Annotated in this window: 51 protein-coding genes and 1 pseudogene (1 of these 52 running past the window's edge); 25 read left to right on the top strand and 27 right to left on the bottom strand. The window is 59.0% G+C overall.

Annotated elements, in window-relative coordinates; translation table 11 throughout:
- From MMG91_RS23770 to rpsU, 4 genes are all read right to left on the bottom strand, one after another.
- Positions 1-2098: the 5' portion of an EAL domain-containing protein gene (locus MMG91_RS23770; protein ID WP_310660897.1), read on the bottom strand. The gene continues 1649 nt to the left of window position 1, outside the view; the window shows 2098 of its 3747 coding nt (coding positions 1-2098); it begins with the start codon at positions 2096-2098; its stop codon lies off the left edge, out of view.
- 123 nt (positions 2099-2221) lie between these two features.
- Positions 2222-4069 (bottom strand): RNA polymerase sigma factor RpoD, encoded by a 1848-nt coding sequence (gene rpoD, locus MMG91_RS23765; RefSeq protein WP_007904230.1) that lies wholly within the window; start codon positions 4067-4069, stop codon positions 2222-2224.
- A gap of 67 nt (positions 4070-4136) precedes the next feature.
- Positions 4137-6110 (bottom strand): DNA primase, encoded by a 1974-nt coding sequence (gene dnaG / locus MMG91_RS23760; RefSeq protein ID WP_305503515.1) that lies wholly within the window; start codon positions 6108-6110, stop codon positions 4137-4139.
- Between the two features lie 482 nt (positions 6111-6592).
- Positions 6593-6808 carry a 30S ribosomal protein S21 gene (gene rpsU / locus MMG91_RS23755; protein ID WP_002551877.1) on the bottom strand — a complete coding sequence of 72 codons (216 nt, stop codon included), beginning with the start codon at positions 6806-6808 and terminating at the stop codon, positions 6593-6595.
- A gap of 199 nt (positions 6809-7007) precedes the next feature.
- On the opposite strand from rpsU, the gene tsaD reads away from it, so the two are divergent.
- A complete protein-coding gene (tsaD, locus tag MMG91_RS23750; RefSeq protein ID WP_310660896.1) occupies positions 7008-8033 on the top strand; it encodes a tRNA (adenosine(37)-N6)-threonylcarbamoyltransferase complex transferase subunit TsaD in 1026 nt (341 codons plus the stop codon).
- Between the two features lie 23 nt (positions 8034-8056).
- Here the strand turns inward: tsaD and plsY are convergent, their stop codons facing one another.
- Complete coding sequence (gene plsY / locus MMG91_RS23745; protein WP_310660895.1) at positions 8057-8626, bottom strand: glycerol-3-phosphate 1-O-acyltransferase PlsY; 570 nt, start codon at positions 8624-8626, stop codon at positions 8057-8059.
- Between the two features lie 74 nt (positions 8627-8700).
- Between plsY and folB the strand changes: the two genes are divergently transcribed.
- Positions 8701-9054 (top strand): dihydroneopterin aldolase, encoded by a 354-nt coding sequence (folB, locus tag MMG91_RS23740; protein ID WP_052967152.1) that lies wholly within the window; start codon positions 8701-8703, stop codon positions 9052-9054.
- Entirely contained in the window at positions 9045-9563 is a 519-nt protein-coding gene (gene folK / locus MMG91_RS23735) for a 2-amino-4-hydroxy-6-hydroxymethyldihydropteridine diphosphokinase (RefSeq protein WP_310660894.1), read from the top strand. Before folB ends, folK begins: the two co-directional genes overlap by 10 nt.
- 87 nt (positions 9564-9650) lie before the next feature.
- On the opposite strand, the gene MMG91_RS23730 is transcribed toward folK, so the two are convergent.
- From MMG91_RS23730 to MMG91_RS23680, 11 genes are all read right to left on the bottom strand, one after another.
- Complete coding sequence (locus tag MMG91_RS23730) at positions 9651-10874, bottom strand: multifunctional CCA addition/repair protein (protein ID WP_310660893.1); 1224 nt, start codon at positions 10872-10874, stop codon at positions 9651-9653.
- 64 nt (positions 10875-10938) lie between these two features.
- Positions 10939-12501, bottom strand: a complete 1563-nt coding sequence (locus MMG91_RS23725; RefSeq protein WP_030130000.1) for a SpoVR family protein — start codon at positions 12499-12501, stop codon at positions 10939-10941.
- A complete protein-coding gene (locus MMG91_RS23720) occupies positions 12498-13769 on the bottom strand; it encodes a YeaH/YhbH family protein (protein WP_305447138.1) in 1272 nt (423 codons plus the stop codon). Before MMG91_RS23720 ends, MMG91_RS23725 begins: the two co-directional genes overlap by 4 nt.
- A 202-nt stretch (positions 13770-13971) precedes the next feature.
- Positions 13972-15894, bottom strand: coding sequence for a PrkA family serine protein kinase (locus MMG91_RS23715; protein WP_105340959.1), 1923 nt, complete (start codon positions 15892-15894; stop codon positions 13972-13974).
- A 296-nt stretch (positions 15895-16190) separates the two neighbouring features.
- Complete coding sequence (gene glpE / locus MMG91_RS23710; protein ID WP_305503509.1) at positions 16191-16520, bottom strand: thiosulfate sulfurtransferase GlpE; 330 nt, start codon at positions 16518-16520, stop codon at positions 16191-16193.
- A 33-nt stretch (positions 16521-16553) separates the two neighbouring features.
- A complete protein-coding gene (locus MMG91_RS23705) occupies positions 16554-17435 on the bottom strand; it encodes a symmetrical bis(5'-nucleosyl)-tetraphosphatase (protein WP_310660892.1) in 882 nt (293 codons plus the stop codon).
- Positions 17435-17815, bottom strand: a complete 381-nt coding sequence (gene apaG, locus MMG91_RS23700) for a Co2+/Mg2+ efflux protein ApaG (protein WP_310660891.1) — start codon at positions 17813-17815, stop codon at positions 17435-17437. Before apaG ends, MMG91_RS23705 begins: the two co-directional genes overlap by 1 nt.
- A 115-nt stretch (positions 17816-17930) precedes the next feature.
- Positions 17931-18749, bottom strand: coding sequence for a 16S rRNA (adenine(1518)-N(6)/adenine(1519)-N(6))-dimethyltransferase RsmA (gene rsmA / locus MMG91_RS23695; RefSeq protein WP_305447135.1), 819 nt, complete (start codon positions 18747-18749; stop codon positions 17931-17933).
- Positions 18746-19735, bottom strand: a complete 990-nt coding sequence (pdxA, locus tag MMG91_RS23690; protein ID WP_310660890.1) for a 4-hydroxythreonine-4-phosphate dehydrogenase PdxA — start codon at positions 19733-19735, stop codon at positions 18746-18748. Before pdxA ends, rsmA begins: the two co-directional genes overlap by 4 nt.
- The gene (gene surA / locus MMG91_RS23685; RefSeq protein ID WP_305447133.1) at positions 19732-21048 is read right to left on the bottom strand and encodes a peptidylprolyl isomerase SurA; all 1317 of its coding nucleotides are present in this window, start codon (positions 21046-21048) and stop codon (positions 19732-19734) included. Before surA ends, pdxA begins: the two co-directional genes overlap by 4 nt.
- A complete protein-coding gene (locus MMG91_RS23680; protein ID WP_310660889.1) occupies positions 21029-23809 on the bottom strand; it encodes an LPS-assembly protein LptD in 2781 nt (926 codons plus the stop codon). The genes surA and MMG91_RS23680 overlap by 20 nt, the downstream gene beginning before the upstream one ends.
- Before the next feature lie 130 nt (positions 23810-23939).
- Between MMG91_RS23680 and MMG91_RS23675 the strand changes: the two genes are divergently transcribed.
- Genes MMG91_RS23675 through MMG91_RS23665 form a run of 3 tightly spaced genes read left to right on the top strand, consistent with a single transcriptional unit; the run spans position 23940 to position 26393 of the window.
- On the top strand, positions 23940-24959 hold the full coding sequence (locus MMG91_RS23675; RefSeq protein WP_310660888.1) for an aminoglycoside phosphotransferase family protein: 1020 nt from the start codon (positions 23940-23942) through the stop codon (positions 24957-24959).
- Complete coding sequence (gene murU / locus MMG91_RS23670; RefSeq protein WP_310660887.1) at positions 24956-25627, top strand: N-acetylmuramate alpha-1-phosphate uridylyltransferase MurU; 672 nt, start codon at positions 24956-24958, stop codon at positions 25625-25627. Before MMG91_RS23675 ends, murU begins: the two co-directional genes overlap by 4 nt.
- 1 nt (position 25628) lies before the next feature.
- On the top strand, positions 25629-26393 hold the full coding sequence (locus MMG91_RS23665; protein ID WP_305447129.1) for a TerB family tellurite resistance protein: 765 nt from the start codon (positions 25629-25631) through the stop codon (positions 26391-26393).
- A gap of 47 nt (positions 26394-26440) precedes the next feature.
- Here the strand turns inward: MMG91_RS23665 and MMG91_RS23660 are convergent, their stop codons facing one another.
- Complete coding sequence (locus MMG91_RS23660) at positions 26441-27433, bottom strand: alpha/beta hydrolase family protein (protein ID WP_310660886.1); 993 nt, start codon at positions 27431-27433, stop codon at positions 26441-26443.
- 71 nt (positions 27434-27504) lie between these two features.
- Between MMG91_RS23660 and MMG91_RS23655 the strand changes: the two genes are divergently transcribed.
- From MMG91_RS23655 to trpE, 10 genes are all read left to right on the top strand, one after another.
- Entirely contained in the window at positions 27505-29901 is a 2397-nt protein-coding gene (locus MMG91_RS23655; RefSeq protein ID WP_305447127.1) for a PAS domain S-box protein, read from the top strand.
- A 72-nt stretch (positions 29902-29973) separates the two neighbouring features.
- Positions 29974-30615, top strand: a complete 642-nt coding sequence (locus MMG91_RS23650) for a response regulator transcription factor (protein WP_174160275.1) — start codon at positions 29974-29976, stop codon at positions 30613-30615.
- Positions 30616-30880: 265 nt separating this feature from the next.
- The gene (locus MMG91_RS23645; protein WP_030130015.1) at positions 30881-32005 is read left to right on the top strand and encodes an ABC transporter ATP-binding protein; all 1125 of its coding nucleotides are present in this window, start codon (positions 30881-30883) and stop codon (positions 32003-32005) included.
- Between the two features lie 48 nt (positions 32006-32053).
- Complete coding sequence (locus MMG91_RS23640) at positions 32054-33097, top strand: ABC transporter substrate-binding protein (RefSeq protein WP_305424880.1); 1044 nt, start codon at positions 32054-32056, stop codon at positions 33095-33097.
- 198 nt (positions 33098-33295) lie between these two features.
- Entirely contained in the window at positions 33296-34543 is a 1248-nt protein-coding gene (locus tag MMG91_RS23635; RefSeq protein ID WP_310660885.1) for an ABC transporter permease, read from the top strand.
- Between the two features lie 12 nt (positions 34544-34555).
- Positions 34556-35380 carry an ABC transporter permease gene (locus MMG91_RS23630; RefSeq protein ID WP_008147216.1) on the top strand — a complete coding sequence of 275 codons (825 nt, stop codon included), beginning with the start codon at positions 34556-34558 and terminating at the stop codon, positions 35378-35380.
- 240 nt (positions 35381-35620) lie between these two features.
- Positions 35621-36769: an iron-containing alcohol dehydrogenase gene (locus MMG91_RS23625; protein WP_310660884.1), complete on the top strand. Its 1149-nt coding sequence runs from the start codon at positions 35621-35623 to the stop codon at positions 36767-36769.
- An 86-nt stretch (positions 36770-36855) separates the two neighbouring features.
- The gene (rpe, locus tag MMG91_RS23620; protein ID WP_305447125.1) at positions 36856-37530 is read left to right on the top strand and encodes a ribulose-phosphate 3-epimerase; all 675 of its coding nucleotides are present in this window, start codon (positions 36856-36858) and stop codon (positions 37528-37530) included.
- A complete protein-coding gene (locus MMG91_RS23615) occupies positions 37527-38345 on the top strand; it encodes a phosphoglycolate phosphatase (protein WP_310660883.1) in 819 nt (272 codons plus the stop codon). The genes rpe and MMG91_RS23615 overlap by 4 nt, the downstream gene beginning before the upstream one ends.
- 70 nt (positions 38346-38415) lie before the next feature.
- Positions 38416-39897 (top strand): anthranilate synthase component I, encoded by a 1482-nt coding sequence (trpE, locus tag MMG91_RS23610; RefSeq protein ID WP_310660882.1) that lies wholly within the window; start codon positions 38416-38418, stop codon positions 39895-39897.
- Positions 39898-39979: 82 nt separating this feature from the next.
- Here the strand turns inward: trpE and estP are convergent, their stop codons facing one another.
- Complete coding sequence (estP, locus tag MMG91_RS23605) at positions 39980-41887, bottom strand: esterase EstP (RefSeq protein ID WP_310660881.1); 1908 nt, start codon at positions 41885-41887, stop codon at positions 39980-39982.
- Between the two features lie 409 nt (positions 41888-42296).
- Between estP and MMG91_RS23600 the strand changes: the two genes are divergently transcribed.
- The 4 genes from MMG91_RS23600 (at position 42297) to MMG91_RS23585 (ending at position 45612) form a co-directional block, all read left to right on the top strand.
- Positions 42297-42890 carry an aminodeoxychorismate/anthranilate synthase component II gene (locus MMG91_RS23600; protein WP_019650349.1) on the top strand — a complete coding sequence of 198 codons (594 nt, stop codon included), beginning with the start codon at positions 42297-42299 and terminating at the stop codon, positions 42888-42890.
- A 9-nt stretch (positions 42891-42899) separates the two neighbouring features.
- Positions 42900-43949, top strand: coding sequence for an anthranilate phosphoribosyltransferase (gene trpD, locus MMG91_RS23595; protein WP_007906883.1), 1050 nt, complete (start codon positions 42900-42902; stop codon positions 43947-43949).
- On the top strand, positions 43946-44782 hold the full coding sequence (trpC, locus tag MMG91_RS23590) for an indole-3-glycerol phosphate synthase TrpC (RefSeq protein ID WP_310660880.1): 837 nt from the start codon (positions 43946-43948) through the stop codon (positions 44780-44782). The genes trpD and trpC overlap by 4 nt, the downstream gene beginning before the upstream one ends.
- A gap of 128 nt (positions 44783-44910) precedes the next feature.
- Complete coding sequence (locus MMG91_RS23585; RefSeq protein ID WP_310660879.1) at positions 44911-45612, top strand: lipoyl protein ligase domain-containing protein; 702 nt, start codon at positions 44911-44913, stop codon at positions 45610-45612.
- A 24-nt stretch (positions 45613-45636) separates the two neighbouring features.
- On the opposite strand, the gene crp is transcribed toward MMG91_RS23585, so the two are convergent.
- Complete coding sequence (gene crp, locus MMG91_RS23580; protein ID WP_310660878.1) at positions 45637-46281, bottom strand: cAMP-activated global transcriptional regulator CRP; 645 nt, start codon at positions 46279-46281, stop codon at positions 45637-45639.
- Between the two features lie 250 nt (positions 46282-46531).
- Here crp and MMG91_RS23575 point away from each other — a divergent pair, with 250 nt between their 5' ends.
- A complete protein-coding gene (locus MMG91_RS23575; RefSeq protein WP_007941657.1) occupies positions 46532-46954 on the top strand; it encodes an OsmC family protein in 423 nt (140 codons plus the stop codon).
- 24 nt (positions 46955-46978) lie between these two features.
- A pseudogene (locus MMG91_RS23570) lies at positions 46979-47182 on the top strand (S-adenosylmethionine decarboxylase); the annotation flags it as partial.
- Positions 47183-47299: 117 nt separating this feature from the next.
- Here the strand turns inward: MMG91_RS23570 and coq7 are convergent.
- The 6 genes from coq7 to hemJ form a co-directional block, all read right to left on the bottom strand.
- Complete coding sequence (gene coq7 / locus MMG91_RS23565; protein ID WP_008008345.1) at positions 47300-47947, bottom strand: 2-polyprenyl-3-methyl-6-methoxy-1,4-benzoquinone monooxygenase; 648 nt, start codon at positions 47945-47947, stop codon at positions 47300-47302.
- 201 nt (positions 47948-48148) lie between these two features.
- On the bottom strand, positions 48149-48487 hold the full coding sequence (locus MMG91_RS23560) for a histidine triad nucleotide-binding protein (protein ID WP_007906873.1): 339 nt from the start codon (positions 48485-48487) through the stop codon (positions 48149-48151).
- An 82-nt stretch (positions 48488-48569) separates the two neighbouring features.
- Positions 48570-49358 carry an SDR family oxidoreductase gene (locus MMG91_RS23555; RefSeq protein ID WP_310660877.1) on the bottom strand — a complete coding sequence of 263 codons (789 nt, stop codon included), beginning with the start codon at positions 49356-49358 and terminating at the stop codon, positions 48570-48572.
- A 62-nt stretch (positions 49359-49420) separates the two neighbouring features.
- A complete protein-coding gene (locus MMG91_RS23550; protein ID WP_305447115.1) occupies positions 49421-50398 on the bottom strand; it encodes a DUF805 domain-containing protein in 978 nt (325 codons plus the stop codon).
- 93 nt (positions 50399-50491) lie between these two features.
- Entirely contained in the window at positions 50492-51460 is a 969-nt protein-coding gene (locus tag MMG91_RS23545) for a nitronate monooxygenase family protein (RefSeq protein ID WP_305447114.1), read from the bottom strand.
- Positions 51461-51493: 33 nt separating this feature from the next.
- On the bottom strand, positions 51494-51925 hold the full coding sequence (gene hemJ / locus MMG91_RS23540; protein ID WP_007906869.1) for a protoporphyrinogen oxidase HemJ: 432 nt from the start codon (positions 51923-51925) through the stop codon (positions 51494-51496).
- 135 nt (positions 51926-52060) lie between these two features.
- Between hemJ and argC the strand changes: the two genes are divergently transcribed.
- Positions 52061-53095: an N-acetyl-gamma-glutamyl-phosphate reductase gene (gene argC, locus MMG91_RS23535; RefSeq protein ID WP_310660876.1), complete on the top strand. Its 1035-nt coding sequence runs from the start codon at positions 52061-52063 to the stop codon at positions 53093-53095.
- 168 nt (positions 53096-53263) lie between these two features.
- On the top strand, positions 53264-53614 hold the full coding sequence (erpA, locus tag MMG91_RS23530; protein ID WP_007906865.1) for an iron-sulfur cluster insertion protein ErpA: 351 nt from the start codon (positions 53264-53266) through the stop codon (positions 53612-53614).
- A gap of 73 nt (positions 53615-53687) precedes the next feature.
- On the opposite strand, the gene MMG91_RS23525 is transcribed toward erpA, so the two are convergent.
- A complete protein-coding gene (locus MMG91_RS23525; protein ID WP_310660875.1) occupies positions 53688-54779 on the bottom strand; it encodes an anhydro-N-acetylmuramic acid kinase in 1092 nt (363 codons plus the stop codon).
- Positions 54780-54782: 3 nt separating this feature from the next.
- Entirely contained in the window at positions 54783-56213 is a 1431-nt protein-coding gene (locus MMG91_RS23520) for a peptidoglycan DD-metalloendopeptidase family protein (RefSeq protein ID WP_310660874.1), read from the bottom strand.
- 210 nt (positions 56214-56423) lie between these two features.
- Here MMG91_RS23520 and tyrS point away from each other — a divergent pair, with 210 nt between their 5' ends.
- The gene (gene tyrS / locus MMG91_RS23515) at positions 56424-57623 is read left to right on the top strand and encodes a tyrosine--tRNA ligase (RefSeq protein WP_310660873.1); all 1200 of its coding nucleotides are present in this window, start codon (positions 56424-56426) and stop codon (positions 57621-57623) included.
- The last annotated feature ends 48 nt before the right edge of the window (positions 57624-57671 follow it).

The following is a 57671-nucleotide window of genomic DNA, read 5'->3' as shown; positions in this document are numbered from 1 at the left end:
CGGTGATCAATACACCCTCGGCAGTGCTCTCGAACACCGTGGCGGCCTGCTGCAGTTTCTCCTGCATCAGATGCCGCTCGGTAATGTCCCGGGCGATGGTCAGCATGCAGTCCTCATCGCCGATGGGCAACGGCCGGCTTGAAACCTCACAGAGCCGGATCTGCCCGTCTTTGCGGCGAATATGGCAACTGAAGTCGCGGACGAAACCATCCCGGTGCAACAGCTCGAGCATCTGTTTGCGCTCGTTGAGATTGACCCAGATCCCCAGGTCCAGGGCCGAACGATCCACGGACATTGCGCTATTGAAACCGGTAATGCGGCTGAAACCTTCGTTAACCTCCAACAGCAAGCCGTCACTTTGCCGGGACAGGAGCAAGCCGTCGGGAGAAGCATGAAAGGCTTTGGCGAATTTTTCTTCGGAGGTTTGCAGTTGTTGCTGGGTTTCCTTGAGCTGACTGATGTCCCGCACGACGACCACCAGGGCCGGGGTGGTATCGAGATCGAAAGGCTCGGCGGAAATCAGGCCGGTAAACACCTGGCCATTGCTGCGGCGAAAGGGCATCTCCAGGTTGCGAATGCTGCCGGCCTGCAAGCGTTGCAACAAACCCGGCCCCACGCCGGGTACGCCCCAGATGTTCAGGTCGGTTGCGGTCTGGCCTATGACGTCTACGGCCTTGAGGCCGATCTGTTCTTCGAACGCTTCGTTGACCTCCAGTAGACAACCGTCGGAAAGCCGCGCGATCACCAGAATGTCCGGGCATTGCTGGAACACTGACGCGAACTTCTGTTCCGACAGGCGTAACGCTTCTTCGGTGCGCTTGGCTTCGCTGATGTCGATCATCAGCCCGCGCAGTACTGGTTCATGGGCGTGCTCGATCAGGCTGACGATATCGCGGACCCATAGGCAGCGACCGTCAGCGGTGATGACCCGGTAATCGACGCTGTGATCGCGCCCGGCCGCGACTTCACGGTCGCAGAAGGTCTGGGCCCGGGTCAGATCCGCGGGGTGGATGATGTTGCGCCAGAAGCCCGGAATCAGCCAGTGGGACAGGGGATAACCGAGGAGGTCCTGAGCGTGAGGTGACACGTAACTGTAGGTGTAATCGCTGATCCGTGCTTCCCAGGCGATGGCCGAAAGACTCTCCACCAGCCCGCGGTAATGGTATTCGCTGCTGCGCAGCTCCTGTTCCAGAGCGACCCGACGGGCAATTTCCGAACTGAGTCGGCGATTGATCCGAATAACCACTGCCAGCACGATTATCAGAAACAGTAATCCTGGCAAGCCATAAATCAGCACGTCGAACCAGAAGGTCCGATGGTCCAGGACGTTACCGACCCAGTGTTCCTGGATGGCACTGATTTCACTCGGGGTCATGTCTGCCAGGACTTTGTCCAGGATGCTGACCAGTACCTTGTTGTTCGGGGACACGGCCATCGCCAATTGGTAGCGATAGGGTGTTTCACCGCTGACGTAGAGCCCGTCGAGCTTGAGCTGGCGCAGGCTCCAGACACTGGAGGCGAGATCGCCCACTACGGCGTCTACGGCGTCGGTGGCGAGCGCCTGCAGGGCCGAGCTGACGTTAGGCATCGCCACCAGATTCAGGTCGGGATGGTGAGTGCGCAGTAGTTCATGGGGGGCGTAGTTTTCCACTACGGCGATCTTCAGCCCATACAGGTCTTCGAGTTTGCGCGGTTGGGCGCCTCCGACGTGAGCCAGAATGACTATCGGAAAGTCGAGATAGGGCCGGGTGAATGATAGATACGTCTGACGCTCGGGAGTCGACATGATGCCCGGCAAGATGTCTAGCTTGCCTTGTTTGGCCTGCTGCAAGACTTCAGTCCAGCTGACCGGCTCGATGGGCGTGAGTTTGATGGCCAGCCGTTGACGGATGACGTTGATGTAGTCCGCTGCCAGGCCCTGATAACGCCCATGTTCGTCACGAAACTCAAACGGCGGCCAGGACGCGTCCACGCCCAGGCGCAATTCCGGGTGAGCCGTTAGCCAGCTACGTTCTTCGTCGGTAAGAGTCAACGCGCCAGCCGTTGCGGTCCAGGTCATCAGCGACAGCAAAAAAAGCACGGTCGGCCATCTGGGCATAACGGTCTCGTTATGGCTTGGGGGAATGTTTCGAGTGTAGACGGGCTATGCGGCGGGGGGGATGTACGGGGCATTTAATCTGCATAAAGCAAAACCCCCGGCCTGGGCCGGGGGTTCTGTGGATCACTCGTCGAGGAAGGAGCGCAAATGCTCGCTTCTCGTCGGGTGGCGCAGCTTGCGCAGCGCCTTGGCTTCGATCTGACGAATCCGTTCACGGGTCACGTCGAACTGTTTACCAACCTCCTCGAGGGTGTGGTCGGTATTCATGTCGATACCGAAGCGCATGCGCAGAACCTTGGCTTCACGGGCAGTGAGGCCGGAAAGGACTTCGCGAGTCGCTTCTTTAAGGCTCTCAACAGTGGCGACATCGATTGGCGACTGCATGGTCGAGTCTTCGATGAAGTCACCCAGATGAGAATCTTCGTCATCACCGATCGGGGTTTCCATGGAGATCGGCTCTTTAGCGATCTTCAATACCTTGCGGATCTTGTCCTCAGGCATTTCCATGCGTTCGCCCAGCTCTTCCGGGGTCGGTTCGCGACCCATTTCCTGCAGCATCTGCCGGGAAATACGGTTGAGCTTGTTGATCGTCTCGATCATGTGCACCGGAATACGGATGGTGCGGGCCTGGTCGGCGATCGAGCGAGTGATCGCCTGACGGATCCACCAGGTGGCATAAGTCGAGAATTTGTAGCCACGGCGGTATTCGAACTTGTCTACCGCTTTCATCAGACCGATGTTGCCTTCCTGGATCAGATCGAGGAACTGCAGACCGCGGTTGGTGTACTTCTTGGCGATGGAGATCACCAGACGCAAGTTCGCTTCGACCATCTCTTTCTTCGCGCGGCGGGCCTTGGCCTCGCCGATCGACATGCGACGGTTGATGTCCTTGATCTCTGCGATCGTCAAACCGGTTTCGGTTTCCAGCGCAGTCAGCTTTTGCTGGCAACGAATGATGTCCGGTTGCAGGCGACCAATGGCTTCAGCGTATTTGCTTTTGCCTTTGGCCAGTGCATCGGTCCAGCTTTCGTCGACTTCGTTGCCCGGGAACTGGCGCAGGAAGTCGGCACGCGGCATACGGGCATCACGAACGCACAGTTGCATGATCGCGCGCTCTTGCTGACGCAGACGATCCAGGGCACTGCGAACACGCTCGACCAGGCCTTCGAATTGCTTCGGCACCAGTTTGATCGGCATGAACAGCTCAGCCAGGGCGATCAGCTCGGCGATTGCCAGCTTGTTGCCACGACCGTGCTTTTTCAGGGCCTTGCGGGTGATTTCCATCTGATCGGCGACGGCGCCAAAGCGCTGTGCGGCGATGACCGGATCCGGACCGCTTTCGGCTTCTTCTTCGTCATCGCTCGCTTCGGCGTCATCGTCGTCGGTGTCGTCGTCCGCTTTCACGGCTTTCGGGTCGACAGGCGGTGGCACTTCGGCTGCAGGCGGCGCAATGCCGTCGTCCGGGTCGATATAACCGCTCAGGACGTCGGACAGGCGGCCACCTTCGGTGGTGACGCGAGTGTACTCGGAGAGAATATGGTCAACCGTGCCAGGGAAGTGCGCGATTGCGCCCATCACTTCGCGGATGCCCTCTTCAATACGCTTGGCGATTTCGATTTCGCCTTCACGTGTGAGGAGCTCTACCGTACCCATTTCACGCATGTACATGCGCACTGGGTCGGTGGTGCGACCAATGTCGGTCTCGACCGCTGCCAACGCTGCTGCTGCCTCTTCGGCCGCGGCTTCGTCGGTATCGGCGTCGGCCAGCATAAGGGAATCCTTATCTGGCGCAACCTCGAATACGTTGATCCCCATGTCATTAATCATGCGGATGATGTCTTCCACCTGTTCCGGATCTGAAATATCCTCCGGCAGGTGGTCGTTGACCTCCGCGTAAGTCAGGTAGCCCTGCTCACGACCAAGTGTGATCAACTCTTTGATACGAGACTGCTGTTGCGCTTTTCCGGACATAACACCCTATCCACTGAAGGTCTTGGCGGGCAAAAAACAAGCCGAGGATTATACCTGAGCTATGACCTCACGCGCCAGTTGAGGTCGGGCTTGATGCGGAAACATTGCGACTTAAAAGGTCGCGCAGTTGATTTTTCTCTTCGGTACTCAATTCACTTTGACGTGCTTTTCGAAGAAGTTGTTCCAGGTTTCGCTCGCGTTGGCGGGCTGACAAGCTAGTAATGGTGTCGAAAAACTGTTGTTCAAGGTTATCTCCATCAATCAGCCATTCCTTTTCTGCCAGCGCCTTGAGCAATCGGCCTTGTTCGGTGCCGTGCCAGCGCGCAATCAGTTGAAATGAGTTTAGCTTGGGATTCTTCTGTACGGCTTCGAGCAGGGCGACCAACAGTTGCGTGTTGGTATGGTCCTCGGCAGCGAAGTGCCCGGCATCCTCGACTTTTTCAGCCAGTTGCGGGTGATGTAACAACGTGCGCAAGGCGGCCAGGGTGGGCGGCTCTACAGCGGCCGGAATCCGTGGCGCGCGCGGTTGATCGCGATCACCGCCCCGTTTGCCATTCTTGTCCCACGGTTTCTTGTCCCATTTCTTGCCGCCTGCGCCAGGCTTCTTCGGCGTCCATTCTTGCTGCGGCGCGTACATCTCCTGTGCCTGCGGCTGATGGTAGTCGCTGTAATCCGGCATGGCGTCGTAATCGATGCCCGGATCGTAAGCGGGTGGCGCTTCCTGAGGCTGGGGCGTGCTTTGTACGAGTTGGCTCACGGCTTCACCGCTAAGCCCGGTAATTTCGCTCAGGCGCTGGCGCATCAAGATACGCAGGTTGGCGCCCGGGACTTTGTCGATCAGCGGTGCGGCGAGGGTGGCCATGTGGGCCTTGCCTTCGAGGGAGCGCGGGTCCGATTCCTCGGTCAACTGTTGAAAAAAGTAATCGGCCAATGGCTGGGCGTGCTGATTGATTCGCGCGCGGAAGGCGTCAGTGCCCTCGGAGCGGACCAGGGTGTCCGGGTCCTCGCCTTCGGGCAGGAACAGAAAGCGCGCCCGGCGCCCGTCCTGCAGGCATGGCAGGGTTGCCTCCAGCGCCCGCCAGGCGGCATTTCGGCCCGCCTGGTCGCCATCAAAGCAGAACAGCACGCTGGGCACGACGCGAAACAGTCGCTTCATGTGCTCTTCGCTGGTGGCGGTGCCCAAGGTTGCGACGGCGTTGCGCAGGCCTTGCTGGGCGAGGGCGATGACGTCCATGTAGCCTTCGACGACGATGATTTCGTCGAGGTTGCGATTGTTCTTGCGTGCTTCATAAAGGCCGTAGAGTTCCTGGCCTTTATGGAAAACCGGAGTTTCCGGTGAGTTCAGGTATTTCGGCTTGTCATCGCCCAGGACCCGGCCGCCGAAGGCGATGATGCGCCCGCGACTGTCGCGGATCGGGAACATCACGCGATCGCGGAAGCGGTCGTAGCGCTTGCCGGTTTCGGCATTCTCGATCAGCAGGCCGGCATCGATCATGGCCCTTTGCTGAAGGGTATCGCTGCTCAAGTGCTTGTACAGATTGTCCCAACCGGGTGGGGCAAAACCGAGGCCGAAGTCCCGGGCTATTTCTCCCGTTAGTCCACGACCTTTCAGGTAATCCACGGCGGCTTTGCGCGATGGATGGCTTTTCAGGGCCTGACGATAAAAGTCGGCGGCGGCGGTGAGCAGCGGATACAGCGGCGAATCAGTAGGCTGGCGCGGTTTATGCGGCCGACCGCTTTCTTCGCGGGGGATTTCCATGCCGGCGGCTTTGGCCAGTTCTTCAACAGCCTGGACGAAGTCCAGATTGTCGTGGTCCATCATGAAGCCGAGGGCGTTACCGCCAGCGCCACAGCCGAAGCAGTAATAGAACTGTTTGTCGGGGCTGACGCTGAAGGAGGGGGTTTTCTCTTTGTGAAACGGGCAGCAGGCAGTGTAGTTCTTGCCGGCTTTTTTCATTTGCAGGCGCGAGCTGACCACGTCGACGATGTCGGTGCGGTTCAGAAGGTCGTCAATGAAGCTCTGGGGAATTAGCCCGGCCATGGCGTTCTCGTCATCTGCGCTGAAATGGACCCAAAACGAAGAGCGGCCAAACGCAGGTCGTTGTTTGAGGCGCGCAGGGTGTGCGGCTCGACCGGTGTCGTCTGCGTAATCGCTGTCGGGAAGTGTATCTGCCGAAAATCCACTGACGTTAGTACCAATCAGTATTCGACTATTTGAAAGTGTTTCGCTGAATCCGGCGACGGCCAGTCATTGGCCTCGGATAGCTCATAAGCGGGCACGCAAGAAGGTGCCTTGGGCTGATCGTCGTGAGAGGAATCAGTGGGTGTGCTCGTCAGTAGCCTTGGAAGGCTCGTCAGAAAAGACGTGCACCGCTGGCAGAAGAGCCAGGTCTGACGCTGTGAAGCAGGTTTGTCTCGGTCGCGTCTGCGGCTTTGACGGTGAAGCATCAAGCGTTGTCCGCAAATGCCATTAGCCCGGCTGAGGGCCGGGCTTGGCAGAAGCTTGCTACGATCGTCTGTGTATTAGTACAGGCGAACGGCGCGGCGCTGTTCGCGCTGAACTTTCTTGGCGTGACGCTTAACAGCGGCTGCTGCTTTACGCTTACGCTCAGAAGTTGGCTTCTCGTAAAATTCGCGGCTACGAACTTCAGCCAGTACACCGGCTTTTTCGCAGGAGCGCTTGAAACGACGCAGAGCTACGTCGAAGGGTTCGTTCTCTTTTACTTTGACGGCTGGCATCCAGAGCTACCTTCATTCATTACCGGGGTCAACATCCTCGCGGCAAAAGAGCACTTGAAGACGTCGGTTTTTAAGGGTTGCGGATGTTAACCCCTCATCGCTCGGAATGCAAAGCCTCTGATCGAAAACCGCTGGTCGGGGCATCACGCGACGACTATTATGCGCGCCTTCGAATTCAGCCTCTACAAGGCGCAAACCCATGCTAGTACTGGGATTAGAAACCTCTTGCGACGAAACCGGTGTCGCACTTTACGACAGTGAACGCGGGCTGTTGGCCGACGCGCTGTTCAGTCAGATCGATCTGCATCGTGCCTATGGTGGCGTGGTGCCGGAGCTGGCGTCGCGTGATCACGTCAAGCGCATGCTGCCCTTGATACGTCAGGTCCTGGCCGAGGCCGACTGTGTGCCAACCGAGATCGACGCCATCGCTTATACCGCGGGCCCTGGCCTGGTCGGAGCCTTGCTGGTGGGAGCTTCCTGTGCCCAGGCGCTGGCCTTTGCCTGGGGTATTCCGGCCTTGGGCGTGCACCACATGGAAGGTCACTTGCTGGCGCCGATGCTGGAGTCGCAACCTCCGGAGTTCCCGTTCGTCGCTTTGTTGGTGTCGGGTGGTCATACGCAGCTGGTTCAGGTCGACGGGATCGGCCAATACACGCTCTTGGGCGAGACCCTCGACGATGCTGCCGGCGAAGCATTCGACAAGACCGCGAAGATGATGGGCCTCAATTATCCGGGTGGTCCGGAGATCGCGCGTCTGGCGGAGCGGGGCGTTGCGGGACGTTTCACTTTTCCGCGTCCGATGTGTGATCGTCCAGGCTTGGCTTTCAGCTTCAGCGGCCTGAAAACCTTTGCTCTGAACACCTGGCAGCAGAGCGTCAACGCCGGGGACGACAGCGAGCAAGCCCGTTGCGACATCTCGCTGGCGTTCCAGCAGGCCGTGGTGGAGACTTTGACCATCAAGTGCAAGCGTGCCCTGAAACAGGCGGGTCTCAAGCGCCTGGTCATCGCAGGGGGCGTCAGCGCCAACAAGGCGCTGCGGACGTCACTGGAGAAAATGCTCGGCGACATGAAGGGCGATGTGTTTTATGCCCGCCCGGAGTTCTGCACGGATAATGGCGCGATGATTGCGTTTGCCGGCTGCCAGCGCTTGCAGGCCGGCCAGCAGGAAAGCCTGGCGATTAGCGTGCAGGCGCGCTGGCCGATGGAGCAACTGTCGGCGTTGTGATGAGCGGCGCTCACGTGCGGTATTTAAAAATGCCGTTCGCGCCCGGCAAACAGGTCGCGTAGATTGCCGCGATGACGCCAGACGATCAGGCCCGTGAGCGCGCTCATGGGCAGCAATACCGCCGGTTCTTGCCAGGCAAGCAGTGGCAGGGTCAGAGGTGTGGCAATCAGGGCGGCGAGTGAGCTGGTGCGGGTCAGGTAGAACGTCAGCAGCCAGGCGCAGACCGCCAGCAGTGCGGCGGGCGGGTAGAGCCCCAGCAACATGCCGGCCGCGGTGGCGACACCCTTGCCACCGCGAAAGCGGAAGTACAGTGGAAACAGGTGACCGATGACAGCGCAGACGCCGATCCAGGTCTGCTCCTGCAGTGAAAGACCTGCAGCGCCCGCGATCAATACGGGTAGCAGGCCTTTGTTCAGGTCGCCAAGCAAGGTCAGGATGGCCAGTTTTTTGCCGGCCAGACGAAACATATTGGTGGCGCCGGCATTGCCCGAGCCACTCATTCGCGGATCGGGGGTACCGGTCAGGCGGCTGAGCAAAATGGCGAAGGACAGAGAGCCAAGCAGGTAGGCGAAAATCGCCAGTGACCAAAACATGCTAACTATTCCGGGCGAGGACGCCCTGATTCTAACGGCGCATTGCGCCCTTGTCGTGCAGTGGAGAGAAGTGCTTGGACAGAGTGTTTATCGAGGGCCTGGAAGTCGACACTGTGATCGGTGCCTACGACTGGGAACGAGGCATCCGACAGTGTCTGCGACTTGATCTGAGCTTTGCCTGGGACAATCGTCCGGCCGCCGCCGGTGATGACCTGACCCTGGCGCTCGACTATGCGAGCGTTTCGTCGCGCATCCAGGCGTTCGCCGAGCAGGCGCAGTTCCAGCTGGTGGAGACCTTTGCCGAGCGTCTGGCACAAGTGCTGATGAGCGAATTCAAGATCACCTGGATGCACCTCAAGCTGACCAAGCCGGGGGCTGTCCCGGCCGCCACAGGCGTGGGCGTGGAGATTGAGCGCGGATGTCGCTGACTCAGGTGTATCTCGGGCTCGGTAGCAATATCGAGCGCGAAGCCCATTTGCAGGCAGGCCTGGACGCCCTCGCGGGTTTCCTGGTGGATATGCGCTGCTCGGCCGTATTCGAAAGCCAGCCGGTGGGGATCAAGAGCGGGCCATTTTTCAACTTTGTGGTCTCGGCCTTCACCGATCTGCCGCTGATGGAGCTGGATCGACGGTTGAAATTCATCGAGGCGGATAACGGCCGTTACGCGCCGGACCGCAAGGGCTTGCCTTTGGATATCGACGTGCTGCTATTCGGTGACCTGGTGGGCAACTTCGATGGCTTGGTCTTGCCGAGGGCAGAAATTCTGAAAAATGCTTTCGTGCTGTGGCCGTTGTCACTGATTGCGCCGGACCGTGTGCATCCGGGCGTAGGCAAGAGCTTTGCGACTTTGTGGGATGAAGCGCAGATCGATCAAGTGCTGGCGCCGGTTGCTTTTGAGTGGCGCGGTGAGCAGCTGACCCCCTCCGATATGCTGTAAAGCAAAAGATCGCAGCCTTCGGCAGCTCCTACAGGGTTCACCATTTCGTTGTAGGAGCTGCCGAAGGCTGCGATCTTTGATCCTGGCTTATGCTTGATCTTTGTAAGCCTTCAGCGCCTTGAGCCGCTCGCCCTTGATCGCCTCGCCCAACTCCGGTCCCTTGAATCCCTTCTCCAGCAACGGCTGAACGGCAATACTTCGCGCCGCAGTTGCCGCGCCACGTAAATAATCCGCCTGTGGATAACTTCTCTGCTCCAGGCCTTTACGCCCCCGAGCGTCCATTTCACACGCCGCAATAAACTCCTCAAAGCGCTGAGGTCGACGATAGACGTCGAAACTCTGCAGCAACTCCAGCAAGGTCGACGGCTTCAGCTCCAGCGCACGATGGCCATGGGTGTGATACTTACCCACCAGTAGCGCCAGTTCCTGACAGTCCTTCGGTGCCTTGAAGCGCTCGTTGACCGCTTTGATCAGCTTCAGGCCTTTGTGCTCGTGGGCAATGTGGCGGGGCCATTCTTTCTCGGGCGTCAAGCCTTTGCCCAGGTCATGCAGCAGGCAGGCCCAGCGTACAGTCAGCGGTTGTTTGTGCCGCGCCGCTTGCTCCAACACGCTCAGGGTATGCACGCCCGTGTCGATTTCCGGGTGATGGGCTTCGGGTTGCGGTACACCGAACAGCGCGTCGACTTCCGGCATCAGTACCTTGAGCGCGCCGCACTCGCGCAGCACCTCGATGAATACTTGGGGTTGTTCTTCCATCAGCGCGCGAGCGATTTCTTTCCAGCTGCGTTCGGGAGTCAATGCCTCCAGTTCACCGGATTCGCTGAGTTGATGCATCAGCTTCAATGTCTCGGGGGCGACGGTGAAACCCAGTTCCGCATAACGCGCGGCAAAGCGGGCAACGCGCAGAACCCGGAGTGGATCTTCGGCGAACGCGGGCGAAACGTGACGAAGCAGGCGAGCCTCGAGATCCTGTTGGCCATGGTAGGGGTCGGTCAGGTTCTGCTGATCGTCTTCGGCCATGGCGTTGATCGTCAGGTCGCGACGAATCAGATCTTCTTCGAGGGTGACGTCGGGGCTGGCGTGAAAGATGAAGCCACCGTAACCGCGCCCGTTTTTGCGTTCGGTGCGGGCAAGGGCATATTCCTCGCCGCTTTTGGGGTGAAGAAACACCGGGAAGTCCGCGCCCACGGGACGATAGCCCTTGGCGAGCATTTCTTCGGTGGTGGCGCCTACAACGACCCAGTCGATATCGGTGACAGGCTTGCCCAGCAGGCGATCGCGTACTGCACCGCCGACTTTATAAATCTGCATAAAAACCTCCGTTAGCCCGACAGAATAACCTTTGCGTCGAACTTCCGGAGGCAGAAAAACAGGATCAAAGATGAATGACTGCCAGGTCGAGCCGGCCGTAGTCCCCCTCGCCATGCTCGCTTCTGGGCGGAACATGGTGGGTTTTCATCACCTGATCCCCTTGCAGGGTTTCCAGATGAATATCGAAGCCCCAGAGGCGGTGCAGGTGCTTGAGCACTTCATCAGTGGAATCGCCCAGCGGTTTGCGGTCGTGTTGCTGGTGACGCAAGGTCAGGGAGCGGTCACCACGCCGGTCGATGCTGTAGATCTGTATGTTGGGTTCGCGATTGCCCAGGTTGTATTGCGCCGCCAGGGTTTCACGAATGGTTCGATAGCCCTCTTCGTCGTGTATCGCCGGAACCAGCAGATCGTCCTTCTGATCGTCATCGAGGATGCTGAACAGCTTGAGGTCGCGGATCACCTTGGGGGACAGGTACTGCAGGATGAAACTCTCGTCCTTGAAGCTGCTCATGGCGAATTTGATGCTGGACAGCCAGTCGGTACCGGCGATTTCCGGAAACCAGCGATAGTCCTCTTCGGTGGGGTGTTCGCATATCCGGCGGATATCGCGATACATGGCAAAGCCCAGGGTGTAGGGGTTGATGCCGTTGTAGTAGGGGCTGTCAAAGCCGGGTTGAAAGACCACGCTGGTATGGGAAGTCAGGAATTCCATCATGAAGCCTTCGGTGACCAGGCCTTCGTCATACAAGTCGTTCATCAAGGTGTAGTGCCAGAACGTGGCCCAGCCTTCGTTCATCACCTGGGTCTGGCGCTGTGGATAAAAATACTGAGCGATCTTGCGCACGATCCGCACGATTTCGCGCTGCCAAGGCTCCAGCAACGGGGCGTGCTTTTCGATGAAGTACAGGATATTTTCCTGAGGTTCGGCGGGGAAGCGTGCGTTGTCCTTGTCGCTGTACTTGTCCGCACCTTTTGGAATGGTCCGCCACAAATCGTTGATCTGCTTCTGCAGATGCTCCTCCCGATCTTTCTGCCGACGGCGTTCTTCTTCGGCAGAAATCGGATAAGGGCGTTTGTAGCGGTCGACGCCGTAGTTCATCAGCGCATGGCAGGAGTCGAGCAAGTCTTCTACCGCGTCGATGCCGTGGCGTTCTTCGCACTGCATGATGTACTGCTTGGCGAACACCAGGTAATCGATGATCGAGCTGGCGTCGGTCCAGGTGCGGAACAGATAGTTGCCTTTGAAGAAACTGTTATGACCATAGCAGGCGTGAGCCACCACCAGAGCCTGCATGCAGATGGTGTTTTCTTCCATCAGATAGGCAATGCAGGGGTCCGAGTTGATCACAATCTCGTAGGCCAGACCCATCTGGCCGCGACTGTAGGATTTCTCGGTGCTGAGGAAGTGTTTGCCATAGGACCAATGGTGATAACCCAACGGCATGCCGACAGAGGCATAGGCGTCCATCATCTGCTCGGCGGTGATCACTTCAATCTGGTTGGGGTACGTATCCAGCGCGTAACGGGCCGCGAGACGACTGATTTCGCGGTCGTAGGCCTGGATCAGCTCGAATGTCCATTCGGAGCCGGTGGAAATGGGTTGGCGCTTCTGCTCTTTGGCGGTCATGTCACTAACCTGCGCTGGAAGAGTTCACGAAAGACCGGATAGATATCCCCGGCCGAGACCAGTTGCTGCTGGGCAAAAGTGTCAGAGAAGGCTTCGGCGATGCGTTCATATTCGAACCACAGGGCCTGGTGTTCGCGCGGGGTAATCTCCACATAAGTGTAGTACTGCACGAACGGCATGATCTGATTGATCAGGATGTCGCGGCAGATCGGCGAGTCGTCGTTCCAGTTGTCGCCGTCGGACGCCTGGGCGGCATAGATATTCCATTCGTTGCTCGGATAACGCTCGGCCATGATCTCCTGCATGAGTTTCAGGGCGCTGGAGACGATGGTACCGCCGGTTTCCCGGGAGTAGAAAAACTCCTCCTCATCCACTTCACGGGCGCTGGTGTGGTGGCGAATGAACACGACGTCGATTTTGTCGTAGTTCCGCTTGAGGAACAGGTACAGCAGGATGAAGAAGCGTTTGGCGATGTCCTTGGTCGCCTGGGTCATGGAGCCGGACACGTCCATCAGGCAAAACATCACTGCTTTGGAGCTGGGGTTCGGCTGCTTGATCAGCAGGTTGTACTTGAGGTCGAAGGTATCGAGAAACGGCACTCGGTGAATGCGTGCGCTGAGTTTCTCGATTTCTGCTTCGAGGTCCTGAATATCGCCGAAATTATCCGGTTCTTCACGTTTAAGCCGTAGCAGTTCCTCTTTGGCTTCGCGCAATTTCGCCCGGCTGCTGCCGGACAACGCAATACGCCGGGCATGGGCCGAACGCAATGTGCGGATAATGTTGATCCGTGACGGGTTGCCCTCATTGCTGATGCCCGCGCGTACGGTCTTGAAGGTGTCGGTGCCGGTCAGGTGGCGTTTGACCAGGTTAGGCAGCTCAAGGTCCTCGAACATGAATTCAAGGAATTCCTCCTGGGTAATCTGGAAGACGAACTCGTCCATCCCTTCACCCGTGTTACCCGCCCTGCCGGGGCCTCTGCCGCCGCCACCGCCGGGCGGACGGGCAATGTGTTCGCCGCTGGTGAATTCCTTATTGCCGGGGTGCACGATGGTTTGCTTGCCGCCACGACCGTGGTGAAGCACCGGTTCGTCGATGTCGCGGCCGGGAATGCTGATCTGCTCGCCGTGTTCCATATCGGTAATGGAGCGCCGGCTGACCGCCTCTTCGACAGCCTTTTTGATGTGATCACGGTAGCGCCGCAGAAACCGCTGGCGGTTTACCGTGCTCTTGTTCTTGCCATTGAGACGTCGGTCGATCACATAGCTCATGACTGCTCCTTAGAAGCTGTCCTGAAAGGGGCGAGCGTTAACGCAGCATAAGGCCAGTGCCGGAGAGTGTACACGCTCCCCCCAAGTGCTTTGATGCTGCCTGAACCTCGCTACCGCATTTCGGACACCTCCAGAGGCCTGTGTAACAGAAAAAGAGTAAACAGGCCTCGGGCTAACGACAACCGGTCTGACCGGCAGCGGGTTACTGTGATTTTCTGACCCGCAGGTACCACTCGGAGAGCAGTCGTACCTGTTTGTCGGTGTAGCCCCGCTCGACCATCCGTGTGACGAAGTCGTTGTGCTTCTGCTGGTCCTCTTTGCTGGCCTTGGCATTGAAGCTGATGACCGGCAGCAAGTCCTCGGTGTTGGAGAACATTTTCTTCTCGATGACCACCCGCAGTTTTTCGTAGCTGAGCCAGGTTGGGTTCTTGCCGTTGTTGTTGGCTCGGGCGCGCAGTACGAAGTTGACGATTTCGTTGCGGAAATCCTTCGGATTGCTGATGCCGGCCGGTTTTTCGATTTTCTCCAGTTCTTCGTTCAAGGCTACGCGGTTGAGGATCTCGCCGGTTTCCGGATCGCGGTATTCCTGATCCTGAATCCAGAAGTCGGCGTACAGCACGTAGCGATCGAAGATGTTCTGGCCGTACTCGCTGTAAGACTCGAGGTAGGCAGTCTGGATCTCCTTGCCGATGAATTCGATATAACGCGGTGCAAGGTACTCTTTCAGGAAGCGCAGATAGCGTTCGCGGGTCTCGGCCTGGAACTGTTCCTGTTCGATCTGCTGTTCCAGCACGTAGAGCAGATGCACCGGGTTGGCGGCGATTTCGTGCGGATCGAAGTTGAAGACCTTCGACAGAATCTTGAAGGCGAAGCGGGTCGACAGACCGTTCATGCCTTCGTCGACGCCCGCTGCGTCGCGGTACTCCTGGATCGACTTGGCTTTCGGATCGGTGTCCTTGAGATTTTCGCCGTCATACACGCGCATCTTGGAATAGATGTTGGAGTTTTCCGGTTCCTTGAGGCGCGAGAGCACGGTGAACTGCGCGAGCATTTTCAGGGTGTCGGGCGCGCAATGGGCCTTGGCCAGCGAGCTGTTGAACAGGAGCTTGTCGTAGATCTTCACCTCGTCGCTGACGCGCAGGCAGTACGGCACTTTGACGATATAGATCCGGTCGATGAACGCTTCGTTGTTCTTGTTGTTCCGGAAGGTGTGCCATTCCGATTCGTTGGAGTGGGCCAGCAGGATCCCGGTAAACGGAATCGCCCCAAGACCTTCGGTACTGTTGTAGTTGCCTTCCTGGGTGGCCGTCAGCAATGGATGCAGCACCTTGATCGGTGCCTTGAACATTTCGACGAACTCCATCAGGCCCTGGTTGGCCCGGCACAGCGCGCCCGAGTAGCTGTAGGCGTCGGCGTCGTTCTGCGGGAACTCTTCCAGTTTGCGAATATCGACCTTGCCCACCAGTGCCGAGATGTCCTGGTTGTTTTCATCGCCCGGCTCGGTTTTCGCGACCGCAATCTGGTTGAGGATCGATGGATAGAGTTTCACCACGCGGAACTGGCTGATGTCGCCGCCGAATTCGGCCAGGCGCTTGGTGGCCCATGGCGACATGATGGTATTGAGATAGCGCCGGGGAATGCCGAAGTCTTCTTCGAGGATCGCGCCATCTTCGGTGGCGTTGAACAGACCCAGAGGCGACTCGAAAACCGGCGAGCCCTTGATTGCGTAGAAGGGCACTTTCTCGATCAGTTGTTTGAGCTTTTCGGCCAGGGACGACTTACCGCCACCGACAGGGCCCAGCAGGTAGAGGATCTGTTTCTTTTCTTCCAGACCCTGAGCGGCATGGCGGAAATACGACACGATCTGGTCGATGCATTCTTCCATCCCGTGGAAGTCCTCAAAGGCCGGATAGCGGCGGATCACCTTGTTGGAAAAGATTCGCGACAGCCTCGAGTTGGTCGAGGTGTCGAGCAGCTCCGGTTCGCCGATGGCCAGCAAGAGACGCTCGGCCGCGGAGGCGTAGGCGCTGCGGTCCTTTTTGCACAGTTCCAGGTACTCCTGCAGGGAGAATTCTTCCTGGCGTGTGGACTCGAAGCGTTGTTGGAAGTGGCTAAAGATACTCATGACGTCACCTCGCTCGATACGTGGAGCCGACGCCGGATCACTCAGTCGATGCTGGCAGCAACCGAACAGGCAGTTGCTGTTTACCCCCCAGAACTCTTCCGGAACTGACTGCTCCGAAAGCTACTCCCGATGACCCGTGCGCCGGTGTACCGGCTCTCCCCTGTTTTGGATGGCCTGCGCTTAAGGATAGTTGGGAATTCGGGAGGTAAAGGCAAGATGCGTAATTAGTTATGGCAGACCGTTCGTCTGCAATCGCGCGAGCCCGCGGGGGCCGGGGCTTGCGCATTACAAAAAAATTATTCGGAAGTGCCTTGCGCCGTTTCCGAAGGATAGATCGTACGCCACAGCTCAAAACCGCCATCCATGCTGTAGACGTCGGAGAAACCCTGACTGATCAGGTAAGCGGCAGCGCCCTGGCTGGAATTACCGTGATAGCAGACCACTACTGTCGGTGCGTCGAGGTCAGCGCCTTGAATGAAAGCATGCAGGGAATGATTGTCCAGATGCTTCGAGCCGGCGATGTGCAGCGCGGCAAAAGTTGCCGGGTCGCGGACATCGACCACCACCGCGCCTTGTTCGCGCAGGGCCTGGGCCTGTTCTGGGGGGATACGTTTGAATTCGCTCATGGCGGGCTCCTGTGGCTCGGCTGAAAGCGCAGTCTAGCGCGGGGCGCTGGCTGACGTTTGTTCGGGAATAGAGGCTGCGACTGGCGGCCGAATGTTGCCATGTGGGTCGCACTTGCATTGCAGGCGCTCGCCGGTGTCGACGTTCATCAAGGTCATGGCGCCACCCCAGACGCAACCGGTGTCGAGCGCAAACAGACCCGGCTCGTTGCATTGGCCTTCCAGCGCCGCCCAGTGACCGAAGATGATCTTCAGGCCTTTGGTCTTGCGCTCCTTGTGGGTGAACCACGGCGCATAACCCGGCGGTGCGGTGTCGACGCCTTCCTTGCCCTTGAGATCAAGCTTGCCGTCACTGGTGCAAAAGCGCATCCGGGTGAAATAGTTGGTGATGACTCGCAAGCGCGCTGCGCCTTTGAGGTTGTTGTCCCATTTCACCGGCTCGTTGCCGTACATGCCGTCGAGGTAAGGCGCGAAGCGGTTGTCGTCGTGCAGGGCTTCTTCGACTTCGGCGGCACACTTCAAGGCTTTGCGCAGCGACCATTGAGGCGGAATGCCGGCATGGACCAGGGCAATATCGCGCTGTTCGTCGTAGTGCATGAGTTTCTGCTGGCGAACCCACTCAAGCAACTCCGCGCTATCGGGTGCTTCAAGAATCTCGCGCAGCGTGTCGGCCTTCTTCAGGCGTTCGATATTTTGCCCGACCGCCAGCAAGTGCAGATCATGGTTGCCGAGTACGCACACCAGCGACTCACGGATGCTATAGAGGAAGCGCAAGGTTTCCAGCGACTGTGGGCCACGGTTGATGAGGTCACCCACCAGCCACAGACGGTCCCGGGCAGGGTCGAAGGCGACTTGCTTGAGCAGGCATTGCAGTGGCTCAAGGCAACCTTGCAAATCGCCTACGGCATACGTCGCCATCAGTGCAGAGCTCCGGGTACCGCCAGACGGAACGGTGCGATGATGGCATCGAAGTGTTTGCCGTCGGAGGCGACCATTTCATAAGTGCCTTGCATCGTACCGACCTTGGAGGTCATGACGGTGCCGCTGCTGTAAGTATGGCTCTTGCCCACGTCGATCAACGGCTGCTGGCCGACGACGCCTGCACCGCGAACCTCCTCGACATGCCCGTCACCGTCGGTGATCACCCAGTGCCGTGAAAGCAGTTTGGCGGGCACCAGGCCATTGTTTTGCACGGTGATGGTGTAGGCGAAGGCAAAGCGATTGTGCTCGGGTTGCGATTGTTCTGCCAGATAGCGGGTGACGACGCTGACGTCGACCTGATAACGAGGATCGGACATGCAAAAGGCCTTAGAAACGAAGCGGGACGCGGGGCGTAGCTGATAGAACTCAGTCTAGGCCAAGTATCGGGTAGTAAACCAGAGTGGCGTCCTACCCGATAGCGCTCATCGCCTTTCAGTCGGTGACAGGCTTCTGTAGGACTTGTTCGCTGAGCTTGTCGGCCAGGCGCACGAAGGCAGCCAGATCGAGCTGCTCGGGGCGCAAGCTGCCATCGACGCCGGCGGCTTCAATTTCGGCGTTGCTCAGCAGCAGTTTGAGAGTGTTGCGCAATGTTTTGCGACGCTGGTTGAAGGCTTCGCGTACGACGCGCTCCAGCAGTTTGTGATCTTTGGCTGGATGCGGGAGTACCGCGTGAGGCACCAGACGCACGATGGCCGAATCGACTTTCGGCGGCGGATTGAATGCGCCCGGGCCGACGTTGAACAAATGCTCGACCCGGCAATGGTACTGAACCATGATCGACAGGCGACCCCAGTCACCGCCACCAGGCCCTGCCGCCAGACGCTCGACCACTTCCTTTTGCAGCATGAAGTGCATGTCACGAATCAGGCTGGAGTTGTGCAGCAGATGAAAAATCAGCGGCGTAGAGATGTTGTACGGCAGGTTGCCGACCACTCGCAGGCTGTTCGGCGCGGCGTTCAGGCTGTTGAAGTCGAACTTCAGCGCGTCGCCCTGGTGCAGATGGAAATTGCTCTTGCTGGCGAACTGCTGGTTAAGGATCGGGATCAGGTCCTTGTCCAGCTCCACCACGTCCAGTTGGGCGCCGCTGTTGAGCAGGCCTTCGGTCAATGCACCCTGGCCCGGGCCGATTTCCAGCAGACGGTCTTCGGGTTTGGCGTGAATGGAACGCAGGATGCGGTCGATAACGCCGGCATCGTGCAGGAAGTTCTGGCCGAAGCGCTTGCGCGCCCGGTGTTGGTAATGCTCGGTCATAAGCGGGTCTCGGCCATCTGGTAGGCGGTTTCCAGGGCGACTTGCAGGCTGCCGGTGTCGATTTTGCCGCTGCCGGCCAGATCCAGGGCGGTGCCGTGGTCGACTGATGTGCGGATGATCGGCAAGCCGAGGGTCACGTTGACTGCCGCGCCGAAGCCTTTGTATTTCAGTACGGGCAGGCCCTGGTCGTGGTACATCGCCAGCACCGCGTCGCAGTGCTCCAGATATTTGGGGGTAAATAGAGTGTCGGCGGGCAGGGGACCGCGAAGGTCCATGCCCTCGCCGCGCAGGCGCTCTAATGTAGGTTCGATGATGTCGATTTCTTCATGGCCCAGGTGACCGCCTTCACCGGCGTGCGGGTTAAGCCCGCAAACCAGGATGCGTGGCTGGGTGATGCCGAATTTTTCTTGCAGGTCGGCATGCAGGATCCGCGTGACCCGCTCCAGGCGCTCCGGGGTGATTGCATCGGCAACCTCGCGAAGGGGCAGGTGAGTGGTGACCAATGCCACGCGCAAGCCGCGGGTGGCGAGCATCATTACCACTTGCGCGGTATGAGTCAGGTCAGCGAGAAATTCCGTGTGCCCGGAAAAGGCGATTCCGGATTCATTGATCACGCCCTTGTGCACAGGTGCGGTGATCATGCCGGCGAAATGCCCGTCCAGGCAGCCCTGGCCAGCACGCGTCAGGGTTTCCAGAACGAAAGCCGCATTGGCTTTGTCCAGGTGACCGGCGATAACCTTGGCGTTAAGCGGCGTATCCCACACATACAGGCTGTTGGCCGGGGCGGGAGCATCCGGCCAGCTGTCCGGCGTTACCGGCAGCAGATCGACAACCACGCCCAGCTGCGCGGCTCGTTCGATGAGCAGGTCGCGGCTGGTAATGGCAATCAGAGGGTGTGGCTGGGCTTGCGAGGCGAGCAGCAGGCACAGGTCGGGACCTATGCCGGCCGGTTCGCCGGGGGTCAACGCGAAACGCTTGGGTTTCACTGCGTTGCCTGGTCTGCACCAGGGAGCTTGATTTCTACATACGCTTCGTCACGGATCTGACGCAGCCAGGTTTGCAGCTCTTCGTCGTATTTGCGGTTACGCAGTACGGTCATCGCTTGTTGCTCACGGGCCTGGGTGGTGCTGTCGGTGGCGCGGCGGCCAAGGACTTCCAGAACGTGCCATCCATATTGAGTCTGGAACGGCTTGGACAGCTGACCTTGTGGGGTCTTGGCCATCACTTCGCGGAATTCAGGCACCAGTGCATTCGGGTCGATCCAGTTCAGGTCGCCACCGTTGAGGGCGGAACCCGGGTCTTCCGAGAAGCTTTTCGCCAGCTCACCGAAATCTTCGCCCGCTTCGATACGGGAGTAGAGCGATTGAGCCAGGGCCTTGGTTTTTTCTTCGTCGCGGATCGGGCTTGGTTTGACCAGGATGTGACGCACATGCACTTCGTCACGCACCTGGGCTTCGCCGCCACGTTTGTCGAGGATCTTCAAAATGATGAAGCCGCCCGGTGTACGCATTGGCTGGGTCACGTCACCCACTGCCATGGTGCCCAACAGGCGATCGAACGGAGGTGGCAGTTGAGCGGCTTTACGCCAGCCCATGTCGCCGCCTTCCAGCGCGGTTTCGCTGGCGGATTTGGCGATTGCCAACTGACCGAAGTCAGCGCCTTGCTTGAGCTGCTGGTAAACCGCGTCGGCTTGTTTGGCGGCATTCTGAATCGCGTCGGAGTTGGCGCTTTCCGGCGTAGGAATCAGGATGTTGGCCAGACGGAACTCTTCGGACAACTGCATCTTGCCCAGGTCGGACGCCAGGAAGTTCTTCACTTCCTGCTCGGACACCTGGATGCGTTCAGCTACACGGCGCTGACGCACACGGCTGATGATCATTTCGCGACGGATCTGGTCACGAGCGTCGTCATAAGACAGGCCGTCGCGAGCCAGGGCGGCGCGGAATTGTTCGATCGACATGTTATTGCGCTGGGCAATGGTGCCGACGGCCTGGTTCAGTTCTTCATCGGTAATGCGGATGCCGGAACGCTCGCCGATCTGCAGTTGCAGGTTTTCGACGATCAGACGCTCGAGCACCTGCTGATCCAGCACGCCCGCAGGCGGTACGGCAGCACCGCGTTTGGCGATGGTTTGCTGAACTTCATGAACACGCTGGTCCAGTTGGCTCTGCATGACCACGTCGTTGTCGACGATGGCCACCACTTTATCGATGGACTGTACCGCGGCGTTGGCCGCGGTACCCAGGAACAGCGCGCCCAGCATCAGCGGGCGCAGACAATCAGAAAGCTTGGTCTTCACGTTCACGATAACCTTGGATGCCTTTGTCGAGGAAGCTCTCTACCTTGGCGCCGGTGAGGCCGCCGAGTCCCTTCAGAACAATTTGGAGGAAGATGCCGTGGTCGCCTTTTTCGTTTTCCGGGGCGTTCTGACTGAACTCGTCATAGCTGACCCAGTAACGGTTGATCAGGCGCAATTTCCAGCAGCAGTTGTCGTATTCGAAACCACCGAAAGCTTCCAGAGTACGGTTGCGGTTGTAGTCATACTGCCAGCGGCTGATAGCGTTCCACTGCGGCACGATCGGCCAGATCACCGAGAAGTCGTGCTGCTGGATCTTGTAGTAGTCCTTCACGTAGCCAGGAGTGCCCGGAGTACCGTAGTCACCGCCGCCCACCGACCATTTACCGGTGTTCTGGTCATAACGGACCTGGTCGTTGCGATAGCGATAACCGGCGTTGATGACCTTGTTCGGGTTGTCTTCAGGCTGGTAGTGGAACATTGCGCTGCCCGAGCGAGGGCTGCGGCTGTCCGGGTCCCAGTTGTAGTCAGCGGTGGTGCGCCAATCGCGGTTCCAGCGGTATTCGTATTCCAGTGCATACGGCGAGACGTTGGCTTGGGCATCGTCGCGGGTTTTCGCATCGATACCTGGCAGCTGGACTTCGCGGTCCTTGAAGTACAAGGCCTGGCCGACGCTGATGCGTTGACGTTCGAAGCCGTTGTCTTCAATCCAGCGGTTGGTCACGCCCAACGACAGCTTGTTCTCGTCGCCGACACGGTCGGAGCCGGAGAAGCGGTTATCGCGGAACAGCGAGGCGTAGTTGAAGGTGTATTCGCCGGTGTCGAATACCGGAATATCTGCTTGGTCTTCCTCAGGTACATAGAGGTAGAACAGGCGAGGTTCCAGGGTCTGGCGATAATTCTTGCCGAACCATTGCGTGTCGCGATCGAAGTACAGGCCGCTGTCGATGCTCGCAATCGGCACACCACGGTTCTGGTTACGGCTGTAGGTTCCGTTGAGCCGGTTCGCTTCTGCGCTTTGAGCAGCAATCTGGCTCTTGCCGGTACCATCCAGATCCAGATCGTACTGGGTGTACTGGTACTTCAGGGATGGTTTCAAGAAACCATAAGTCCAGTTCAACGGCAGGCTGACACCCGGCTTGAGGTTCAAACGGTTGCCATTGGCACGTGCCAGTCCGGAGACATTGTTATCAAGTCGCGGTTCAACGGTGCCATCTTCGTTTACGAAGTCGCCATTTTTCAAATCACGCTCGAACCGGACGATTTCAGTCTCGTAATCGAAATCCAGACCTTCCGGGTGGTAGGGAAGTTGTCCGTTAAAGGTGATCTGCGGCAAGCGATCATACGGCGTGATGTTCGAAACGGTCGCCAGCTGATAAGCCTGGGCATTCAAACGAGCGGTATAGCTGTCGCCACGATAGGTGACCATACCTTGCTGATTGACGAAATCGGCACTTTTCACACCAATCTGATCAGTCTGCAGATCCTGGAAGTAATACGGATCGCTGATCTTGGTGTAATCGACCTGAGTCATTACGCGCGAGTCCAGACCACCCTTGTGCTGCCAGTTGTACATGTAGCGGGTTTTTTCGTAGTCGGTCTGGTTGCTGCGATCGGTGTTGTCGTCGTTGAGATAGGCGGCGCCGAGCTGACCTTCGCTGGACTCGGTCAGGTAGCGGAACTCGCCTTCCATCAACAGGCCACGCTTGCTCATGTAGCGCGGGTACAACGTGGCGTCATAATTCGGTGCCAGGTTGAAGTAGTACGGCGTCACCAGCGTGAAGCCGGTATCGCTGGCGGTGCCGATGCTCGGCGGCAGGAAGCCGGACTGACGACGGTCGTCGATCGGGAAATAAATGTACGGCGTGTACAGAACCGGAATGTCCTTGACCCGCAGCGTCACGTTGGTCGCGGTACCGAAACCGGTCGCCGGGTTCAAGGTGATGTTGTTGCCCTTGAGTTGCCAGGCGTTGCTGTCCGGTTCGCACGTGGTGTACGTACCATCCTTGAGACGGATGATCGCGTTCTCGGCACGCTTGGCGTACAGCGCGCTCCCGCGGATACGCGATTTGTGCATCACGTATTCGGCGTTGTCGACCTTGGCTTCACCGGTATCGAGCTGCACGTCGGCATGGTCGCCCACGATCAGTGCGCCGTTGTCGCGAATGCGCACGTTGCCGCTCAGTTCGCCTCGGCTTTCGGCCTGGTACAGGTTCGCTTCGTCGGCTTCGGCCTGCATGCTGCCCTGACGCATGACCACGTCACCGGCCAGGGTCGCGATCTGTTCCTCCTGCTTATAGCGGGAGGCTTTGGCGCCGATAAAGGTTGGAGCGTCACTTTTATCCGTCTTGTCATTCATGCCAGGACGAATCGGTTCGATATAGGAACCAGAGCAGTAAGGACCGGTTTCGGCCAATTGCGCTGCGGTGAGCTTCTCACGCGGAACCCAGTCGAGGTGGCTGTAGTCTTCACTACGCGACTTCAGGCCGCGGCCCTTGGACTCGGTAACCAGCGCAGGCTTGGCGCCGGTGTCTGCCGGGGCTTCGCCAGTGGCGGAAACTGCGCTGCCGTCATGGACGGGGCGTGGTGGCAATGCAGCTGCCGGCGCCTTTGGCGCACAGTCCCAGGCACCCGAAGCAGAGACTGAGCAGTCATACTGTTCAGCGGCGACCACGAACGAAGTGGCTAGAGGTTGCAGGGCCAGCAGACTGCCGGTAACCAACAACGGAAATTTTTTACGAAACGCGGGGGATTTCAATGCCATCTTATTAGTCCGGGCTTCCTGCGTGCCATCTGCCCGCGGTGTGGGCCGCACGCCTCTCGATGGTCTGAAAAAGATGCTGGATAATAAAGCATGACCCGCTTGACGGCTAGCGCCGTCGGAGACCCTTGCAATGCCTGACCAAGATGTACGCTTGCAACACCTGAAAGTTTGGCTCGATGAACAGTTGGCTATCCTCTTTGCAGCACAAGGTTGGGGCGCCGTGCCCCCGGCCACGTTGACTGCGGCCAGTAGCGACGCGAGTTTTCGGCGCTATTTCCGCTGGGAAGGCGAAGGCAGAAGTTTCGTCGTGATGGACGCGCCGCCGCCCCAGGAAAACTGCAAACCCTTCGTGGATATCGCTTTTTTGCTGGCGAAATCCGGAATAAACGTGCCGAAAATTTATGCCGAAGACCTTGAGCGTGGTTTTCTTTTGCTCAATGACCTGGGCAACAAGACCTACCTGGACGTGATCGACAGCGAAAACGCCGACGATTTGTTCAAGGATGCCCTGCAGGCGCTGCTGGCTTTTCAGCAGTTGCCGATGGTGGCGCCGCTGCCAAGTTATGACGTGGCGCTGTTGCGTCGCGAGCTGGAACTGTTCCCCGAGTGGTACGTGAAGCGCGAACTGGGTATCGAGTTCGACTCGGCGCAGCAAACGCTCTGGCAACAGGTCAGCGACTTGCTGATCGACAGCGCTCTGGCTCAACCCAAAGTCCTGGTGCATCGCGACTACATGCCGCGCAACCTGATGCTCAGCGAGCCGAATCCCGGCGTGCTGGATTTTCAGGATGCGGTCTACGGGCCGGTGACGTATGACGTGACCTGCCTGTTCAAGGACGCGTTCCTCAGCTGGCCTGAAGAGCGTGTGCGTGGCTGGCTGGAGGATTACTGGCAGCAGGCAGGCGCGCTCGACATCCCGGTTCAGCCAGACTTTGAAGACTTCCTGCGCGCCAGCGACCTGATGGGCGTGCAGCGGCATCTGAAAGTCATCGGCATTTTCGCCCGCATCTGCCATCGCGATGGCAAGCCACGCTACCTCGGTGATGTGCCGCGCTTCTTTGCTTATATAGACGCGGTCATCGCCCGTCGCCCTGAGCTGGCGGAGCTGGGTGAATTGCTGGCCAGTCTGCGTGCTGGAGCAACTGCATGAAGGCGATGATTCTGGCGGCGGGTAAAGGCGAGCGCATGCGTCCGCTGACCCTGACCACGCCAAAACCGCTGGTTCGCGCCGGTGGAGTACCCCTGATCGAATATCACCTGCGCGCCTTGGCGGCTGCAGGGTTTAGCGAGATCGTGATCAACCATGCCTGGCTCGGTCAGCAGATCGAAGACTATCTGGGCGATGGTTCGCGGTATGGCGTGAGCATTCAGTACTCGGCGGAAGGTGAGCCGCTGGAGACCGGTGGCGGTATTTTCCGTGCGTTGCCGTTGTTGGGTGACGAAGCTTTTGTGGTGGTCAATGGTGACATCTGGACCGACTACGACTTCAGTGTGTTGCATCAGCCCATCGCCGGGCTCGCTCATCTGGTATTGGCGGACAATCCGGCGCATCACCCGAGTGGAGATTTCACTTTGGTCGATGGCCATGTGCAGGACGGTCGGCCGGATACCTCAACCCTCACCTACAGCGGCATCGCCGTGCTGCACCCGCAGCTGTTTGACGGTTGCTCGACCGGGGCCTTCAAGCTTGCGCCGCTGCTGCGCAAAGCCATGGCTGACGGGCAAGTGACCGGCGAACGCCTGAACGGGCATTGGGTGGATGTCGGCACCCACGAGCGCCTGGCTGAAGTAGACACTCTGATAGAAGCGAGACGCTGACATGTTGTGGCCAGGGACTCTGATTGGAGCCGGAGCGGGCTTTGCCATAGCCAGCATTCCGGGGGCCATGCTCGGTGCTTTGTTGGGACAGGCGCTGGACCGGCGCTTGCACCTGCAGAGCTGGGCGCATTTATGGGAAAAACTCGGTGGTCGCTCGGTACTGCGCAACGATGAACTGCTATTTGTGTTGCTGGGCCGATTGGCCAAGAGCGATGGGCGGGTAGTGGATGGGCACATCCAGCAGGCGCGGCAGGAAATGCGCTCGCTGGAGATGACCGAATCGGCGCAACGTCGGGCGATTGCGGCGTTCAATCGCGGTAAGTCGGGACATGATCGGTTGCGCGGTTACCTGCGACGCCTGAGTGCTCAACCCCATGCGGCGGAAGGTGTGTTACGTGCCTGTTGGCGGATGGTTTGGGCCGATGGCCGCGCCGGTAGCAGTGAGCGCGAGCTGATTGCCCAGTGGGGCAAATGGCTGGGATGGACGCAGCAACAAATCCAGGCACTGGCGAGCGACTACGAGCCGAAACGCCCATTGGCCAGTGGCGCCGTGACTTACCAGGACGCCTTGCGGCTATTGGGCGTGTCGGCGACCAGTGAGCCGGCGCAAATCAAGCGCGCCTATCGACGCCTGCTCAGCCGTCATCACCCGGACAAAATTGCCGGCAGCGGTGCGACGGCGTTGCAGGTTCGCGAGGCCACGGACAAGACTCGTGAATTGCATACTGCTTATACGTTGATTCGTGAGCGGCGGGATTTTCGTTAGCAGGGCAGAGTTGTATTGCCACCGTCTTCGCGGGCAAGCCCGGTCTATCAGTCCCCCGCTGGTTGCGGATTCAACCAACCCCGCACCCGACGGACCAATTGCTCTTGCTCGGCCTTGGCATTCCCCGGCAAAGCCTTGAGCGATACCTGGCTGAACCCCGAAGTTTTCAAGCGCTTGCTGGCCTGCAAACGTTCCAGCGCCGCGTTACGGTCCACCGGCTTATCCATATAGAAGATATCTGCGGTAGGCAGCTTCAAGGTAGGTGTGAGTTCAGCCAGCGCCGGCGTCGCTATAGCAGGCGTCTGCGCGGCGACCATCACCAACTTTTCGACTTGCGATGGCTGCTTTTCGCTCAGATAACGCGCGGCCCAATAAGCACCGGTGCCATGACCCAGCACGACGATGCTGCGAGCGCTTTGTTGTTCGGCGTAGGCGATGGCTGCATCGATGCGGGCGAAGATTCGCTCCGCGTCGGCTTTGGCTTGTTCATCGGTGGTTTCGACGATGGCCTTGTCGGCCACATCCGCTTCGCCGCCGGCCACCTGTTCGATGGGCGTCGCAGTCGTGGAGTCTTTGCTTTCGGCATCAGGCGTTTTGGGCGCTGGCGCGACTTCGACGATACGTGGCGCAATGACTTCGCTTTGCAGGTCCGGCAAGGTGATACTCAGGCTGCTCCACTCGACGTCAGGTAACTTGCGCCGCAATGGGCTGATCGCTTGCGGCCAGTCAACGGTTTCACCGGCGCCCGGGATGATAATCACCGCGCCTTTGGGTTCGGCGGTATTGGCCGGTTTCCACAAGGCGAGAAAGCTGTCGGTGCCGGCTTGCAGTTGTTGCTGTTCCTGCGCAGGGATTTTTCGCTCAAGTGCTGCCGCTTCTTCCTGACTACGCTCAAGCAGCGGCTGGCGTTCGACCGGTTTTTCTTCTGCGGGGTTTTCCGCAGCGGCAGGTGCCGGGTCGGCCGCCTCGACGGAAAACGCGCAAGGCAGGATCAACGACAGGCACAATGCTGGCAGTGCCAGGCGGTAGACAGGGGGCATCGGATATTCCAGGCCAGAAGTTAATCCGGCAGCCTAATGGGTTGGTCAGTATTTGTCAGTGTGAGACTTCGATGATGCATTTTCGCTGCCTGTGGGTTATCGGCTGTTTGTGGTTTCCCTTGATGGGCTGGGCGGCGCCCGCGCCACCGGCGCACGTCGTGCACCTGTCGCCAGCGCAACAGCAATGGCTGGCCCAGCATGGCGAGTTGCGGGTCGGAGTGGTGTTGCAAACGCCCTATGCCCAATACGATCGCCGCTTGCAGCGCTTGTCCGGGGTTAACGTCGAACTGATGAAGTGGCTGGCCAAGGCGCTCAAGATCGAACTGAGCTGGCGCAATTATCCTGATCTTGCGCAACTGGAAGCCGCCGCCCGTGAAGGTGACATCGATATCGCGCCGGGGCTGACGCAAACCCCCGCGGGTTTGCGGTTCTGGCAATTTTCCGACCCTTATATGCGGGTGCCGCAACTGGTGGTCAGTGACCAGAAGAGCACCGGTGCGGTAGAGCTGGAAAAGCTCGACAGCCAGACTCGCGTCGCTGTGCGCATGCCCAGCGTCACTGCCGATTATTTGCGCAGCAATTATCCTCATCTGAACCTGCAAGGCGTGCCTCTGGAACGCCAGGCGCTGCAACTGTTGTTGAGTCAGCAGGCTGGTTACGCCGTGGTCGATGAAGCGCAGTTCGGGCGTCTGTCTGCCGAGCCTGAGTTCTCGGGGTTGGCCGTGGTGGGCGATATCGGTTTCCCGCAACTGCTGCGAGTGGCCACGCGTCGGGACTGGCCGGAGTTGGCCGGGATTGTCGAAAGCGCACTGCGGGCGATCCCGGCCAAGGACCTCGAACAACTGCACAATCAATGGCTGCAACCCAAGTATCCGCGACTGTCCGAGTCGCCGGGTTTTTGGCAAAACCTCAGCCTGCTCTTGGTGGTGTTGCTGTTGAGCTGCATGGCCATTGTGTTTTGGCAACGTCGCCAACAACACAGCCTGGAGCAACGATTGCTGGCGGCGCGCGAAGACATTGCCCTGCGCGAGGCCAGCGAAGAGGCCTTGCGCCTCACGCAGTTTTCCATCGATCAGAGCACCGTCGGCATCCTCTGGGTCAACTGGGACAGCCATGTGCGCTATGCCAACCGAGCGGCCGAAACCATGCTCGGCTACCCGGCAGGCGGGATCATTGATCGACCATTGATCGACTTCGAGCCCGGCTTGCACATGGACCGCTGGCTGAGCCTGTGGAAACGCGCCCGGGCCAGTGAAGAAGGGCCGCAAAGTTTCGAAACCAATTGCGTGCGAGCGGACGGCAGTATTCTGCCGGCGGATGTTTCGTTGAGCTTCTTGCGCTTTCGCGATGGCGAATACCTGGTGGTTTACCTCAATGACGTCACCGAGCGTCGTCGCGCCCTGGCCGCGTTGCAGGAAAGCGAGGCGCGGCTGCAAGGGATTGCCGCCAACGTCCCCGGCCTGGTCTTTCGTCTGGAGCGCGCGCCGGTGACCGGGCAGATCGACTTTGCCTACATCAGTGAAGGCAGTGAGAGTCTGGTGGGGTACTCGCCGGCCACTCTGGCCCATCGGGACAAAGGCCTGCGCAGTCTGGTGCACCCGGACGACAAAGCCAGTTATCACCAGACTCAGGATCATGCGCTGGACACCGACAGCGACTGGTCGTGGCAGGGGCGGATCCTGACCCGTCAGGGTGAGCAGCGTTGGGCCGAGATCAAGGCCATCACCCGCCGCCTCGAAGACGGCGCCTATGTCTGGGACGGGATCGTCTGGGACATCACCGAGAGCAAGCGCATCGAACTGGAACTGGCCAGCTCCCGCGAGCAGTTGCGCGAGTTGTCCGCCCACCTGGAGAGCGTGCGGGAAGAGGAAAAGGCGCGCATCGCCCGGGAAGTTCACGACGAGCTGGGTCAGATGTTGACCGTATTGAAGCTGGAAACGTCCATGTGCGAACTGGCCTACGCCCAGCTCGACCCGGGCCTGCACGAGCGCTTGAACAGCATGAAGCGGTTGATCGCTCAGCTGTTTCAACTGGTGCGCGACGTGGCCACGGCACTACGGCCGCCGATTCTGGATGCCGGGATTGCCTCGGCGATCGAATGGCAGGCGCGGCGGTTCGAAGCGCGCACGCAGATTCCGTGCCTGGTGCAGGTGCCGGATAACCTGCCGGTGCTCAGCGATGCCAAGGCCATCGGGCTGTTCCGGATCCTTCAGGAAGCGCTGACCAATGTCATGCGCCACGCTCAGGCGCATACTGTTGAACTGACGCTGACCCTTGAGGGCAATGAACTCTGTCTGACTGTCAGCGATGATGGCGTAGGATTTGTCGCCGGCACTGGTCGGCCGACATCCTTCGGTGTGGTCGGCATGCGTGAGCGGGTGTTGATCATGGGCGGGCGGTTATCGCTTGAGAGTGAGCCGGGGGAGGGCACGACCCTGACGGTGCGAGTGCCGCTGGACGAAGCCTGATGGTTTTAAGTTGTTTGGACTGGCGCCTTCGCGGGCAAGCCCGCGATTGATCTTGGCTCTGACATAAGAAGAATGGAGAAGAACGTGATCCGTGTACTGGTAGCCGAAGACCACACCATCGTTCGCGAAGGCATCAAGCAATTGATCGGCCTGGCCAAGGACTTGCTGGTGGTCGGGGAGGCGAGCAATGGCGAGCAGTTGCTCGAGACCTTGCGCCATGTTCCCTGCGAAGTGGTGTTGCTGGATATCTCCATGCCCGGCGTTAACGGCCTGGAAGCGATCCCGCGGATTCGCGCCTTGAACAATCCCCCGGCGATTCTGGTGTTGTCGATGCACGACGAAGCGCAAATGGCCGCTCGGGCGTTGAAGGTTGGCGCCGCAGGCTATGCGACCAAGGACAGCGATCCGGCATTGCTGCTGACGGCAATCCGCAAAGTCGCGGCGGGCGGGCGATACATCGACCCGGACCTGGCCGATCGTATGGTTTTCGAAGTCGGCCTGACTGATTCGCGGCCGTTGCACTCGTTGCTGTCGGAGCGTGAGTTCTCGGTGTTTGAACGCCTGGCCCAAGGCGCCAACGTCAACGACATCGCCCAACAACTGGCCCTGAGCAGCAAAACCATCAGCACCCATAAGGCGCGGCTGATGCAGAAACTCAACATCACCTCCCTGGCCGAACTGGTGAAGTACGCGATGGAGCACAAGCTCCTCTGAATCTTTATGCGGTCCTACAGGGGCCGTGTCGGCATGTCCATTTGCGACATGCACACAAAGCCGCTTTTGCCTGTTCTTGCGGCTTGCAGCTCACCGCCTGTCGCGATCCCGAATCGACATATCCATCCCCGCCATCCTTGTAGGGCAATCCCTACCCCCAACCTTCCATCCGGCTGAGGCGATTCTCTCCTGCGCCCCGATTTGCGCCGCTCCCAGCGTCCACTAGGCTTAGTCCACAGCAGTCATCAATAACAAAGGTGTGGGTATGAGCCAGGTTGATTCAAGCGCAGGGGCCAGCGATATTCTGGTCAGCTTTCGTGGAGTGCAAAAGAGCTACGACGGCGAGAACCTGATCGTCAAAGACCTCAACCTGGATATTCGCAAAGGCGAATTCCTCACCTTGCTCGGGCCGTCCGGCTCCGGCAAGACCACCAGTCTGATGATGCTCGCCGGTTTCGAAACGCCGACCGCCGGGGAGATTCAACTGGCCGGGCGTTCCATCAACAACGTGCCGCCGCATAAACGCGACATCGGCATGGTGTTCCAGAACTACGCGTTGTTTCCGCACATGACGGTCGCCGAGAACCTGGCGTTCCCGCTGACCGTGCGCGGCTTGAACAAGAGCGATGTCAGTGACCGGGTCAAACGTGTTTTGAGCATGGTTCAGCTCGACACCTTCGCCCAGCGTTATCCGGCGCAACTGTCCGGCGGCCAGCAACAGCGTGTGGCCTTGGCCCGTGCGTTGGTGTTCGAACCGCAACTGGTGCTGATGGACGAACCTCTCGGCGCACTGGACAAACAACTGCGCGAACACATGCAGATGGAAATCAAACACCTGCACCAGCGCCTCGGTGTGACCGTGGTCTACGTGACCCACGACCAGGGCGAAGCCCTGACCATGTCCGACCGCGTCGCCGTGTTCCACCAGGGCGAGATACAGCAGATCGCGCCACCGCGCTCCCTCTATGAAGAGCCGAAAAACACCTTCGTCGCCAACTTCATCGGCGAGAACAACCGTCTCAATGGCCGCTTGCACAGCCACACCGGTGACCGTTGCGTGGTTGAGCTCGGTCGCGGTGAAAAGGTTGAAGCCCTGGCGGTCAATGTCGGCAAGACCGGCGAACCCGTCACGCTGTCGATTCGCCCGGAGCGTGTGAGCCTCAATGGTTCGAGCGAGTCCTGCGTCAACCGCTTCTCAGGGCGGGTGGCGGAATTTATCTATCTGGGCGACCACGTCCGGGTTCGCCTGGAAGTCTGCGGCAAGACCGACTTCTTCGTGAAACAACCGATTGCCGAGCTCGATCCCGCGCTCGCTGTCGGCGATGTGGTACCGCTTGGCTGGCAGGTCGAACACGTTCGCGCGCTCGACCCACTTCTAGAGGCGCATTGATCGCCCCCCTGCTTCACCAACACTAACCCTGCAGTTGGAGAACAATAAATGTTGAGATCCCTGAAATTCACCGCTTTGGTCATGGGCATGATCGGCGCGGCACACGCAATGGCGGCGGGCCCGGACCTGACCGTGGTGTCCTTTGGCGGGGCGAACAAGGCGGCGCAGGTCAAGGCCTTCTACGCACCGTGGGAAGCAGCGGGCAACGGCAAAATCATCGCTGGCGAGTACAACGGCGAGATGGCCAAGGTCAAAGCCATGGTCGACACCAAGAGCGTGTCCTGGGACCTGGTGGAAGTTGAATCGCCAGAACTGTCCCGTGGTTGCGACGAAGACATGTTCGAGCAACTCGACCCTGCGCTGTTCGGCAAGACCGAAGACTACGTCAAAGGCGCTATCCAGCCATGCGGCGTGGGCTTCTTCGTGTGGTCGACCGTGCTGGCCTACAACGCCGACAAACTGAAAACCGCTCCGACCAGTTGGGTCGACTTCTGGGACACCAAGAAATTCCCGGGCAAACGCGGCCTGCGTAAAGGCGCCAAGTACACCCTGGAGTTCGCATTGATGGCTGACGGCGTTGCGCCGAAAGACGTCTACAAAGTGCTGGCCGGCAAAGACGGTCAGGACCGTGCGTTCAAGAAGCTCGATGAGCTCAAGCCGAGCATCCAGTGGTGGGAAGCCGGCGCACAACCGCCGCAATACCTCGCCTCCGGTGACGTGGTCATGAGCTCGGCCTACAACGGCCGGATCGCGGCGGTACAGAAAGAAAGCAACCTGAAAGTGGTGTGGAACGGCGGTATCTACGACTTCGACGCATGGGCGATTCCAAAAGGCCTGGATAAAACCCGCGCTGAAGCGGCGAAGAAATTCATCGCGTTCTCGGTGGCTCCGCAGCAGCAGAAGACTTACTCGGAAAACATCGCTTACGGCCCGGCCAACACTCAAGCCGTGCCATTGCTGTCCAAGGATGTCCTGAAAGACATGCCGACCACCCCGGAAAACATCGCCAACCAGGTGCAGATCGACGTCAGCTTCTGGGCTGACAACGGCGAGCAACTGGAGCAGCGCTTCAATTCCTGGGCTGCCAAGTAACCACGTCACACGGGACGACGGTTCACCGGATGATCGTTCCCACGCTCTGCGTGGGAATGCCGCCCGGGACGCTCCGCGTCCCTGTGACGCAGAGCGTCACTGGATGCGTTTCCACACAGAGCGTGGGAACGATCAGCACCAAAAGTTCGAGGCGGCGTTTGCCACCTTTGCAATGATCAAAGATTTCCGGAGTACGCCATGGCTATCGCCGTTCCCGTGAACGCGGGCACTGACCCCACCTTGAAGCAGCGGCTCAAGCACGCCGAGCGGATCAACCGTTGGAAAGCACAAGCCTTGATCGCGCCGTTGGTGCTGTTTCTGTTGCTGGTGTTTCTGGTGCCGATCGTGGCGCTGCTCTTCAAAAGCGTCGGTAACCCGGAAGTGGTCGGCACCATGCCGCGCACCGTGGCAGCCATCGCCAGTTGGGATGGCCGAGGCCTGCCGGCAGAGCCTGTGTACAAGGCCGCCAGCGAAGACCTCGCCGAAGCCCGCAAGAATCAGACCTTGGGCGACTTGTCCAAGCGCTTGAACATGGAGTTGGCCGGCTACCGCAGCCTGCTGACCAAAACCGCACGCGCCTTACCGTTCGCCACCGAACCGGCCTCCTATAAGGAAGCGCTGGAAGGCCTCGACGAGCGCTGGGGTGATCCGGCCTATTGGCAGGTCGTGCGTCGCAACACCAGTAACATTACGCCTTATTACCTGCTGGCGGCCGTCGATCACCGTATCGACGACCTGGGGGAAGTTGCCCCGGCCACCCCCGATCAGGCGATCTACCTCGATATCTTCGCCCGGACCTTCTGGATGGGTTTGGTCATCACCGTGATTTGTCTGGTGCTGGCCTATCCGCTGGCCTACCTGCTGGCGAACCTGCCATCGCGGCAAAGCAACCTGTTGATGATTCTGGTGCTGTTGCCGTTCTGGACCTCGATTCTGGTGCGGGTCGCCGCGTGGATCGTGTTGCTGCAATCAGGCGGCCTCATCAACGGCGGTCTGATGGCCATGGGCATTATCGATAAGCCGCTGGAGCTGGTGTTCAACCGCACCGGGGTCTACATCTCGATGGTGCACATCCTGCTACCGTTCATGATTCTGCCGATCTACAGCGTGATGAAAGGCATCTCGCCGACTTACATGCGTGCAGCGATTTCCCTCGGCTGCCACCCGTTCGCCAGTTTCTGGCGGGTGTATTTCCCGCAGACCTATGCCGGTGTCGGCGCCGGTTGCCTGTTGGTGTTCATCCTTGCCATCGGCTACTACATCACCCCGGCATTGCTGGGCAGCCCGAACGATCAGATGGTCAGCTATTTCGTCGCCTTCTACACCAACACCAGCATCAACTGGGGCATGGCGACCGCGCTCGGTGGGCTGTTGCTGCTGGCGACCGTGGTGCTTTATCTGATTTACAGCTGGCTGGTGGGCGCCAGTCGCCTGCGCCTGAGCTAAGGGGAGAATGAAATGCTGAGTCCTTATATGTCGCCCATTGAACGGGTGTGGTTCTACGGTTTGCGGATTCTCTGCGGCTTGATTTTGTTGTTCCTGATCTTGCCGGTGCTGGTGATCATTCCGCTGTCGTTCAACTCGGGGAGTTTTCTGGTCTATCCACTGCAAGGCTTCTCGCTGCACTGGTACCAGGACTTCTTTGCTTCGGCGGAATGGATGCGTTCGTTGAAGAACAGCATGATCGTGGCCCCGGCAGCGACGGTACTGGCGATGATCTTCGGTACGCTGGCGGCGATCGGCCTGACCCGGGGTGATTTCCCGGGCAAACCGCTGGTGATGGCGCTGGTGATTTCGCCGATGGTGGTGCCGGTAGTGATCATTGGTGTGGCCAGTTACCTGACTTTTGCACCCTTGGGATTTGGCAACAGCTATATCTCGCTGATCGTCGTGCACGCCGTATTGGGTGTGCCGTTTGTGATCATCACGGTATCGGCGACCTTGCAGGGGTTTAACCAGAACCTGGTGCGGGCCGCTGCAAGCCTGGGGGCTTCGCCGCTGACCGCGTTTCGTCGGGTGACCTTGCCGTTGATTGCGCCGGGCGTGATTTCCGGTGCGCTGTTTGCCTTTGCCACCTCATTCGATGAAGTGGTGGTGACGCTGTTCCTCGCCGGTCCCGAACAAGCGACCTTGCCTCGTCAGATGTTCAGCGGCATCCGCGAAAACCTCAGCCCGACGATTGCGGCTGCCGCGACGCTGTTGATTGCGTTCTCGGTGATCCTGTTGCTGACGCTGGAGTGGCTGCGCGGGCGCAGCGAAAAACTGCGCACCGCGCAGGTCTGACGTGGTCCCCTGTAGGAGTTGCGGAAGGCTGCGATCTTGATCGTTCCCACGCTCCGCGTGGGAATGCAGCCCGGGACGCTCTGCGTCCCATCGAGAGCCGAACGCGGAGCGTCCGTTGAGGCGTTCCCACGCAGAGCGTGGGAACGATCGACCTCGATCATTCACCAACTTAATAGCAGACAAACCCCAATCCCCAGCTACTATTGTGCCCAGCTCCCCTATCTATAAGAGGCTGCGCACATGAGTCTTTCCTCTTTCAAAATCGCTCACAAACTGATCACCGGCGCAGGTGCCATCGAGCAACTGGCGGCTGAGCTCACACGCCTGGATGTCGACAACCCGCTGATCGTTACCGACGCTGCGCTGGTCAAGTCCGGCACGGTAGAGCTGGCGCTGGCGCAGCTGGGCGAGCGCAGTTACGAGGTTTTCGACCGGGTGTTGCCGGACCCGGAAATCGCCATTGTCGAAGATTGCATGCGGGTTTACCGTGAAGGCGGGCATGACGGGCTGATCGGCCTGGGCGGTGGCAGTGCCATCGACATCGCCAAGAGTGTTGCAGCCTATGCCGGTTACCACGGCGCGCTGGAGGATTTGTTCGGCGTCGATCAGGTGCCGCGCAAAGGCCCGCCGCTGATCGCCATCCCGACCACTGCCGGCACCGGTTCGGAAGTGACCAACGTGGCCATCCTCTCCGACAAGGTCGCGCAGTTGAAGAAGGGCATTGTCAGCGATTACCTGTTGCCGGACGTGGCGCTGGTCAGCCCGCAGATGACCCTGACCTGCCCGCGCAGTGTTACCGCTGCCAGTGGCGTCGATGCGCTGGTGCACGCCATCGAGTCGTATCTGTCGCTCAATGCCTCGCCCATCACCGATGCTTTGGCCATTGGCGCGATCAAGCTGATTACCAAGGCGCTGCCCAAGGCCTACGCCAATCCATCCCACCTGCAAGCCCGCGAAGACATGGCCACCGCCAGCCTCATGGCCGGTATGGCATTCGGTAATGCCGGGGTCGGCGCGGTGCATGCGCTGGCGTATCCACTGGGTGGGCGTTTCAACATTGCCCATGGCGTCAGCAATGCCTTGCTGCTGCCGTATGTCATGACCTGGAACAAGATGGCTTGCGTGGAGCGTATGCAGGATATTGCCGAGGCCATGGGGGTGAAGACTGTTCATTTGAGCGCGAACGAAGCGGCGGACAAAGCTGTGGAGGCGATGACCGAGCTGTGCGCAGCGGTGGAAATCCCGCTGGGCCTGCGCAGTTTCGGGGTGCCCGAGGGCGCAATCCCGGCGATGGCCGTGGAAGCCGCCGGCATCGAGCGCCTGATGCGCAACAATCCGCGCAAGCTGAGCACCGTTGATATCGAGAAGATCTACCGAGCGGCCTATTAGTACCCAATCATCGCAGCACGGTGCGCGCGTCAAAGCATGAGGTATACAATGCGCGCCATCGTGATTCTGCTCAAAAAAGGTGCGTCATGCAGCCCTTCGTCATTGCTCCGTCGATTCTCTCCGCCGACTTCGCCCGCCTGGGCGAGGAAGTGGACAACGTCCTGGCCGCCGGCGCCGACTTCGTGCACTTCGATGTCATGGACAACCACTACGTGCCAAACCTGACCATCGGCCCGATGGTGTGTGCCGCGCTGCGCAAGTACGGCGTGACCGCGCCGATCGACGCGCACCTGATGGTCAGCCCGGTGGATCGCATCGTCGGTGATTTCATCGAAGCCGGTGCGACCTACATCACCTTCCACCCGGAAGCCACGCAGCACGTCGACCGTTCCCTGCAACTGATCCGCGAAGGCGGCTGCAAGGCGGGCCTGGTGTTCAACCCGGCAACCCCGCTGGACGTGCTCAAGTACGTGATGGACAAGGTCGACATGGTGTTGTTGATGAGCGTCAACCCGGGCTTCGGCGGGCAGAAGTTCATTCCTGGTACCCTCGACAAGCTGCGTGAAGCGCGGGCGCTGATCGATGCTTCCGGGCGTAACATCCGCCTGGAAATCGACGGTGGGGTGAACGTGAACAATATTCGCGAAATCGCTGCGGCTGGCGCCGACACCTTCGTGGCTGGCTCGGCGATCTTCAATGCGCCGAACTACCAGGAAGTGATTGAAAAAATGCGCTCCGAACTGGCTCTGGCTCGCCCATGAGTGGTTTTGAGCAGCTGTTCCCCGGGCGTCTGCCGCGGCTGGTGATGTTCGATCTGGATGGCACGCTGGTCGATTCGGTCCCCGACCTCGCAGCGGCTGTGGATAACATGCTGCTCAAACTCGGGCGTCAACCGGCCGGTATCGAATCGGTGCGGGAGTGGGTTGGCAACGGCGTGCACATGCTGGTGCGCCGGGCCTTGGCCAACCACATCGACGGCGAGGGTGTCGATGAGGTCGAGGCCGAGCATGCCCTGGAATTGTTCAACGGCTTTTATGAGGACGGTCACGAACTGACGGTGGTTTACCCCGGCGTGCGCGACACCCTCAAGTGGCTGAACAAACAAGGCGTTGAAATGGCGCTGATCACCAACAAGCCGGAACGCTTCGTCGCACCGCTGCTGGATCAGATGAAGATCGGCCGCTACTTCAAATGGATCATCGGTGGCGACACCCTGCCGAATAAGAAACCTGACCCGGCCGCGCTGTTTTTCGTAATGAAAATGGCCAACATTCCGGCATCGCAATCGTTATTCGTCGGCGACTCGCGCAGCGATGTGCTGGCGGCGAAAGCGGCGGGGGTCAAATGCGTAGCCCTCAGTTATGGCTATAACCACGGTCGGCCGATTGCCGAAGAATCGCCGGCGCTGGTGATCGATGATCTGCGCAAACTAATTCCCGGTTGCCTGGATCCGGCCGCTGAGATAACGTTGCCCGACGCTGTTCAACCCCCTGCTGGAAACGCCATCGTGGTGGTCACTCGCAAACTCTGGATGAAAGTCATCAAGGCCCTGGCCCGCTGGCGTTGGCGCGCCTGACTTGTTCCTGGCCGGTTATCCGGCGCGTTTGCACACCTGACCGTTAGACCCTCAAGCCACGAGGCACCTCATGATCCGCGAAGAATTCCTGCGATTGGCCGCTGCCGGCTACAACCGCATTCCGCTTGCCTGCGAAACCCTGGCCGACTTCGACACGCCGCTGTCGATCTACCTGAAACTGGCCGACGAGCCCAACTCCTACCTGCTGGAGTCGGTGCAGGGCGGCGAGAAGTGGGGCCGTTATTCGATCATCGGCCTGCCGTGCCGCACCGTGCTGCGGGTTCACGATCATCATGTCAGCGTGACCCACGACGGCGTCGAGATCGAAAGCCACGATGTTGAAGACCCCCTGGCCTTCGTCGAAGCTTTCAAGGCGCGCTACAACGTGCCGACCATCGCCGGTCTGCCGCGCTTCAATGGCGGCTTGGTGGGTTACTTCGGCTACGACTGCGTGCGTTATGTGGAGAAGCGTCTGGGCAAATGCCCGAACCCGGATCCGCTGGGCGTGCCGGACATTCTGCTGATGGTCTCCGACGCGGTAGTGGTGTTCGACAACCTCGCCGGCAAGATGCACGCGATCGTCCTGGCCGATCCATCGCAGGAAGACGCCTTTGAGCAAGGTCAGGTGCGCCTGCAAGCGCTGCTGGAACAACTCCGTCAGCCAATCACTCCGCGCCGTGGCCTGGACTTCAGCAAACAGCAATCGGCTGATCCGGTGTTCCGCTCGAGTTTCACCCAGGACGATTACGAAAAAGCCGTCGACACCATCAAGGAATACATCCTGGCCGGTGACTGCATGCAGGTCGTGCCGTCCCAGCGCATGTCGATCGACTTCAAGGCTGCGCCTATCGACTTGTACCGGGCGCTGCGCTGCTTCAACCCGACGCCTTACATGTACTTCTTCAACTTCGGCGACTTCCACGTCGTTGGCAGTTCGCCGGAAGTACTGGTGCGGGTCGAAGACAACCTGATCACCGTGCGCCCGATTGCCGGCACTCGTCCGCGAGGCGCCAACGAAGAGGCTGACGTGGCGCTGGAAAAAGATCTGCTGTCGGATGACAAGGAAATCGCCGAGCACTTGATGCTGATCGATCTGGGGCGCAACGACACCGGTCGCGTCTCGGAGATCGGTTCGGTGAAACTCACCGAGAAGATGGTGATCGAGCGTTATTCCAACGTGATGCACATCGTGTCCAACGTTACCGGCCAATTGAAGGCCGGGCTGACGGCGATGGACGCACTGCGGGCGATCCTGCCGGCCGGCACACTGTCTGGCGCGCCGAAGATTCGCGCGATGGAAATCATCGACGAACTGGAACCGGTCAAGCGTGGCGTCTATGGCGGCGCGGTCGGTTACTTCGCCTGGAACGGCAACATGGACACTGCGATTGCGATCCGTACCGCGGTGATCAAGAACGGCGAACTGCACGTGCAGGCCGGTGGCGGCATCGTGGCTGACTCGGTGCCGGCACTGGAATGGGAAGAAACCCTGAACAAGCGCCGCGCCATGTTCCGCGCCGTGGCCTTGGCCGAGCAAACCCCGGACACCTGAGTTCACCGATAGCCCTGTGGGAGCGGGCTCATTTCAAAAAACGCGGCGCCCGTAAGGCCCCGCGTTTTTTATTGCCTGAGATTTAGAAGTCCAGCGCAACCCCAACGGTCAAACCTTGCTGGGTAAAATCATCATCCTTGCGCAAGGTATAGCCGCCACGCAGCGCCAGGTCGGCGGTCAACTTGTGGCTGACCCCCAGGCTCAAGCGGTTGAGATGGCTTTGCGGCGTGTAGCCTTGGAGATTGAAGTCGAGGGACGGCAGGCTGTTGAGGGCGATATTCACTTTCTGGGTGTCGTCCTCGTATTCACGCTCGTGGGTATATTCGCCAAACACCTGGGTCTGACGGGTGAAGTTGTATTTGCCTTGCAAGCCGACACCCAGACGTTTCGAGTCTCGGGTCTGATCATCAAAGGTCAGCGCCGTGGAGCGGTAGTTGTTTTCCGAGTAGCCGTCGACTTCCACTTTGGCGTAATCGGCGCTGATGAACGGTGACAGGTGCCATTCGCTGCCCGGTTGGGCAATGTCGTAGCCGACGCGGGTACTGAAGGCCCAGAGGTGGCCATCGGTATCACCCTTTTCCGTGCCTTCGCTGACACCGAGATCGAACTTGCGCTCGAGATTGTCGTAATCCAGCTTGCCACCGGTCAACGCGGCATCGGCCCACCAGCGATTCTGCTGGAACTGGGCGAAAGCGGTCGCCAGATAGCTATTGAGTTTGTAGTCCGAATCGTTACTACCTGCTTCCAGGTTTTGGCGATAAAAGCCTGCTGCCACACCGACGCGCCAGGCGTCATTGAGCCGATAGCTGCCGCCGATATTCAGGTTGTAGCCACTGCCATCAGCACTGGCGCCGCTGCTTTGGCTATCGACATCCAAATGCTGACCACCGCCGGCAACAATCGCGCGCCATTGGCCGACGGCCTGCCAGTTCTCCCAGTCGGATTGCCACTGGCTACGCAGTTCATCCTGGTGGGCGCGTAAGGTGGCGTGGGCCATTTCCGGTAGCAGCGTCAGTTCCCACGGCGCCGCCAGCAAGGAATACGCGTAATCGGCAATCAGCTTTTGCCCGGCTTCGGTGGGGTGAACCGAGTCGTTATAGATCAGCTTGCTCGGGTCCGGGGTGGCGCTGTTGATGCCATACACGGCGTTTTCCGTACAACCGCTGCCGCTGAAACAGGTGGCTGTCAGATTCTGGCCGGTGGCGAGGCCGAAGCGCGCCGGGTCGGCGAAGGTTTCCTGCAACAGCAGTGGAATGTTCAGCGGAATGATTTCGGCATTGATCCCCGCGAGGCGTGTGACCAACTGCTGATTAAATTCGGTGCTCAGTTGTGAGATCGATGCTTGTAATGAGGTGCCATTGACGGCGGGTGCCAGTCCCAGGTCGGGCAGCAGCCAGACCACGATGTATTTGGCGCCGGCGCTTTGCAGGGTCTGCACGCTGTCGGCCAGGCGGTCCGCCGCGGCGTTGGCCTGGGTGGTATTAAGCACGAGGCCCTGAAGGAAGTCGTTGCCACCCCCGGAAATGTAATACAGCGCATTTGGATCGGCGCGGAAGTTGTTTGTCGGCAGATAACCTGCCCGGGTGCGCTCGCCCGTGGCGGATTCGGTCGTGATCGAGTCCAGAATCTGGTCGGTGCGGTAACCGCCGACGGCCCAGTTGTTGCCATCCGCCAGCCCTTGATTCGCGCGCGCAGCCGACGTCGAGGCGGCGGTCTGGTCAGGTGAGAACCCGAGGCGTCCACCCAACAATTGCGTGGAGTTCAGCGAGCGTAATTCACCACTGCCATCCAGGTAGACCGGGCCGGTCCGGTTGGTAAAACGCTGGGTCGCACCGGCAGGGCCGCCCGTGTCGGTAAACTGCCCGGCATCGTTGAGGCTGTCGCCGAAGACGACGAAATTCGAATAAGGGTTGGGCGCGGCGATCGCCTGGGAACAGGCAGCAGCGAGCAGGCATCCGGCGAGCGGTACAAACAACGTCTGTTTGATCATGAGCAAGTCCGTTTATTTATTGTTGTTGTAAACGAAACGACAGTACCAAAAACTTCCGGCCCTTTGCCATCTATCGCGAACCCTTCGCTTGTTTCGCGACCTGTCGCCCCGACCATATTGCACGCTCTGCCCAGCTAAGTTACTGTGCCGAGACGTATGAATGAGACCTTCCCCGTGTTGATCGTCAGCAAACTCCTGGATCAAGTCATCAAGGCACACGCCCGTTGGCGTTGGCGCGCCTGAATCTTTTCTGCCGGCCTGGCCGGACCTGTACCGCTTTGCCTTCTTTACCTGTATGAAATGCCGCTTTGCTGGCGCCACTCCAGCACCTGACAAAGCACAGCGCACTGCGGGTAAATCATTCGAAGGCCGTATTAAAAGTCAGTGAATTCAAGAGGTTCTTAACGCCATGTTGCTGATGATCGATAACTACGACTCTTTTACTTACAACGTTGTGCAATACCTTGGCGAGCTGGGCTCCGAGGTCAAAGTCGTGCGCAACGATGAACTCACCATTGCCGAAATCGAAGCTCTCAAGCCTGAGCGCATCGTCGTGTCTCCCGGTCCGTGCACCCCGACCGAAGCCGGTATTTCCATCGAAGCGATCAAGCACTTCGCCGGCAAGCTGCCGATTCTCGGGGTTTGCCTGGGTCACCAGTCCATCGGCCAGGCTTTTGGTGGCGATGTGGTCCGTGCCCGTCAAGTCATGCACGGTAAGACTAGCCCGGTATTCCACGAGGACAAGGGCGTGTTCGAAGGTCTGAATCGCCCGCTGACGGTCACCCGCTACCACTCGCTGATCGTCAAGCGCGAAACCCTGCCCGATTGCCTGGAGCTGACCGCCTGGACCCAGCTCGAAGACGGTTCGGTCGACGAGATCATGGGCCTGCGCCACAAGACGCTGAACATCGAAGGTGTGCAATTCCACCCTGAGTCTATCCTCACCGAACAGGGCCACGAGCTGTTCGCCAACTTCCTTAAACAAACCGGCGGCACGCGCTAAGGACTTTCCATGGATATCAAGACTGCCCTGAGCCGTATCGTCGGCCACCTCGACCTCAGTACCGATGAGATGCGTGATGTCATGCGCGAAATCATGACCGGGCAATGCACGGATGCGCAGATCGGCGCGTTCATGATGGCCATGCGCATGAAGAGCGAAAGCATCGATGAGATCGTCGGTGCCGTGACGGCGATGCGCGAGTTGGCGGACAAGGTTGAACTCAACACCCTTGATGGCGTGGTCGATGTGGTCGGCACCGGCGGTGACGGTGCGAACATTTTCAACGTCTCCACGGCTTCCTCGTTCGTGGTCGCCGCAGCCGGTTGCACCGTAGCCAAGCACGGTAACCGTGCGGTGTCGGGCAAAAGCGGCAGTGCCGACTTGCTGGAAGCCGCGGGTATCTACCTGAACCTGACGCCGGTTCAGGTGGCGCGCTGCATCGACAACGTTGGCATCGGTTTCATGTTTGCCCAGACCCACCATAGCGCCATGAAGCACGCCGCCGGCCCGCGCCGCGAGCTGGGCTTGCGCACGCTGTTCAACATGCTCGGCCCGCTTACGAATCCGGCCGGTGTGAAACATCAGGTGGTGGGTGTGTTCAGTCAGGCGTTGTGCCGGCCATTGGCCGAAGTTTTGCAACGTCTGGGCAGCAAACACGTGCTGGTGGTGCACTCTAAAGATGGCCTGGACGAGTTCAGTCTGGCGGCTCCGACCTTTGTGGCGGAATTGAAGAATGATCAGATCACCGAGTATTGGGTCGAACCCGAAGACTTGGGGATGAAGAGCCAGAGTCTGCACGGTCTGGCAGTGGAAAGCCCGGCGGCCTCCCTTGAGCTGATTCGCGATGCCTTGGGCAAGCGCAAGACCGAAAACGGTCAGAAGGCCGCCGAGATGATCGTGCTCAATGCCGGTGCCGCGCTGTACGCCGCCGACCATGCCAGCAGTTTGAAAGAAGGCGTTGCCCTGGCACACGATGCGCTGCACACAGGCCTCGCTCGGGAGAAACTTGAGGAATTGGGTGCATTTACCGCGGTATTCAAAGTGGAGAATGAGGGATGAGTTTACCGACGGTTCTGGAAAATATTCTGGCCCGCAAAGTTCAGGAAGTCGCCGAGCGTCGCGCTCGTGTGAGTCTCGCGGAGCTGGAAAATCTGGCCAAGGCAGCCGATGCCCCCCGTGGTTTTGCCAAGGCATTGATTGATCAGGCCAAGACGAAACAGCCAGCGGTGATTGCTGAAATCAAGAAGGCTTCGCCAAGCAAAGGTGTGATTCGCGAGAACTTCGTTCCCGCCGACATCGCCAAAAGTTACGAGAAGGGCGGGGCGACTTGCCTGTCGGTGCTCACCGACATCGATTACTTCCAGGGTGCCGATGCGTATCTGCAACAGGCCCGGGCGGCGTGCAAGTTGCCGGTGATCCGCAAGGACTTCATGATCGATCCTTACCAGATCGTCGAATCCCGGGCCCTGGGTGCTGACTGCGTGCTGTTGATCGTCTCCGCACTGGACGACGTGAAGATGGCCGAGCTGGCTGCCGTGGCCAAAAGCGTCGGTCTCGATGTGCTGGTGGAAGTCCACGATGGTGACGAACTGGAGCGGGCCCTGAAAACCCTCGACACGCCGCTGGTGGGCGTGAACAACCGCAACCTGCACACCTTCGACGTCAATCTGGAAACCACCCTCGACCTGTTGCCGCGTATTCCGCGTGATCGTCTGGTGATCACCGAGAGTGGCATTCTCAATCGGGCCGATGTCGAGTTGATGGAAATCAGCGACGTGTACGCGTTCCTGGTCGGCGAAGCGTTCATGCGCGCCGAAAGTCCGGGTACCGAACTGCAGCGCCTGTTCTTTCCCGAGCGTGGCATTCCAGTAAGCGGTTCTACGCTCGACTGAATACAACTTCGCGTGCAGGCTCGCTCCCACAAGAGATCTACTAACATCAGAGATCCAATGTGGGAGCGAGCCTGCTCGCGATGGCGGCATAAGTAGCACCACAGACTTCATGTCCAACGGAATCCCTTATGACCTCACCAACCCCTCTGACCATCGAAGCCGGCCTGCTCGCCGAACAGGATCTGTTGGCCCATGTGTGCACCGGTGGGTCGGAATTCGGTCTGCTGTTCTGGCAACCCATTGACCGCGCATTGGTCATGCCCCGCCGCTTGAATCGTCTGCCACAGTTCGAAGCTGCGTGCGAAGTCTCCGCTGCCGCCGGTTGGCCGGTACTGCTGCGTGAAACCGGCGGTGAGCCGGTGCCGCAATCGGCGTCGACCATCAACATCGCACTGGTTTATGCCCCACCGCGCAGCGAAGGCGATCTGAACCGTATCGAAACCGGCTACCGGCGTCTGTGCGACCCGATCTGTCAGTTACTGGATGAGCTGGGCGGCACTTCGTCGTTGGGCGAAATCGAGGGCGCATTCTGCGACGGTCGTTTCAACGTCAACCTCGATGGTCGAAAGATGGTCGGAACAGCTCAGCGTTGGCGCCAGAGCAAGGGCGGTCAGCGTCCGGTCGGCCTGGTGCACGGGGCGATGTTGATCGATGACGAGCGAGAGTCGATGGTGGCGGCGGTCAATCGCTTCAATGAAGCCTGTGGCCTGGAACAGCGGGTTCGCGCTGAAAGCCACATCGCTCTGCATGAAAAGTTTGCCGCTCCTGAGGCATTGGCCCGGCTCGATGCGCTGTACCGACAGTTGCTGGCAGAAATGCTCGGGGCTTGAGTTTAGGAACTTAAGTTTTCGAGCTTAGCGCGTACCGAAGATCACCATGGTCTTGCCTTTGATGTCGACCAGGTTGCGCTCTTCCAGATCCTTGAGCACGCGGCCGACCATCTCACGGGAACAACCGACAATCCGGCCGATTTCCTGACGGGTCACCTTGATCTGCATACCGTCCGGGTGGGTCATGGCGTCTGGTTGCTTGCACAGCTCCAGCAGGCAGCGCGCCACGCGACCGGTAACGTCGAAGAACGCCAGGTCGCCAACCTTGCGCGTGGTATTGCGCAGGCGCTGTGCGATTTGTCCGCTGAGCACGTAAAGAATGTCTGGATCCTGTTGGGACAGCTCGCGGAATTTCACGTAGCTGATTTCCGCGACTTCGCATTCGACCTTGGCACGTACCCAGGCGCTGCGTTCCTGTTCCAGGCCGGCTTGCTCAAACAGACCCAGCTCGCCGAAAAAGTCGCCGGAATTGAGGTAGGCAATGATCATTTCACGGCCGTCGTCATCCTCAATCAGGATGGTTACCGAACCTTTGATGATGAAAAACAGCGTGTCCGAGCGATCACCGGCACAAATGATGTTGCTTTTGGCGGCATAGCGGCGGCGCTGGCAGTGCATCAACAGTTTGTCGAGGTTCTTGATTTTGGGTGTGGGGGTAATAGCAACCATGGTTGTATCCCGAAAAGACTGCACGGTGTGTTTGTTTTTTGTAGGCGCTGGCGAGGCCTGCGATCCCTTTTATTCGCTGCAAAAGCTGGCTATGCGCCATTGGTTTGGCGCCAGCTTAACAGACACATTCCTTCAAGATTCGAGAATTTGCCTATGACGCAGATGGTTATGTCCTAGGAAGGCGAAGCGCTGCCAATCAAGGGCCCTGTGCTAAGCTGGCGACCCTTTTTTATACAGTGGAGTCTTGGCGATGAAGGCACGCATCCAATGGGCTGGCGAAGCCATGTTCCTCGGTGAATCTGGCAGCGGTCATGTCGTGGTCATGGACGGTCCGCCCGATGCCGGCGGTCGTAATCTGGGTGTCCGGCCGATGGAAATGCTCCTGCTGGGTGTTGGCGGCTGCAGCAATTTCGATGTGGTCAGCATCCTCAAGAAGTCCCGTCAGGCCGTCGAAAGCTGCGAAGCGTTCCTCGAAGCCGAGCGTGCGACCGAAGATCCGAAGGTTTTCACCAAGATCCACATGCACTTCGTGGTCAAGGGCCGTGGGCTGAAAGAAGCCCAGGTAAAGCGCGCCATTGAGCTGTCGGCCGAGAAGTATTGCTCGGCATCGATCATGCTCGGCGCGGCTGGCGTGGCGATTACCCACGACTACGAAATCATCGAACTCGGTTGAATCGACATTCAGCTGTCATGAAAGCGCGACGCGTACCAGATGACCGACGTGAATGTGTACCAGGAAAACCTGTTCCACACCAAAATGCTGTTGAAGCACTTCGAACTGGATAACTACCTGTTCGGCGACGCTACCATCAACCTGTCCTCTGAGCAGCGTGCCCAAGTGACTGTGCGTGTGAAACACGAAATGCTCGAAATCTTCTACGTGCGCAACATGCAGGGCTAAGATTTTTCGGACACAAAAAAGGCGACTACTTCGAAGTAGTCGCCTTTTTTATGTCTGTCGAAAAAAACTGTGGGAGTGGGCTTGCTCGCGAAGAGGCCCTATTTAACAACCCGATCCTCAGATCCGATAAGTACTCTTTGTCATCACCTTGGCCAACAAACTCATCCCGAACTTCACCGGCGCCGGAAAACGAAATCCCCCCGCATCCAGCGCGCTTTCGGCGTGGTGTTCTTCATCGATGCGCATCTGCTCCAGGATCGCCCGGGATTTTTCGTCCTCGGCTGGCAGTTGCTCAAGGTGTTCGTTCAGGTGTTTGCAGACCTGATGCTCGGTGGCAGCAACGAAACCCAGGCTGACTTTGTCGCTGATCAACCCGGCGACCGCGCCAATCCCGAATGACATACCGTAGAACAGCGGATTGAGGATGCTGGTATGGCTGCCCAACTGATGAATGCGTTGTTCGCACCATACCAAGTGATCGATTTCTTCTTCGGCGGCGTGTTCCATGGCAGCGCGCACTTTCGGTAGCTTGGCGGTCAGGGCCTGACCTTGGTACAGCGCCTGGGCGCAGACTTCACCGGTATGGTTGATGCGCATCAAACCGGCGACGTGTCGGGTGTCCTCGTCGCTCATTTGCGCATCCGGCTGCACGATGGCAGGCGACGGACGGTAGGGCTGACCACTGAAGGGCAACAAAGTACGCATCGCGGCATCGGCTTGCAGCAGAAGACGGTCAATCGGCGAGTAGTGACGTTGGGTAGTCATGCTGACCTCCGGGAAGAATCTCGGCGGTCAGTTTAACCCAATCGGCCGGGGGAGGGTTTGCGCTGGGTCATTTCCGGTGGGAGCGACACTAATCCTTGTAGGAGTGAGGCTTGCCCGCGAAGCTTTTGGCGCACTTGTGGACGCCTTCGCGGGCAAGTCGGATCGCCGTACCGCTCGCTCCTACGAGGGGAGGGTGGTGAATCAGCCCGGCGGCCAGTGCATCTGGCGCTGACCCAGCACATGCATATGAATGTGATAGACGGTCTGCCCGCCCAATTCATTGCAGTTCATGACTACCCGGAAACCTTCTTCACAGCCCAATTCCAGTGCCAGACGCTGGGCCGTGAACAGAATGTGCCCGGCCAAAGCCTTGTCGTCCTCGGTGAGGTCGTTAAGGGTACGCACCGGCTTCTTCGGGACTACCAGGAAATGCACAGGGGCCTGTGGCGCGATGTCGTGGAAGGCCAGTACCTGGTCGTCCTCGTAAATGATCTTCGCCGGGATTTCCCGGTTGATGATCTTGGTGAACAGAGTATCCACAGCTGTTTTCTCCGTTGTTTGGGCTAGCCTGAGTGTAACCATGGGTTATCTCAGAGCCCAGTTTTTTGCCTTGAGGATTTGATCAGCGCGGGCAATAGGCTTTGTTGACCATGCCCGCGATTGTTCGGGTCAGCCAGCGTGAGCCAAGCCGCGGCAGGAACGCAAACCAGCGATTCAGGCGACCGGGGATAATAATGGCGCGATTTTTCTCCAGCGCACGCACGGTATAGAGCGCGACTTCTTCTGGACTCATCAGCAGTTTGCTCTCGACCAGTTTGTCGGTGTCCAGTTGCGCGGTGCGGAAAAACGCCGTGCGGGTCGGGCCGGGGCAGAGTACCGACACATTGACCGCGCATTTCTTCAGTTCGACGCGCAAACCTTCGGAAAAATGCAGTACGTAAGCCTTGCTGGCGTAGTACGTGCTCATCCATGGACCGGGATGAAACGCCGCCATCGAGGCGACGTTCAGAATCTGCCCGCCGCCCTGCAAGGCCATGCTGTTGCCGATGGCATGACACAAGCGAGTGAGGGCCAGGATGTTCACTTCGATCAAGTCCTGCTCGGTCATCCAGTCCTGGGCCAGGAACGGACCGCAGGTACCGATACCGGCACAGTTGACCAGCAAATCTATCTGCCGGTCACCTTCCTCCAGCTCCAGCAAAAAACCGGACAGCCTCAGCGGCTCGCCCAGGTCACAGGCACGAAACAACACTTCCACACCAAAACGTTGAGTCAGTTCAATCGCAATGCTTTCCAGCTGATCACGCTGTCGGGCCACCAGAATCAGGCTGCGGCCGCGCCGGGCCAGCGCTTCGGCCATCGCCAGGCCGATGCCGCTGGAAGCGCCAGTGATCAGAGCGTAACGGGTCATGCAGTTCTCCATCGCAACAGCTCCGCGCCAGCGACGCAGGTGTCACGGGCGGGGAGCGCTGTTCATTCTTTCGCAGAGTCTACAGGGGCCTCGGCTGCTTCGGCTGCATCATCGGATGAATTTGGCGCTTGTTCGGCCTCTTCGGCCGGCTCGACTTCAACTTCGTCGGTGATCACCGAGCTGCTTTGATAGGTGCTACCGGTGGCGCTTTCATACTCATCCTGGATCGCAGTGAGGCCCCCAGTCAGCCCGCCGACGAACATGATCGCGATAAACACCAGCCACAGCGAAGCCAGCACTCTGACCGCGTTGCTGTTGGGCGGTGGCGGGGCGCCATATCGGTTGGCAGTGTTGTTACCCGGCACGATCATGATTACAAACGGAAAAACGCTGCCCACGACCGGCACAAGGTTCAGCAGCCAGAGCCAGCCGGACCAGCCGATATCGTGCAGGCGCTGCACGCTGAACTGGATGCTGATGAATGCGAGCACCACGACCAGGATAAAGGCCAGCAGGCCAGCGAGAATCAATCCAGCAGTCGAGTCCGTGCTGATGAGCGCGAAGCCGAAAACAGCCAGCACGGAGCCAACGCCAAGCGTCACCAGCGTAAGAGCCATCGTCCAAGCCAGAAAGCGCAAGCGACCGATGCGGCCAACAAAACTGAATGCCTTGAGTGCAGAAAACTCCGGCAGTGCTTCGCCGACAGCGGCGCGGGGCGGTGCATAGGGAGAATCGGGATCTGCCGTGAAAGGTTGGTTGTTGGCAGGGGTGTGTTCGTGAACGTCGGACAGGTTCAGCTCGATCGAGGGTTCTGTTTCGATTCGGGCATCGATGCCGGTTTTCGTCAGTGCCTGAAGGTAAGTCTGCGCGTCGGTGTGTGACAGGTCGCGCTTGAGTGCAACTGTCCGGCCACTGAACAGGCGCTCGATGGCCGCGACATCGCTTTTGAACAGCTCGGCGAGATTGAGCTTCGCGGTGGTGGCGTCAACACCTGGCTGCAGAGCGCCATCGAAGACGATCTTGAAACGGTTTTCGCTCATGGCCGAGGCATCCTTGTCGCGAGAGTTTGTAATAGACGGTGTTGCAAGTATGGAGTGTAGGGCCAGCCGGATTGGGCTGGCCAAGTTTTTCTGTCAGCGCGGCCAGCGCTTGGGCAGCGCCGCCGCCAGTTCCAGCGCCTTGCGGTATTCGGCGTCGAGACGTGCGACCAACTGGTCGACACTCGGCAGGTCATCGATTTCTCCGACACCCTGGCCTGCGGACCACACGGTTTTCCAGGCTTTGGCTTCATCGCTTAATGGCTTGAGCTTGGAACCGAAATTCACCTCGCCCTTGCCTTGCAGGGCTGCCATGTCGAAACCGGCGGCCTCCAGGCTTCGACGCATGAAGCTTGCCGGTACCCCCGACACCGCTGGAGTATGGACGATGTCTGCGGCTCTGGAAGTCAGGAGCATCTCCTTATACGCGTCAGGCGCATGACTTTCCGTGGTACCGATAAATCGCGTACCGAAGTAGGCCAGATCCGCACCGAGCACTTGCGCGGCAAGAATCTCATGGCCATGGTTCAGGCAGCCGGCCAGCAGCAGGGTCTTGTCGAAAAACTGGCGAATCTCGGCGATCAGCGAAAACGGGCTCCAGGTCCCGGCGTGACCACCGGCGCCCGCAGCCACGGCGATCAAACCGTCCACGCCGGCCTCGGCGGCTTTTTCTGCGTGGCGACGCGTCGTCACGTCGTGAAACACCAGGCCGCCATAGCTGTGCACGGCGTCGACCAATTCCTTCACGGCGCCGAGGCTAGTGATCACGATCGGTACTTTGTGCTCGATGCAGATCGCCAGATCCGCCTGCAATCGCGGGTTGCTGTTGTGGACGATCAGGTTCACCGCGTAAGGCGCGGGGTTTTCCAGTATCGCCAGTCCTGCTTCGATTTCTTCCAGCCAAGCCTTGAAACCGCTGCTCTCACGCTGGTTCAGCGCAGGAAAGCTGCCCACCACGCCATTACGGCAGCAGGCGAGCACCAGCTCAGGGTTGGAAATCAGGAACATCGGCGCCGCCACCACGGGCAGACGCAAGCGTTGTTCGAGCAAAGCGGGCAGCGACATTGGAAGTACCCCGGGTGAATGATGCTTGTTGGATTAAAACGGCCGAACGACGACCAGAATTACGATAGCCAGCAATATCAGAACCGGCACTTCATTGAACCAGCGATAAAAGACATGACTGCGGGTGTTTTCGCCACGGGCAAAACGTTTTACCTGTGCGCCGCACATGTGGTGATAGCCGATCAGGATCACCACCAGGGTCAATTTGGCATGCATCCATGCACCTTGGGTGAAGTAGGCGCTTGGGTTGAGACTGATCAGCCAGATGCCGAACACCAGGGTGGCGATCATCGCCGGGCCCATGATGCCCCGGTACAGCTTGCGCTCCATGATGCTGAAGCGTTCCTTGCTGACGGTGTCTTCGCTTTGGGCGTGATAGACGAACAGGCGCGGCAGGTAAAACAGGCCGGCAAACCAGCAGACCATGCTGACGATATGAAGCGCTTTGAGCCACAGATAAAGCATTTTCAGGTATTCCCAAGTTCACAGTAGCGAAGATAGTAGGGGGTAGAGCGTCCGCACGTCACCTTGACGGTTGTCGCAGGGCCGCGCGGCCCCTATTATCGACGGCTTTCCAGTGGGTTCGTTGAGGGCAGGTTTATGGTCAAGGTCGGTATCGTCGGCGGCACGGGTTACACCGGTGTTGAACTGCTGCGTCTGTTGGCACAGCATCCGCAAGCTGAAGTGGTTGTGATCACTTCCCGATCCGAGGCCGGCCTGGCCGTGGCCGACATGTACCCGAACCTGCGAGGTCATTACGACGGCCTGGCATTCAGCGTTCCGGACATCAAGACCCTCGGGGCCTGCGACGTGGTGTTCTTTGCCACGCCGCACGGTGTCGCCCATGCTCTGGCGGGTGAGTTGCTGGCTGCCGGGACCAAGGTCATCGACCTGTCGGCAGACTTCCGTCTGCAAGACGCCGATGAGTGGGCCAAATGGTACGGTCAGCCGCACGGTGCGCCGGAACTGCTGGAGGAGGCGGTCTACGGCTTGCCGGAAGTCAATCGCGAGCAAATCAAACAGGCGCGCCTGATTGCTGTGCCGGGTTGCTACCCGACTGCCACGCAATTGGGTTTCCTGCCATTACTTGAAGCCGGTCTGGCCGATACCACGCGTTTGATTGCAGACTGCAAATCCGGCGTCAGCGGCGCCGGTCGTGGTGCCTCGGTAGGTTCGCTGTACTCCGAGACGTCGGAAAGCATGAAGGCTTACGCCGTCAAAGGGCACCGTCACTTGCCGGAAATCCGCCAGGGCTTGCGTCGTGCAGCGGGCAAGGACGTGGGGCTGACCTTCGTTCCGCACCTGACTCCAATGATTCGCGGTATTCACTCGACGCTCTACGCGACTGTCGTGGATCGCTCGGTGGATCTGCAAGCGTTGTTTGAAAAGCGCTATGCCAACGAACCGTTCGTCGATGTGATGCCTGTCGGCAGCCATCCGGAAACCCGGAGCGTGCGCGGTGCCAACGTTTGCCGTATTGCCGTGCATCGTCCGCAGGATGGTGATCTGGTGGTGGTATTGTCGGTGATCGACAACCTGGTCAAAGGCGCGTCGGGTCAGGCGGTGCAGAACCTGAATATCCTGTTCGGCCTGGATGAGCGTCTGGGCCTGTCCCATGCGGGCATGCTGCCGTAAGGCTTTATCCCGCTCAGCAAAAAGGCCCGTCGAACGGGCCTTTTTGTATTTTGGTCTGGTAATTGGGTTGATTGATATACCGTAACAATAGTTGACCGATTTTCTGGGAGAAGCGGATAATGCGCGTCATCACGCATTATGGCGGCGTAACGCCGGGAGATAGTCAGCATGAGCGTCGAATCCTTCACCCCCACGGCTTTGCAATTCACCCACGGTGCCGCGCACAAGGTGAAGAGCCTGGTCGATGAAGAGGGGAATGATCGCTTGAAGCTGCGCGTATTCGTTACGGGCGGCGGTTGTTCAGGGTTTCAGTACGGCTTCACCTTCGATGAAGAAGTGGCCGATGACGATACCATCGTCGAGCGCGAAGGCGTCAGCCTGGTGGTCGATCCGATGAGCTTCCAGTACCTGGCTGGTGCCGAAGTGGATTACCAGGAGGGTCTGGAAGGTTCGCGTTTCGTGATCAAGAACCCGAACGCTACCACTACGTGTGGCTGCGGCTCTTCGTTCTCGATCTGATCGCACCTCACCGCATTACCAGGCGCCGCAGAATCTCAGGACTCTGCGGCGTTTTGCTGTCTGGGGTTCAGGCTCAGGCGGGGTAGATGGCGCCGAGTACGCGCAAGCCGCGAGCGCCGGTGACACTCGGGCGGTTGGCCGCGATACCTTCCAGGCAGCAATGGGCCAGCCAGGCGAAGGCCATGGCTTCGACCCAATCCGGGTCTACACCATACGCAGCGGTGCTGCTGACTTTCGCGTTCGGCAACAGGCTGGCCAACCGCTTCATCAACGTGGCGTTGTGCGCGCCGCCACCACAGACAAGCAGCTCCTCAGTATCTGATTGGGCGCTTTGCAATGACTCGACAATGGTCAGCGTAGTCAGCTCTAGCAGCGTGGCCTGTACGTCTTCGGCAGCGAAGGTCGGTAGCTGCGACAGATGCTGCATCAGCCATGGCAGATTGAACACTTCGCGGCCGGTGCTTTTCGGGCCTTGGGTCACAAAGAACGGATCACTGAGCAGCTCGTTCAATAGAACCGGTTCAACCTTGCCGCTGGCGGCCCATTGGCCGTCACGATCAAAGTTGTCGCCGCGTTGCTGGTGAATCCAGGCATCCAGCAGGACATTCCCGGGGCCGCAGTCAAACCCTGCAACAGGCTTGCCGGGCTCGATCAGGCTGAGGTTGCTGAACCCGCCGACGTTCAATACCGCGCGGTTACCAGGCCGTTTTTCAAACAGGGCTTCGTGAAAGGCTGGAACCAATGGCGCGCCTTGCCCGCCTGCGGCTACATCGCGGCTGCGAAAATCGCTGACGACGGTGATGCCGGTCAGTTCGGTGAGCAAAGCCGGGTTGCCGATTTGCACCGTGAACCCGCGCGCCGGCTCGTGGCGAATGGTCTGGCCGTGGCTGCCAATCGCGCGAATGTCGTCGGGTTTCAGATTTTGTTGGTCGAGGAGGGTATGAATGCCCTGTGCGGCCAGTTTCACCCAGTTCTGCTGGGCAATGGCGGAGCGGGCAATCTCGTCCGGGCCGCTGGCGCACAAGCCAAGCAGCTCGGCGCGCAGGGAGTCAGGCATAGGGATGTAATGGGTGGCGATCAGCTTGATTGCCTGGGTTTGCTCGATCAACGCAATGTCCAGGCCATCAAGGCTGGTCCCGGACATCACACCTATATAGAGCGCCATGGCTTAGCGTTTACTCGAAGCCAGCTGGGTGGATTTCTCTTGATCCATGCGCGCCATCAGCGGTTGGCTTTGCGCGAGGAAGCGTGAGCGTTCAGCTTTGGAGATCGGATCGGCCATTGCTACTTTCTGGCCCAGTGGATCGACGTGTACGCCATTGACCTGGAACTCGTAGTGCAAGTGCGGGCCGGTGGAGAGGCCGGTGGTACCAATGTAGCCGATCACCTGACCTTGCTTGACGCTGCCGCCAGTCTTGATGCCTTTGGCGAAGCCCTGCATATGACCGTACAGCGTGCGATAGGTATTACCGTGCTGGATGATCACGGTGTTGCCGTAACCGCCTCGACGACCCGCCAACAATACTTTGCCGTCACCGGCAGCCTTGATCGGCGTACCGCGTGGGGCGGCGTAATCGACGCCCTTGTGGGCGCGGATCTTGTTCAGGATCGGGTGCTTGCGGCCCATGGAGAATTTCGAGCTGATGCGGGCGAAGTCTACCGGGGTGCGGATAAACGCCTTGCGCATGCTGTTGCCGTCAGCTGTGTAGTAGCTGCTGTTGCCTTGTTTGTTGGTGTAGCGCACCGCGGTGTAGGTCTTGCCGCGGTTGGTGAAGCGTGCGGAGAGGATCGGGCCGTTGCCGACAACTTTGCCGTTGACGACCTTTTGTTCGTAGATCACATCGAACTCGTCACCTTGGCGAATATCCTGGGCGAAGTCGACGTCGTAGCCAAACACACTGGCCATATCCATGGTCAGACTGTGGGACAAACCGGCTCGGGCGGCAGATTGCGACAGCGAACTGTTGATCACGCCATGAGCGTAGGCGGAGCGAATAGTGGGCTTGGCGGTAATGCGGTTGAACGTATAACCCTTGCCATTCTTGGTCAGGCTGATGCTTTCCATGTCGCTGACTTTGCTGTGCAAATTGGTCAACTGGCCATCCGGGCTCAGTTCGAACTCAAGTTTCTGGCCACGTTTGAGTTGGCTGAACTGCTTGGCCTGCTTGTCGCTGGCCAGTACTTCATGCACCGAAGTGGCCGGAAGACCGACTTTCTCGAACAGCGTCGAGAGAGTGTCGCCTTTGCTAACGATCACTTCCCTGTGGCCTGGCGCCTTCTTCTCTTCGACGACTGGCGCGGGAGCAGGGGCGGGGGCGGCCTGGGCGGTTTCCTGAATGTCTTCGGCGCTGTTTTCGATCTGCGCGAAAGGGGAGGCTGCCGGCTCATTTGTGGCCTGGACGGCGTCGGCAGCGTCTTGATCTTGTGTCAGTTGTTCTGCAGGGCTTTCCAGTTCAAGACTCAGGGTCGTCTTTTTGGCTTCAACATCACTGGAAGGGAATACCAGAAGCGCCAGGCTGAGAAGGGCGGCGATACCACTTGCTGCGAGCAGGTGGGTCTTCGGGTAAAGCGGCGGCGCTTTAGACGGTTCTGTGGTCATAGGTAATTTTGACTTTGAAAAGATGAATTGGAAAAGATGAATGACATGATGAAGACGAAATAACTGTATAAAATATAACCAAATCATCTCTGAAGCAAGCCTGCGAACGCTCTGTCCGTGGATTGGCGTCCGTGCGCCGGGCAAAACTTGTATTTGGTGCGCGATCTTGTATGGTTGTTCCCCTTTGAATCTGAGCCTTGCGGGTCTGTTATGAAGTCGGTTGAAGAGCAGCTAGCGCTGATCAAACGTGGTGCAGAAGAACTGTTGGTCGAGTCCGAGCTGATCGAGAAACTCAAACGTGGCCAACCGCTGCGTATTAAGGCAGGCTTCGATCCGACCGCGCCGGATTTGCACCTGGGTCATACCGTGCTTATTAATAAGCTGCGTCAGTTCCAGGATCTGGGGCATCAGGTGATCTTCCTTATAGGTGACTTCACCGGGATGATCGGTGATCCGAGCGGCAAGAGCGCGACACGTCCTCCGCTGACCCGTGAGCAGGTTCTCGAGAATGCCGAGACCTACAAGACTCAGGTCTTCAAGATTCTTGACCCAGCCAAGACCGAAGTGGCGTTCAACTCCACTTGGATGGATCAGATGGGGCCGGCCGACTTCATTCGCCTGACTTCGCAATACACCGTGGCTCGCATGCTCGAGCGCGACGACTTCGACAAGCGCTACACCACTAATCAACCCATCGCCATTCACGAGTTCCTCTATCCGCTGGTTCAGGGTTATGACTCGGTCGCGTTGCGCGCGGATGTCGAGCTGGGCGGTACCGATCAGAAGTTCAACCTGCTGATGGGGCGTGAACTGCAACGTAGTTATGGTCAGGAGGCTCAATGCATTCTGACCATGCCGTTGCTCGAAGGTCTGGATGGCGTGAAGAAAATGTCCAAGTCGTTGGGCAACTACGTCGGTATCCAGGAAGCGCCGGGGGTCATGTACGGCAAGCTGGTCTCTATTCCAGATGTGCTGATGTGGCGTTACTTCGAATTGCTCAGCTTCCGCTCCATGGAAGAGATCAATGCTTTGCGGGCTGACGTTGAGGCGGGCGCGAATCCACGTGACATCAAGATCAAACTGGCCGAAGAGATCGTTGCGCGCTTCCATGGTGAAGAGGCGGCGGCCAATGCTCACCGTGCGGCGGGTAACCGTATGAAAGACGGTGAGCTGCCGGATGATCTGCCGGAGATCGAATTGACGGCTGCCGAAGATATGCCGATTGCTGCTGTCCTTAACAAAGCAGGGCTGGTGAAGAATTCTGCCGTTGCGCGCGATCTTCTGGGGGCTGGTGGTGTACGTATAGATGGTGAGGTTGTCGATCGCACCTTTATATACGTACTGGGCGCGACCCATATTTGCCAGGCTGGGAAGAAGGCATTTGCGCGTATAACGCTCAAATCCGAATAAAGCTGAAATCAGGGGTTGACGGCAGATTCTGAAAGCCTATAATTCGCC

Origin of the sequence: Pseudomonas sp. JL3 (assembly GCF_031570575.1) — a bacterium.
Taxonomy (GTDB): domain Bacteria; phylum Pseudomonadota; class Gammaproteobacteria; order Pseudomonadales; family Pseudomonadaceae; genus Aquipseudomonas; species Aquipseudomonas cucumis.
This window is presented reverse-complemented; position numbering and strand designations above follow the sequence as displayed.

Excerpts from the sequence above, each read along its gene's own strand:
- rpoD (WP_007904230.1), bottom strand. The coding sequence starts at position 4,069 with ATGTCCGGAAAAGCGCAACAGCAGTCTCGTATCAAAGAGTTGATCACA.
- dnaG (WP_305503515.1), bottom strand. The coding sequence starts at position 6,110 with ATGGCCGGGCTAATTCCCCAGAGCTTCATTGACGACCTTCTGAACCGC.
- rpsU (WP_002551877.1), bottom strand. The coding sequence starts at position 6,808 with ATGCCAGCCGTCAAAGTAAAAGAGAACGAACCCTTCGACGTAGCTCTG.
- tsaD (WP_310660896.1), top strand. The coding sequence starts at position 7,008 with ATGCTAGTACTGGGATTAGAAACCTCTTGCGACGAAACCGGTGTCGCA.
- plsY (WP_310660895.1), bottom strand. The coding sequence starts at position 8,626 with ATGTTTTGGTCACTGGCGATTTTCGCCTACCTGCTTGGCTCTCTGTCC.
- folK (WP_310660894.1), top strand. The coding sequence starts at position 9,045 with ATGTCGCTGACTCAGGTGTATCTCGGGCTCGGTAGCAATATCGAGCGC.
- MMG91_RS23730 (WP_310660893.1), bottom strand. The coding sequence starts at position 10,874 with ATGCAGATTTATAAAGTCGGCGGTGCAGTACGCGATCGCCTGCTGGGC.
- MMG91_RS23725 (WP_030130000.1), bottom strand. The coding sequence starts at position 12,501 with ATGACCGCCAAAGAGCAGAAGCGCCAACCCATTTCCACCGGCTCCGAA.
- MMG91_RS23720 (WP_305447138.1), bottom strand. The coding sequence starts at position 13,769 with ATGAGCTATGTGATCGACCGACGTCTCAATGGCAAGAACAAGAGCACG.
- MMG91_RS23715 (WP_105340959.1), bottom strand. The coding sequence starts at position 15,894 with ATGAGTATCTTTAGCCACTTCCAACAACGCTTCGAGTCCACACGCCAG.
- glpE (WP_305503509.1), bottom strand. The coding sequence starts at position 16,520 with ATGAGCGAATTCAAACGTATCCCCCCAGAACAGGCCCAGGCCCTGCGC.
- MMG91_RS23705 (WP_310660892.1), bottom strand. The coding sequence starts at position 17,435 with ATGGCGACGTATGCCGTAGGCGATTTGCAAGGTTGCCTTGAGCCACTG.
- apaG (WP_310660891.1), bottom strand. The coding sequence starts at position 17,815 with ATGTCCGATCCTCGTTATCAGGTCGACGTCAGCGTCGTCACCCGCTAT.
- rsmA (WP_305447135.1), bottom strand. The coding sequence starts at position 18,749 with ATGACCGAGCATTACCAACACCGGGCGCGCAAGCGCTTCGGCCAGAAC.
- MMG91_RS23680 (WP_310660889.1), bottom strand. The coding sequence starts at position 23,809 with ATGGCATTGAAATCCCCCGCGTTTCGTAAAAAATTTCCGTTGTTGGTT.
- MMG91_RS23675 (WP_310660888.1), top strand. The coding sequence starts at position 23,940 with ATGCCTGACCAAGATGTACGCTTGCAACACCTGAAAGTTTGGCTCGAT.
- murU (WP_310660887.1), top strand. The coding sequence starts at position 24,956 with ATGAAGGCGATGATTCTGGCGGCGGGTAAAGGCGAGCGCATGCGTCCG.
- MMG91_RS23665 (WP_305447129.1), top strand. The coding sequence starts at position 25,629 with ATGTTGTGGCCAGGGACTCTGATTGGAGCCGGAGCGGGCTTTGCCATA.
- MMG91_RS23660 (WP_310660886.1), bottom strand. The coding sequence starts at position 27,433 with ATGCCCCCTGTCTACCGCCTGGCACTGCCAGCATTGTGCCTGTCGTTG.
- MMG91_RS23655 (WP_305447127.1), top strand. The coding sequence starts at position 27,505 with ATGATGCATTTTCGCTGCCTGTGGGTTATCGGCTGTTTGTGGTTTCCC.
- MMG91_RS23650 (WP_174160275.1), top strand. The coding sequence starts at position 29,974 with ATGGAGAAGAACGTGATCCGTGTACTGGTAGCCGAAGACCACACCATC.
- MMG91_RS23645 (WP_030130015.1), top strand. The coding sequence starts at position 30,881 with ATGAGCCAGGTTGATTCAAGCGCAGGGGCCAGCGATATTCTGGTCAGC.
- MMG91_RS23640 (WP_305424880.1), top strand. The coding sequence starts at position 32,054 with ATGTTGAGATCCCTGAAATTCACCGCTTTGGTCATGGGCATGATCGGC.
- MMG91_RS23635 (WP_310660885.1), top strand. The coding sequence starts at position 33,296 with ATGGCTATCGCCGTTCCCGTGAACGCGGGCACTGACCCCACCTTGAAG.
- MMG91_RS23630 (WP_008147216.1), top strand. The coding sequence starts at position 34,556 with ATGCTGAGTCCTTATATGTCGCCCATTGAACGGGTGTGGTTCTACGGT.
- MMG91_RS23625 (WP_310660884.1), top strand. The coding sequence starts at position 35,621 with ATGAGTCTTTCCTCTTTCAAAATCGCTCACAAACTGATCACCGGCGCA.
- rpe (WP_305447125.1), top strand. The coding sequence starts at position 36,856 with ATGCAGCCCTTCGTCATTGCTCCGTCGATTCTCTCCGCCGACTTCGCC.
- MMG91_RS23615 (WP_310660883.1), top strand. The coding sequence starts at position 37,527 with ATGAGTGGTTTTGAGCAGCTGTTCCCCGGGCGTCTGCCGCGGCTGGTG.
- trpE (WP_310660882.1), top strand. The coding sequence starts at position 38,416 with ATGATCCGCGAAGAATTCCTGCGATTGGCCGCTGCCGGCTACAACCGC.
- estP (WP_310660881.1), bottom strand. The coding sequence starts at position 41,887 with ATGATCAAACAGACGTTGTTTGTACCGCTCGCCGGATGCCTGCTCGCT.
- MMG91_RS23600 (WP_019650349.1), top strand. The coding sequence starts at position 42,297 with ATGTTGCTGATGATCGATAACTACGACTCTTTTACTTACAACGTTGTG.
- trpD (WP_007906883.1), top strand. The coding sequence starts at position 42,900 with ATGGATATCAAGACTGCCCTGAGCCGTATCGTCGGCCACCTCGACCTC.
- trpC (WP_310660880.1), top strand. The coding sequence starts at position 43,946 with ATGAGTTTACCGACGGTTCTGGAAAATATTCTGGCCCGCAAAGTTCAG.
- MMG91_RS23585 (WP_310660879.1), top strand. The coding sequence starts at position 44,911 with ATGACCTCACCAACCCCTCTGACCATCGAAGCCGGCCTGCTCGCCGAA.
- crp (WP_310660878.1), bottom strand. The coding sequence starts at position 46,281 with ATGGTTGCTATTACCCCCACACCCAAAATCAAGAACCTCGACAAACTG.
- MMG91_RS23575 (WP_007941657.1), top strand. The coding sequence starts at position 46,532 with ATGAAGGCACGCATCCAATGGGCTGGCGAAGCCATGTTCCTCGGTGAA.
- coq7 (WP_008008345.1), bottom strand. The coding sequence starts at position 47,947 with ATGACTACCCAACGTCACTACTCGCCGATTGACCGTCTTCTGCTGCAA.
- MMG91_RS23555 (WP_310660877.1), bottom strand. The coding sequence starts at position 49,358 with ATGACCCGTTACGCTCTGATCACTGGCGCTTCCAGCGGCATCGGCCTG.
- MMG91_RS23550 (WP_305447115.1), bottom strand. The coding sequence starts at position 50,398 with ATGAGCGAAAACCGTTTCAAGATCGTCTTCGATGGCGCTCTGCAGCCA.
- MMG91_RS23545 (WP_305447114.1), bottom strand. The coding sequence starts at position 51,460 with ATGTCGCTGCCCGCTTTGCTCGAACAACGCTTGCGTCTGCCCGTGGTG.
- hemJ (WP_007906869.1), bottom strand. The coding sequence starts at position 51,925 with ATGCTTTATCTGTGGCTCAAAGCGCTTCATATCGTCAGCATGGTCTGC.
- argC (WP_310660876.1), top strand. The coding sequence starts at position 52,061 with ATGGTCAAGGTCGGTATCGTCGGCGGCACGGGTTACACCGGTGTTGAA.
- erpA (WP_007906865.1), top strand. The coding sequence starts at position 53,264 with ATGAGCGTCGAATCCTTCACCCCCACGGCTTTGCAATTCACCCACGGT.
- MMG91_RS23525 (WP_310660875.1), bottom strand. The coding sequence starts at position 54,779 with ATGGCGCTCTATATAGGTGTGATGTCCGGGACCAGCCTTGATGGCCTG.
- MMG91_RS23520 (WP_310660874.1), bottom strand. The coding sequence starts at position 56,213 with ATGACCACAGAACCGTCTAAAGCGCCGCCGCTTTACCCGAAGACCCAC.
- tyrS (WP_310660873.1), top strand. The coding sequence starts at position 56,424 with ATGAAGTCGGTTGAAGAGCAGCTAGCGCTGATCAAACGTGGTGCAGAA.